A 54,969-nucleotide genomic window follows, 5' to 3' on the forward strand; every position below is an offset into this window, starting at 1 on the left:
TTTCCGCCTTTCGGCTTCTTCGCGTTTCCCACTCTACCAGATCCGTTTCGCGTTTCCGCTTTCCGTTTCCGGTCCCTGTGGGGTCGGGGTTGGCCATCCGGCTTTCGCTTTCCGGCCTTTCCGACTCTATCAGATCCGGTTCGTTCCGTTTCCGGTCCGAATTCGTTTCCGATTCCCCGTCGGAGGGGGGTTGTGCTTGCCTTTCGGCGTGGTCACTACTTTAGCGGAATTCCTCGGTGACTCAAATCGAGTCCCGGTCGAATTTCGGCATGCCGAAATCGTTCCCGGTGAGGGGCCGTGCAGTAGTGGTGTGCCGCTGAAGCGGCGGGATGGCTGCTCGGGGCCGTCGGCCCCGTGGCAACTCGGAGAACACTACACGAGGGGGTCAGGTGCTTCAAACCCGTGCGGCGCCTGGGCTGTGGGGATACTTTGGGCGCATGACTCCGCATGCGCTCGTACTGCTGTGGTGGCTCGCCTGACGGCGGCCGACCACCAGCGCATGCATGACCACGGCCGCCGCTTCGGCGGCCGTTCGCGTTTCTCCCTCTCGCAGCCGGCCGGCGGAGTCCGGCGGTCCCGACACGTGACGTACGTACGGGAGAGACGAGATGGCGATGACGCGGATCTTCAGCGGTGTGAAGCCGACCGGGCACCTGACGCTCGGGAACTACCTCGGGGCGATGCGGCGCTGGGCGGAGGTGGACCAGCACCGGGCGGACGCCCTGTTCTGTGTGGTGGATCTGCACACGCTGACCGTGGAGCACGATCCGGCGCGGGTGCGGCGGCTGAGCCGGCAGGCCGCGACGCTTCTGCTGGCCACCGGGCTGGACCCGGAGCGGTGCACGGTGTTCGTGCAGAGCCATGTGGATGAGCATGCGCGGCTGGCGTACCTGATGGAGTGCACGGCCACGGACGGCGAGATGCGGCGCATGATCCAGTACAAGGAGAAGGCCGCGGGCGAGCAGGGGCGGGGCGGGAGCGTGCGGCTGTCGCTGCTGACGTATCCGGCGCTGATGGCGGCGGACATCCTGGCGTACGGGACGCATGAGGTGCCGGTCGGGGAGGACCAGGCGCAGCATCTGGAGCTGACACGGGATCTGGCGGTGCGGTTCAACCAGCGGTACGGGGCGACGTTCGTGGTGCCGAAGGCGCGGCATCCGCAGGTGGCGGCGCGGGTGATGGATCTCCAGGAGCCCACCTCGAAGATGGGGAAGTCGAGCGTCCGGACGTCCGGGATCGTCTATCTGTTGGACGAGCCGGAGGTGGTGCGCAAGAAGGTGATGCGCGCGGTGACGGATGCCGGGAGCGATGTCGTCTACGACCGGGATGAGCAGCCCGGGGTGGCGAATCTGCTGGAGATGCTGGCGGCCTGTACGGGTGGGGATCCGCAGACGCTGGCCGGGGCGTACGACTCGTACGGGGCGTTGAAGAAGGACACCGCCGAGGCGGTGGTCGAGTTGCTGCGGCCGGTGCGGGAGCGGCATGCGGCGTTGGCCGCGGAGCAGGGGCACATCGATGCCGTGCTGCGGGTGGGGGCGGAGCGGGCCCGGGCGATGGCGCGGCCGCGGGTGGATGCGGCGTATCGGGCGGTGGGGTTGATGCCCCTGGGGTGAGAAGGGAACGGGTTAGGGGGTGGGGCGGGTGGGCTCGGCGGGGTCGTCGTCCGGGCTTGTCCGCCCCGGGTGCTTGTCCGTCGCCGGTGGGGGTGTGGTGGTGAAGGCGGTGCGGTAGGCGCGGGGGCTGGTGGCGAGGTGGGTGGCGAAGTGCTGGCGCAGGGTGACTTCGCTGCCGAAGCCGGCGCGGCGGGCCACTTCGGGGATGGGGTGGTCGGTGCGTTCCAGGAGGCGTTGGGCAGCGGCCAGGCGCTGGGTGAGGAGCCAGCGGTGCGGGGTGGTGCCGGTGGTGGCGCGGAAGCGGCGGGCGAAGGTGCGGGGTGCGAGGCCGGCGCGCCGGGCCAGCACGGTGACGGTCAGGGGCTCGTGGAGGTGGCGTAGGGCCCATTCGCGCAGGTCGGCGAGGGCGTCGGCGTCGCGGTCGGTGGCGGGGGTGGGGTGGTCGACGAACTGGGCCTGAGTGCCGCTGCGGAACGGGGCGGTGACCATCGAGCGGGCGATGCCGGCGGCGGCCTCGGCGCCGTGGGACGTACGGACCAGGTGGAGGCAGAGGTCGATGCCGGCGGCGGTGCCGGCGGAGGTCCAGATGCCGCCGTCGTGGCGGAAGAGGGCGTCCGGTTCGACGGTGACGTGGGGGTGGTGGGTGCGCAGGAGGTCGGCGAGGTTCCAGTGGGTGGTGGCGCGGCGGCCGTCGAGGAGGCCGGCCTGGGCGAGGGTGAAGGCGCCGCCGCACAGGGCGGCGAGGGGGGTGCCCGCGCGGTGGGCCAGGCGGAGCGCGTCGAGCACCGGGGGCGGGGCGGGGGTGAGGTGGTCGTCGAGGCCGGGGACGACGATCAGGTCGGCGTGGGGGAGCCAGTCCAGGGTGCGGTCCGGGGTGAGGGCGAAGCCGCCGCGGAGGGTGATCGGGGCGGGGTCGGGGGCGCAGCGGCGCAGGTCGAAGGCGGGCAGGCCGCGGTCGGTGCGGTCGGTTCCCCAGACCTCGGTGATGACGGCGACGTCGAAGGGCCGGACGGCGGGGAAGGCGAGCATCGCCACGCGGTAGGGGCGCGGGGGTGCGGCAGACGGTATGAGTCCGGACGGCGTGGGGGCGGATGACGGGGGCGCGGATGGCGTGGGGGCGGATGACGTGGGGTCGGGGCTCATGGGCGGAGCATGGCAGGAGGGGTGGCAGGAAGTCATCGATAGCGTGCGGTTGTGCCACTGGTGGGGTGGGACGGGGCGCCGGAGGATCGGGGCATGGCGATTGAAGAGCTTGAGGCGAACGCGGCGCTGGTGGTCATCGACGTACAGAAGGGCTTCGAGGAGCACGGTTTCTGGGGGCGGCGGAACATGCCGGAGGCGGAGGGCAATATCGCCGCGCTGATCGACGTCTGGCAGGAGACCGGGCGCCCGGTGGTGTTCGTCCGGCACGATTCGACGAAGCCCGGGTCGCCGCTGCGGAGCGGTGTGGCGGGCAATGACTTCCAGGACTTCGTGGCCGCGCGGCGCGGGCGGGGGCCGGGGCCCGAGCTGCTGGTGACGAAGACGGTGAACTCCGCCTTCTACGGGGAGCCGGACCTGGGGGCGTGGCTGCGGGCGGCGGGCATCGGGCAGCTCGTGCTCTCGGGGGTCCAGACGAATATGTGCGTCGAGACGACGGCCCGGATGGGCGGGAATCTGGGGTACGACGTGATCGTGCCGCTGGACGCGACCCACACGTTCGACCTGGAGGGGCCGGAGGGGGTGCGGCTGTCCGCGGAGGAGCTGGCGCGGGCCACCGCCGTTTCGCTGCACGGCGGTGGCTTCGCGCGGGTGGTGCGGACGGCCGAGGTGCTGGCCGTCGCCGGCCGCTGATCAGCCGTTGCCGGAGGCCAGCTCGCGGCTGCGGTCGCGGGCGGCTTCCAGGGCGGCGATGAGCGCGGCGCGTACGCCGTGGTTCTCCAGCTCGCGGATGGCGTTGATGGTGGTGCCGGCGGGCGAGGTGACGTTCTCGCGGAGCTTGACCGGGTGTTCGCCGCTGTCGCGGAGCATCACGGCGGCGCCGATCGCGGCCTGGACGATGAGGTCGTGGGCCTTGTCGCGGGGCAGGCCGAGCAGGATGCCCGCGTCGGTCATCGCCTCGACGAGGAAGTAGAAGTAGGCCGGGCCGGAGCCGGAGAGCGCGGTGGCGGCGTCCTGCTGGGACTCCGGGACGCGCAGCGTCTTGCCGACGCCGGAGAAGATCTCCTCCGTACGGGTGAGGTGGGCGCCGGTGGCGTGGGTGCCGGCGGAGATGACGGACATCGCCTCGTCCACCAGGGCGGGAGTGTTCGTCATGACGCGGACGACGGGGGTGCCGGCGGCGAGCCGCTCCTCGAAGAACGCGGTGGGGATGCCGGCGGCGCCGCTGATGACCAGGCGGTCGGCGGGGACGTGCGGGGCCAGTTCGTCCAGGAGGCCGGCCATGTCCTGGGGTTTGACCGTGAGGATCAGGGTGTCGGCGGCCTTGGCGGCTTCGGGGTTGCTCACCGCTTCGACGCCGTAGCGGGTGCGCAACTGCTCGGCGCGTTCGGGACGGCGGGCGGTGACCAGGAGGTCGGAGGGTGCCCAACCGCCTCGGATCATTCCGCTGAGCAGGGCTTCGCCGATTTTTCCGGTGCCGAGTACGGCGACCTTCTGGGTCATGCTGCGGTTCACCTCGCCGGTGGTGCCTGGTCGGTTACGTCGTCATCCTCGCACCCGGTACCCGCCGGGCGCGGGGGCGTCCCGAGGGCCGGACGCCGTGACGAGCCGGGGCACGGGGTGGGGCGGCGAGCGGGCGCGTCAGGGTGTGCGGCGCCGGAGGGTGGCGGCGCCGAGGGCGAGGACGAGCAGGGCGCAGCCGGTGACGACGGCGGTGTCGCGGAGGAAGGCGCCGGTGATGTCGGGGTGGGTGAGGACCTCGTTCATGGCGTCGACGGCGTAGGACATCGGCAGGACGTCGGAGAGCGCTTCGAGGGCGGGCTGCATGGTCTCGCGCGGGGTGAACAGGCCGCAGAGCAGCAACTGGGGTGTCAGGACGGCGGGCATGAACTGCACGGCCTGGAATTCGGAGGCGGCGAACGCCGAGACGAACAGGCCGAGCGCGGTGCCGAGCAGGGCGTCCAGGACGGCCACCAGCAGGAGCAGCCACGGGGAGCCGGTGACGTCGAGGCCGAGGAGCCAGAGCGATAGGCCGGTGGCGAGGGCGGACTGCACGATGGCCAGCAGGCCGAAGGCGAGGGCGTAGCCGGCGATCAGGTCGGCCTTGCCCAGCGGCATGGTGAGCAGGCGTTCGAGGGTTCCCGAGGTGCGTTCGCGGAGGGTGGCGATCGAGGTCACCAGGAACATCGTGATCATCGGGAAGATGCCGAGGAGTGAGGCGCCGATGCTGTCGAAGGTCTGCGGGCGGGCGTCGAAGACGTAGCGGAGCAGGGTGATCATCACGCACGGGACGAGGAGCATCAGGGCGATGGTGCGCGGGTCGTGGCGGAGTTGGCGCAGGACGCGGGCGGTGGTGGCCAGGGTGCGGGAGGGGGAGAGGGAGGGGGAGGAGGAGGGGGAGGCGGCGGCAGTGGGGCGGGGCCCGGTGTCGGGGGTCATCGTGGAGGCTCCTCGGGGTGGGTGTCGGCTGCGGCTTGGGCCTCGTCGACCAGGTGCAGGAAGGCGGCCTCGACGGTGGGGCGGCCGGTGCGGGCGCGCAGGGTCGCGGGCGCGCCGTCGGCCAGGAGCCGGCCGTCGCGCAGGAGGAGCAGGCGGTGGCAGCGTTCGGCTTCGTCCATGACGTGGGAGGAGACGAGGAGGGTGGCGCCGCGGTCGGTGGCGAGGGTGTGGAAGAGGTGCCACAGGTCGCGGCGCAGGACGGGGTCGAGGCCGACGGTCGGCTCGTCCAGGACGAGGAGTTCGGGGGTGCCGAGCAGGGCCACCGCGAGGGAGACGCGGCTGCGCTGGCCGCCGGAGAGCTTGCCGGCGAGGACGCCGGCGTGGTCGGCGAGGCCGACGTCCTCGATGGTGTGCGCGACGGTCTCGCGGCGTTCGGCGCGGGCGGCCCGGCCCGGTCGCAGGACCGCGGCGAAGTAGGCGAGGTTCTGCCGGACGGTGAGGTCGTCGTAGACGGAGGGCGCCTGGGTGACGTAGCCGATGCGGGGGCGCAGGCGGGGGTGGCCGGCGGGATGGCCGAGGACGTCGAGGGTGCCGGTGACCTTGGCCTGGCTGCCGACGATGGCGCGTATGAGGGTGCTTTTGCCGCAGCCGGAGGGGCCGAGGAGGCCGGTGATCTGGCCGCGCGGTACGTCGAAGGCGAGGGCGTCGAGGACGGTGCGGCCGCCTCGGGTGACGGTGAGGTCGCGGGCGTGGATGACGGGCGGGGTGGGGGTCGGGGTGTTGGTCCGGGCGTTGGTGGGGGTGTTGATACGGGCCGCCGGGTCGCGGGCGTTATTCATCATGGGGTGAATAGTGAGTCTGGTGCGGTGGGGCGTCAAGAGGGGAGCGCGGCTGGCGCGTTGTGGCCGTTGACGCGCTCCCGGCGGTCGCCGGAGTGAATGGAATTGATCATTCCTTTTCGATGACTCCGCGTTTACCTGACGGTTACACGTCTACTTGCGCGCGGCCGTGACCCGTTGGACACAATGGAGCGAACGGTCCGATCGCGCCGGAGGGGGACGACGATGGCGAAGGTCCGGGTCGGCGCTCTGTGCCGGCTCCTGGTGCTCGTCGCGGCCGTCGTTCTGATCCTCCCGGTCGTCTTTCGGGCCGCGCCGGCCGTCGCGCGCGCGAGTTCCGCGGCCGCCGCCCCGGGCACCCCGGCCGTGGCGCCGGACGCCTCCGGTGGCGCGTCCGCCTGGCTCGACGCCCCGGCTCCCGCCACTCCCCGTGCGTCCCAGCTCGCGATGGACACCGACGACCACCGGGGCACCGGCCCCGACCGCTGCCAGCCACGGCGTGGCGGGCGGTCCACGGCCGCGCCGTCCGCGCCGGTGCCGCTGTCCACGCCGCTGTCGACGAGCTGCGCCGCGGGGGCGGCGAGCGCGCTGACCGTCACGGTCCCGCTGACCGGACGGCAGGCCGTACCCGTGTCGGGCTCCGGCGAACTGCCGGTCCGACATGGGGTGTTCCGCTGCTGAGAGTGGTGGGTGTGGCGGGTGCGGTGGGTGCGGTGCCGTGTGATGGCGTGATGCCGCGCGCTCGGCGTGGTCGGCGTGATGAGAGCGATCTGAGGGGTCTCTGAGGGCCGCCTGGCGCGCCGGAGAGCCGTCGGGTCCTACGGCGCTCGGCGGAGCGGTGCGCTCGCGCCGGTGGCCGGGCCGACGTCGGGCGCGGATCTACCGCACGCGCGTCCGTAGCCGCGTCTTATCCGGCGTCCGTCCCCGCATCCGCATCCGCGTCCGCGTCTGGGTCCCCGCATCCGGCTCCGGCTCCGCATCCGTAGTGACGCCTGGCCGGTGACCCTGCCCGCCCGAATCCCTGTCCGGCTGATCCCTGGCCGTCCGAATCCCTGCCGAGCTGATCCCCATCCGCCCGAATTCCTGTCCGGCGGATCCGTTCCCAGGTGATCGGTCCCCGCACCCGATCCGTACATCTGATCGGTACGTCTGATCCGTTCCCGACCTGATCCGTTGCCGACCTGATCCGTTCCCGACCTGATCCGTTGCCGACCTGATCCGTTCCCGACCTGATCCATGCCGCCGCGCCGCCGCGCGTCCGCTCGTGCGCCACCGCACCCCGCACTCGCATCTCGCCCTCGCTGGAGGCAACCGTCATGCAGAAGCCACCTGTCGGTCCCCGCCACACGCACCGCCCCTCCCGTCCCTCCCGCTCGTTACTCCCCGCCCGGCGCTCCCGTCCCTCTCTCCCCTCCCTCTCCCTTCGTCAGCGCCTCCCGGGCTGGCGGGCCGATTTCACCGCGTCCCTCGTCGTCTTCCTCGTCGCCGTCCCGCTCTGCGTCGGCGTGGCCGTCGCCTCCGGCGTGCCGGCCGAACTCGGCCTCGTCACGGGCATCGTCGGCGGCCTGCTGACCGGCCTCCTGCCCGGCAGCAGCCTCCAGGTCAGCGGGCCCGCCGCCGGTCTGACCGTCTTGGTCTACGAGGCCGTGCGGGAGTACGGGCTCGGCGCGCTGGGCGCGCTGGTGCTGGCGGCCGGGGCGCTCCAGCTCGCCATGGGCGCGCTGCGGCTCGGCCGGTGGTTCCGGGCGATCTCCGTCGCGGTGGTCCAGGGGATGCTCGCGGGCATCGGACTGGTGCTGATCGCGGGCCAGTTGTACGCCCTCGCGGACGCCGAGCCGCCCGGCAGCGGGCTGGCCAAACTCGGCGGCCTGCCCGCCCTCGCCATCGCCACGGCCGGCTCCGACGCGGGGCTCACCGCGGCGGCCGTGGGCGTCGGGACGATTGCGGTGCTGGTGCTGTGGCCCCGCTGGCGGCGGGCGGCGCGGGTGCTGCCGGCGCCGCTGGTGGCGGTGGTGCTGGCGACGCTCGTGGTGTTCGTACTGGACCTGCCGGTCGCGCGGGTCCAGGTGGAGGGCCTGCTGGATGCCGTACAGCCGCCCGGCGCGGCGGTTTTCGCCCGGTTGGCAGAACCGGCGGCGATCGTCGGCACGCTGGGCACCGTGCTCGCCTTCACCCTGATCGCGTCGGCGGAATCGCTCTTCAGCGCCGCCGCGGTGGACCGGCTGCACGACGGGCCGCGTACGCACTACGACAAGGAGCTGATGGCCCAGGGCGCGGGCAACGCCGTGTGCGGGCTGCTCGGCGCGCTGCCGATGACGGCGGTGATCGTGCGCAGCTCGGCCAACGTCTATGCCGGGGCGCGGACGAAAGCCTCGCGGGTGCTGCACGGCGTGTGGCTGCTGCTCTTCGCGGCGGCCTTCCCCGCCGCCCTGGGGGTGGTGCCGATCGCGGCGCTGGCCGGCGTACTGATCCACGCGGGCTGGAAGCTGATCCCGCGCAAGGAATTCGTGCCGCTGTGGCGCGAACATCGCGGCGAGGCGGTCGTGCTCGCCGTGACGGCGCTGGCGATCGTGACGACGAACATGTTCGAAGGGGTGCTGCTGGGGTTGCTGATGGCCGTGGCCAAGTCGGCGTGGGAGACCTCGCACGTGCACCTGGAGATCGAGGGGCTGGACGGGCCGGAACGGGGCGCGGGGGCGCGCCGCCCGATCCGCGTACGGGCCGTCGGCCACGCGACGTTCCTGCGGCTGCCCAAGCTGCTGGACCAGTTGGAGGCGCTGCCCCGGGACCGGGAGATCGAACTGGATCTGTCCGGGCTGCGGCATCTCGACCATGCCTGCGCGGCCACGCTCGGTAGCTGGGCGGAGCAGCGGCGCCGGACCGGCAGCGCGGCCCAGGCGCCGGACCTCGCGGGTAGCTGAGCAGGAGTTCACCGCCAGTTGAGCGCGAGCTCACCGGCAGCCGAGTCGGACCGAATTCGTACAGCCACAAATCGCTACATAATGCCATCGAAGCGGAAGGGACCGGCGTAGAGGCCGAAATGATCGTAGGGTCAGGGATCTTGTGACTGTCCGACGACTCTTGGAGTGCTGTGAACCGCCGGCCCCTCCGCTCCTGCGGCGCGACCGCCGCCCTGTCCGTCGCCCTGCTGCTGTCCTCCTGCACCGGCGGGGTGCGCGCCACCGGTGCGGCGGGCAGCGGCGGGGTGGGCGACCCGCTCTTCCCGTCGCTCGGCAACGGCGGTTACCAGGTCACCCACTACGGGCTCACCCTCGACTACGACGTGGCGAAGCGGCACCTGGACGCCACGGCCGAGATCACCGCCGAGGCGAAGAAGGACCTGCGCTCCTTCAAGTTGGACCTCAAGGGGCTGAAGGTGTCCGGCGTACGGGTCGACGGCGAGGACGCGCCCTTCAGCCGTAAGGGGCACAAGCTGACGGTCCGGCCGGCCGCCGGGCTGAAGAAGGGCGCGACGTTCCACACCACCGTCGACTACAGCGGCACCCCGCAGGAGATGACGGACCCGGACGGTTCCACGGAGGGGTGGGTCAAGACCCCCGACGGCGCGTTCGTGGCCGGTGAGCCGGCCGGTGCCATGACGTGGTTCCCCGGCAACAACCACCCGAGCGACAAGGCCGCGTACGACTTCAAGATCACTGTGCCGCAGCGGTACACCGCCGTCGCCAACGGGGAGCTGCGCGCCCGGCGGACCGCCAAGGGCCGGACGACGTACGAGTGGCACAACGGCGAGCCGATGGCCACCTATCTCGCCACCGCCACCATCGGCGATTTCAAGCTCACCGAGTCGCGCACCTCCGACGGGCTGCCGCTGTACGTGGCGGTGGATCCGGCGGAGGCCGCGGCGAGCAAGGAGCCGCTGGAGCGGCTGCCGGAGATCGTGAAGTGGGAGAAGAAGCTGTTCGGCGCGTATCCCTTCTCCTCCGCGGGGGCGATCGTCGACGACACTCCCGAGCGGGTCGACTGGTGGGCGCTGGAGAGCCAGACCAAGCCGGTCTACGCGGGCGCGCCGGACACGGCAACCGTGGTGCACGAGATGGCGCACCAGTGGTTCGGGAACTCGGTCACGCCGAAGACCTGGAAGGACACCTGGCTCAACGAGGGCTTCGCCACATACGCCGAATGGCTGTGGGAGGAGCGCGAGGGCGGCAAGACGCCTCAGGAACAGTTCGACGCGTATTACGACTCCAGCGAGAAGGAAAAGCGCTGGGAATTCCCGCCGGGCGACCCGGGAAAGGCGGCGAACGTGACCGAGACGCCCGTCTACGAGCGCGGCGCGATGGTGCTCCAGCAACTGCGCAATCTCGTCGGCGACAAGACGTTCTTCTCGATCCTGAAGGAATGGCCGGCCGAGTACCGGCACGCCGGCGCCGACACCCAGGACTTCATCGCCTTTTGCGACGAGCGCACGGACGAGGACCTGACCGACCTCTTCGACGACTGGCTGTACGGGGAGGGCCGGCCGGACTGGGAGTACTGAGCCGGAGCTCGCCGGCCCCCGCTCCCGTCTCAGGGGCGGTTTTTGCGCTTGGTTTTCGGGGGGCGGGCTGCCGGGTTGCCTGTGCGGGTGGCTCGGCGGCGGGTGTGGCGGGCCTGGGCGGCGGCGTATTCGGTGCGGTGGAGCTTTTCGCCGGGGGCCTCGATGAGGGTGCGGCAGAAGTAGGCCAGCAGGGAGCCGACGAAACCGATCATCACCAGGCTCTGCGCGGATTTGTCGGCCGAGCCCTCGGCGGACGGGTCCGGGCGGCGGGTGAAGCCGTTCCAGGTGCGGCGGAAGGCCAGGGCGCTGCAGATGGCGAAGCACGCGACGACCAGGATGCCGACGAACGGGCCGACGGCGGCGATCTCCAGGCCTTGGAAGGCGAAGCGCAGGACGAGCGCGCCGGCCGCGGCGAGCGCCAGGGAGCCGGCCGCGACGCCGACCCGGCGCAGGGCGTAGCCGCCGTCGTGCTCGACCCAGGTGGTGCCGAAGAACCGGATCGGCTCCGGCTCGGGGCCGCCGGGCCCGAGGCCGGGGCGGGTCCCTGAGCTGGGGCCGTGCCCGGATCCGGGGCCGCCGGGGGTCGTCCGCTCATCGCTCATGGCGTCGATTATCCCCGGCGGCGCGGTGGGGCCGGTGGTCGCACCCGTTGGTTCAGCTCATGCAGCGGGGTGCGACGAAGCCGTCGCTGCCGGTGTGGACGTAGGTGTCGGAGATGTACTGGCCGGGAGCGATGTTGTCCCAGATGTCCGAGGTGCCGTACGGGCCGCTGACCCGCTCGCCGTGTCGCTGGCAGCGGATCTGGACCCGTGCGCCCTCCGCGAGCCGCCCCACGACGGGCGTGTCGGTGCCGGGGCCCTTGCGGATGTTGACGCGGTAGCCGGGCGCGACGGCGAAGGAGTGGCGGCTCCCGGCCGCCTGGACGGCCGGCTCGCCGGCGTCCGCGACGCCCACGCCCGCTCCCGCGCCGCCATCCGCGTCCTGCGCGGCCTCCTCGCCGCCGAAGACCCGCTCCACAAAGCCCGGAAAGTCCTGTGTGCTCATTTCGTGTTCCCCCGTTGTGTGGTTCCTGTGGTGATTTCTCCTGAAGCGCTCCGTGCGGGGCGCCCCGTTTTCGCAACTCGCACGCTAGCAAGCCTCATTCATCTCGTACGCGCCATCGACTAGGCTCCGCGCGTCGCACCTGCGACCGAATGGCACGGCGAATGACACGGGGGTGGAAGGATGCCGCCGCTGCGCGATTCCGGGGTCGGCCCGGAAGCGGAGCGTCCGGAATACGCCGGGCAATATCGCCTGGAGGCGCGTCTGGGCGCCGGCGGTATGGGCGTGGTCCATCTGGCGCGCTCGTCGTCCGGGCTGCTGCTCGCGGTCAAGGTCATTCACGCCGAATTCGCCCAAGACCCCGAATTCCGGGGGCGGTTCCGGCAGGAGGTGGCTGCCGCACGGCGGGTCAGCGGGGCCTTTACGGCGCCGGTCGTGGATGCCGACCCGGACGCCGAGCGCCCGTGGATGGCGACCCTCCACATTCCCGGCCCCACCCTCTCCGAACACGTGAAGCGGAACGGCCCGCTGCCCACCGGCGAGGTCCGCAGGCTGGCCGCCGGGCTCGCGGAGGCGCTGCGCGACATCCACCGCGCGGGCGTCGTGCACCGGGACCTCAAGCCGGGGAACGTGCTGTTGGCCGCCGACGGCCCGAAGGTCATCGACTTCGGCATCTCGCGCCCGTCGGACAGCGAAATGCGCACGGAGACCGGCAAATTGATCGGGACGCCGCCGTTCATGGCGCCCGAACAGTTCCAGCGGCCGCGCGAGGTGGGTCCGGCGGCGGACGTGTTCGCGCTGGGTTCGGTGCTGGTGCACGCCGCCACCGGGCGCGGCCCGTTCGACTCGGAGAGCCCGTACCTCGTCGCGTATCAGGTGGTGCATGACGAGGCGGATCTGGCGGGAGTGCCGGGCGAGTTGGCGCCGCTCATCGAGAGCTGCCTGGCGAAGGACCCGGCGGACCGGCCGACGCCGGACACCCTGATGGAGGTACTGCGGGCCGACACGCCGACGGAGGTGCACGAGCGGCTGCACGCCGAGTTGCTGGAGGAGCTGCACGCGCGGACGGCGGGCGGCGGGGCGGATGGCGGCCCGGCGGGCGGTTCGGGTGGCGCGTTCGGCTCCGGTAACTCGGGTAGGTCGTACGGCTCGGGCGGCCCTGACCACTCCGACCCCTCGTACGGCTCGGACGCCTCGTACCGCTCGGGCGCTCCGGAAGGCAGCGCTCCGGATGCGCGGATACCGTGTCAGCGGCAGCCGGTGCGGGCCGAGTCCGCGCCGCAACGGGCCGAGGCGACGCATGTCCGCGTCCGTCCCCCGGGACGGGACCGCCCCGACGCCCCGGCAGACCCGACGGCCCCCGCAGCCCCGGCGGCCCCGGCGCGGGCGGGATCCCTCGACCCCGACGCCGTAGCCTCCCCCCTCGCCCCCCAGGCCCCCGTCTCCGCAACCACCGCCGACCTCACGGACCCCACCCACCCCGCCCCGACGACCACAAGCACCTCCACAAGCACCTCCACAAGCACCTCCCCTCCCCGCCCGGCCCGCCGCCGGCTCGTATGGGCAGCCGTGTCCCTGGTGCTGGCCGGGGCCGGCGTCTTCGCGGGCCTGCGGGCGCTGTCCGCCGAGGAGCCGGGCACGGACCCGGCGTTGCAGACCCACGCGCCGAGGGTCGACCGTGCCGCCTTCCACCCCTGGCGGACCACGCTCCTCAAGCGGCCCGAGGGTTACCCCGCCGAGATGCCGTTCTGCACGAGCGGCCCGGCGGGCGCCGCCCCGACCCGCACCACCGCCGCCACCACCGATGCGGACACCGACGACACGACCACCGATGCCGACGCCACCAACACCGCCGACACCACCACCGCCGTCTTCTGCGCCCAGTCCGGCGTACCGGCCGCCCGCCTCGACGCCGACACCGGCCGCGTGATCTGGCGCCGTACGGGCGGCCCCTCCGGCAGGACCGCCCCGCACCCGGCCGCGCCCGTCCTCTCCGGCGGCCTGCTGTACGTCTTCTCCCCCGACGGCAAGCGGCTGGAAGCGCTCGACCCGTCGGCCGAGGGAAAGGGCGCCACCCGCTGGTCCAAGGACATCTCCGGCTACGAGGGCGGGGCGGCCCTCGTCGGCGACCGGTTGCTGCTGACCGCCGGGGACGGCACCGTCACCGCGCTCGACGCCGCCACCCACCGGCAGCGGTGGCGCAAGTCCTTCCCCGGCCACCGGCTGCCGGCCTTCACCTCGTTCGGCGACCCCCGCACCGCCTACGCCGCCGAGAGCGCACCCGGCGGCGCGGCCACCCAGGTCACCGCCATCGACCCGGCGGACGGCAGGATCCGCTGGACCCGGCGGCTGCCCGGCTCGCTCACCCCGGCCGGGACCGGCGCCTCGGGGGCGCTGTATCTGACGGCCACCGACCCCAGGCTCGTCTTCCGCACGTCCGCGGTGCTCCGCTACGACCCGGCCACCGGCCGCAGCCGCCGCCTGCCGCTGACCGCGCCGCTCGACGGTGTGGCCGCCGTGGTGCGCGGCGAGACGGTGTACCTGCTGGCCGAGGGCGGCGCGTTGCAGGCCGTCGGCGAACGGAAGTGGGATGTGGAGACGTCGGTGAGCCGGGGTTCGACGCCCGTGGTGAGCGGCGACCGGCTGTTTTTCTCCGCCGCGGACGGCCGGCTCCTCGCCGTCGACACCACCTCCGGCGCGCTGCTGGGGCAGACGCCGCCGCGGCTGGCGGCCGGCCGGCACAACGGCTTCCTGGAGTCGCTGCCAGCGCCGGTGGTGGACGCGCCCCGTGGCCGGGTCTACGCGGCGGCGCCCAACGGCACGGTCTTCGCCGCGCCGACCGGGGACCCGGCCGGCTGGTGAGGCCCGGCCCCCGGGCCACCCGCATGACAGGCGCAGGCGCACGCCTCGCGCCGCACCCCGGGGACGGTGGTCGCCTGCGCGGTCCCCTTGTCGCACGTCGCGTGCGTGCCGATGTGACACGCCGGGGAGATGTACGGGGCGGTGGAGGCGGTGTACGCGGACGCTCGCGCGGCCATCTCAGGCCGCCGCCGAACGGGGCGCGGATCCGCCGGGCCGGACGTAGACACCGTGGATCACGGCCGGTCCCGCGTCGATCCCGCGCAGCGCCAGGTCGAGTACCCAGCGGCGTTCCGCCTGCGCCCGGCGCTCCGGGTTGTACGGGCCCCCGCAGTCCGGGCAGGCACGGCTTCGGATGCGCAGGTAGGGGCGTGCGGGGATCGGCGTGTCCATGAGCAGGCGTTCCTCGGCCGCGTCACGTGCGTAAGGACTCTTGTGTCGCGGCAACGGGTGGCGCGGGCGCCGGGTGGCCGGTTCGGCGGGCGGCCCCGGTACGGAGACGGAGGCCGCGCGGTGCCGCCCGTACCCGGGGAGGAGCCGCGCCAGCAGGCGGGTCAGGCGCGTGGTCACCGGGCCGCCCTGTTGAGCGCGGCGATCAGCTTGCGCGTGGTCTCCAGATTGCAGCGGCCCAGTTCGATGAGGGGGTGGGGCTGCTCGTAGCTGTAGGAGAGGGGGTCGACGCACAGTGACGGCAGCACGACGTCCGTCCGCTTGAGCGCTGCCGCCAACTCATCGCGCGCCGCCTCGGCTTCCGCCATCTGTTCCCTCGTCATGGTGCCGCTCCCGTCTGCCGTTTACCTGTCCGAGACGCCGGCCCACGACTACCGTGTGTGTTCCGGTCATTACGAGCATGGACCGGAAATCGGCGACGAACCCCGGTTACGGCCCGTAGTTCGTCACCGCGCACCGCAAGTTCCACACCTTCCACGGAGGGCAGCACGATGCCAGCACGACGAGCGGTCACCGGTCGAAGTCAGGAGCCACGGCAACGGTTTGTGGAAGAGCTGCGATTACTCCGCGCCCAGAGGGGCCACAGCCTGCGGCAGCTCGGCGACGCCCTGGGCTGGGACTGGTCCCTCTTCGGCAAGATGGAGAGCGGGCAGACCTTGGGAAGCCCGGACGTCGTCCAGGCGCTGGACCAGCACTACGGGACGCCGGGGCTCTTGCTGGCGCTCTGGGAGTTGGCGGCTGGAGACCCGACCCAGTTCCGTGAGCGGTACCGGCGCTACATGACGCTCGAAGCCGAGGCGGTCAGCATGTGGCACTACGGAGTCAGCACCGTTCATGGGCTGCTCCAGACCAAGGGCTACGCAGAAACCCTGCTCGCGGCGGGCGGCCTCAGCGGCGACGAGCTGACGCGCCAGGTCGAAGCGCGGATAGGGCGTCGGGAGTTGCTGGCCGGTGACGACGCACCACGGTTCCGCACCATCCTGTCCGAGGCGGTGTTGCGTACGCCGTTGGAAGACGCCGAGGAGTGGCGGAAGCAACTGCAGCACTTGGTGGACATCGGCGAACGACCGAACGTGATCGTTCAAGTAGTGCCGCACAAAGTCGGGCTGCACGCACTGTCGAACACCGACACCATGCTCTTGCGGATGCCGAACGGGCACACCGTGGCCTGGGTGGAGACCGGGTATTCGGGCGAACTGGTCGAGGAAACAGCCGCCGCCGAGCGACTCCAGCTCAGCTACGATCTGGTCCATGACCTAGCTCTTTCCCCGGCCGATACCCGGAAGTTCATCACGCAGATGTTGGAGGAAGTGTCGTGCGATCCATCGACCTGACTGCCGCTACCTGGCGCAAGAGTTCGTACAGCAACCAGGACGGTGGAGCCTGCATCGAGGTTTCCGACGACCTCCTCACCACCGCCGAGTGGCGCAAGTCCAGCTACAGCAACCCGGATGGCGGCCAGTGCATCGAGGTGGCCGACAGCCTCCCCGCCCCCCTCGTCCCCGTACGCGACAGCAAGGACCCGCACGGCCCCGCGCTCGTCTTCCCCGCGTCGGCCTGGTCCTCGTTCGTCACCGCCGTCAAGGGCGGCGCACTGCCCGGCGTCTGACGCCTGGACAGACACCCAAGCGAACGGCCCCCGTCGTCCACGACGGGGGCCGTCGCGCACCCCGGGCCCGTCCGGTTTCCAGTAACGGAAACCCGAACCCCTTGTTTCCTCCTGGGAGAGGGCGCGAGCATCGGACACACTCAACGACGAGGGGGCGGGCTGTGAGGCTGAAACGGCTGGTGGGCGAGTGCGACAACGGCGATTGCCCCACCATCTACGCAACGGACCGGGGCACGCTCGCCATCCAGGGGGTCAGGGTGGCCGACCACGGGCTGGAGATCCCCGCTCACGAAACCTTGGTGGAGATCCCTGTCGAACTCATCCGAAAGGCAATCCGTGACCGCCACATCTAAGATCTTGGGGGATTGGTTCGACGACTTCGACCAGGAAGCCTTCCGGCTGGAGACCCTGGACGACTACAGCAAGTCGGGCGGTGTTGACGCATACCGCGCCTTCCTCGCCGGCGAGCCGCAACCGGAGGAATACCGGACGGCCGACTGGGTGACGACAGTCGGAAACGCAACCCGATCGAAAAAGCGAATCTACCGCGTCCACATCCTCGCCCGCCCGCTCACCGATTACCTGCGGTTCGAACTTTCCTGGGGTTACCGCCGGAACATGACGGCCGGGGAAGAGTTCTTCATCCTGGACACCACGAACCAAGAGAATCCGATTCCGGACGCCCCGGACTTCTGGCTCTTCGATGAGCGAGTTATCGCATCCATGAATTACGACGGGCACGGCAAGTACCTGGGGGCCGATTTCCTCGGAGAAGACGAGCTGGCCAGATTCCTGACGTACCGGGACACGGCAATGGCCCTGGCCGTTCCGTTCTCCGACTGGTGGGCAAAGCACGGCGAGTGAACAGAGCCAGTCTCGGATCAGCGCTGCGGGAGCTGCGTGAGACCTCCGGTTTGGAGGCCAAAGCGGTTGCCCGTGGCGCTGCCATGTCCCGTTCCAAGCTGTCCAAGATCGAGAATGGCAACACTGCGGCAAGCGTCACGGACGTCGACTGCATCCTCACGGCTATAGGCGTATCGGATGAGGTCAAGGCCGCATACATGACCGCCGCCAGGGAGGCGGCCACGGAAGTCACCGCATGGCGACTGGTCCGCCGTCTCGGGTACAGCCGCAAACAGCGGCAGGTACAGGCCCTGGAATCACAAACGACTCTGCTGCGTCTGTTTCAGCCGTCCCTCGTTCCCGGGCTGCTCCAGACTCCCGAGTACGTCCGGGCCGTGTTCGCTCGCCATAACGACCTCTCGGAAGCGCAGCTAGAGCGCACCATCGGCGCCAGGCTGGCGCGGCAAAGCGTCCTGTACTCGACAGGGAAGACGTTCCGTTTCGTCATCACGGAATCCGTCCTCCGCTGGCGGATCGTTCCGCCCCTGGTGACAGTCGGGCAACTGGACCGATTGATTTCGGTCTCTCGACTGCCAAATGTCGACCTCCGCATCGTCGCACTTTCCGCCCCTCAGACGGATTTTCCGGGACACTCGTTCGTCATCAAGGACGACCGGACGGTGACCGTTGAGACGGCCCACGCGGAAATGGTGGTGACCGACCCCAGGGACATTGCCCTGTACGTATCCAAGTTCGAGGGATTCAGCGGTTCCGCCGTTGCCGGCGATGGCATGCGGGCCCTGATCGCGTCTCTCCGCGACGAGCTTTTGCGCGAACAGGAAACCGGCTAGAACCTCGCCCCTCATCCCGACACCATGGCCTTCCGGTAAACGCGACGGAAGGGCATGGCGATGACCGATCTGTACGGGCTCCCCATCGACGGGGCCGAGTTCTCCAAGGCGTGCGGCGGCAATACGCATCCGGACGGCGAAGCGTGTGTGACCCTCGCGAAGATCGGTCCGGACGCGTGGGCCATGGGCGACAGCAAGCGCCCGGACGCCGAGCCGCTGCGCTTCACCACGGCGGAGCTGGACGCGGCGGGAATCGACCCCGTGCGCTTCTGCCTCTCCGCGTAGCACTGAGCACAACGGGGACCGACGGCCCTGCCCACGCCATCGGGTGGGGCCGTCGTCCTCTTGCGTAGTCGTCCTTTCTCGTAACGGAGCAGCGGTTGCACCACCACGGTTACGCATGGCTCGGGGAGAAGAAGACGTTCGACAGGGAGAGCGTCCGCAGACCGCCCGGTCAGGCCCCGACCGCGACCAGCGCCCAGGAGGTACTCGACCGGTACCGAGAAGCCGTCGCCGCGTTCCCGAACTGCGACGTGCCACCGCTCCAGACGGCGCATTGGCTCATGAAGCCGCCCTCCGCGATCCGGGGGACCTGGGAGGAGCCGAAGGAGGCCGGCGCATGGCTGGCGCGGCGACTCGCAGAGCTCGCGCCCCGGTTGGCCTCCGAGAGTGACCGGGAAGCGGCCAGGTCGGTCCTCCTGGTGAACGCCGCGGTCGAGCGGCTGGCGTGGGGCGGAGACGTGTCACTCGGCCACTATCTGCGCGGCACTGTCTTCCACTCGATCGCCCTGGTGACGTGCTCACCCAACCGGGCCGCCCCCGGGCTGCCCTGCCCCGCCCGGCGGCCCCGTGCATGACAGCGGCCCCCGTCGTCCACGACGGGGGCCGCTGCGTACCGCTGAGGGTGTCAGCCGAGTTTGCTCACGTCGCGGACCGCGCCCTTGTCGGCGCTGGTGGCCATGGCCGCGTACGCGCGCAGGGCCTGCGAGACCTTGCGTTCGCGCTGCTTGGGGGCGTAGACGCCGCCCAGGGCTTCCCGGCGGGCCGACAGTTCCTCGTCCGAGACGAGGAGTTCGATCGACCGGTTGGGGATGTCGATGCGGATGCGGTCGCCGTCCTCGACCAGGGCGATCGTGCCGCCGGACGCCGCCTCGGGGGAGGCGTGGCCGATGGACAGGCCGGACGTGCCGCCGGAGAAGCGGCCGTCGGTGACCAGGGCGCAGGTCTTGCCCAGGCCGCGGCCCTTGAGGAAGGACGTCGGGTAGAGCATCTCCTGCATGCCGGGGCCGCCCTTGGGGCCCTCGTAGCGGATGACGACCACGTCGCCGTCCTTGACCTTCTTGCCGAGGATCTTCTCGACGGCCTCTTCCTGCGATTCGCAGACGACGGCCGGGCCCTCGAACGTCCAGATCGACTCGTCGACGCCCGCGGTCTTCACCACGCAGCCGTCCTCGGCGAGGTTGCCCTTGAGGACCGCCAGGCCGCCGTCGGTGGAGTAGGCGTGCGCCAGGTCGCGGATGCAGCCGCCGGCGGCGTCCAGGTCCAGGCTGTCCCAGCGCTCGGACTGGGAGAACGCGGTCGCCGAGCGCTTGCAGCCGGGGGCGGCGTGCCACAGCTCGACGGCCTCGGCGGACGGCGAGCCGCCGCGCACGTCCCAGGTCTTGAGCCAGTCGGCCATCGAGGCGCTGTGCACGGTGTGCACGTCCTCGTTGAGCATGCCGGCGCGGTAGAGCTCGCCGAGGATGGCGGGGATGCCGCCGGCGCGGTGCACGTCCTCCATGTAGTACGTGCCGCCGGGCGCGACGTTCGGCGCGACCTTCGCCAGGCACGGGACGCGGCGCGAGACGTCGTTGATGTCGTCCAGGTCGAAGTCCAGGCCCGCTTCCTGGGCCGCGGCGAGCAGGTGCAGGATCGTGTTGGTCGAGCCGCCCATGGCGATGTCCAGGGCCATGGCGTTCTCGAAGGCGGCGCGGGTGCCGATGTTGCGCGGCAGGACGGTGTGGTCGTCCTCGTCGTAGTGCCGCTTGGTGATCTCCACGACCGTGCGGCCGGCGTTCTCGTACAGCGCCTTGCGGGCGGTGTGCGTGGCGAGGACCGAGCCGTTGCCGGGCAGGGCCAGGCCGATGGCCTCGGCCAGGCAGTTCATCGAGTTGGCGGTGAACATGCCGGAACAGGAGCCGCAGGTCGGACAGGCGTTTTCCTCGATGCGGAGGATGTCCTCGTCGGAGATCTTGTCGTTGACGGCGTCCGAGATGGCGTCGACCAGGTCCAGGGTGCGGACGGTGCCGTCCACGAGGGTGGTCTTGCCGGCCTCCATCGGGCCGCCGGAGACGAAGACGGCGGGGATGTTGAGCCGCATGGCGGCCATCAGCATGCCCGGCGTGATCTTGTCGCAGTTGGAGATGCAGATCAGCGCGTCGGCGCAGTGCGCCTCGACCATGTACTCGACGGAGTCGGCGATCAGGTCGCGGGAGGGCAGGCTGTAGAGCATGCCGCCGTGGCCCATGGCGATGCCGTCGTCCACCGCGATGGTGTTGAACTCGCGCGCGATGCCGCCCGCCGCGTGGATCGCCTCGGAGACGATCCGGCCGACCGGCTGGAGGTGGGTGTGGCCGGGCACGAACTCGGTGAAGCTGTTGGCGACGGCGATGATCGGCTTGCCGAAGTCCTCCCGCGCTACGCCGGAGGCCTGCATAAGGGCTCGGGCGCCGGCCATGTTGCGGCCATGGGTAACGGTGCGGGACCTCAGCTCGGGCACGATGGTCACTCCCTCGGGATTCGTACGTTGCCGTCTTGCCGTCTTGCCGTGTCGATGTCCGGCCCTGCCCGCCGGCGGGCAGCGTCGATATCGGCATCACATATCAGCTCATCCGAGATTACGCCCTTGATCCAAGATCCGGACAGTGACTCCGGAATGTGAGACGGCTGCCCGGAGTGCGGACGGCTTCGCAGGCGCGGGTGCGCCCGTACGGCGGCTCGTCCGTGGGCCGCTCAGGGCTGGGTCAGATACCGCTGGAGGGTCGGGGCGACCATCGCGATGATCTCCTCCGCGTCGGCCGAGGCGACCGGCTCCATCTTGATCACGTAGCGCAGCACGGCCACGCCGATCAGATGGCCGGCGGCCAACTGGACCCGGAACTGCGGGTCGGGCACCGGCAGTTCGCCCGCCATCCGCGGGAGCAGCCGGCGTTCGATCAGGCTTCGCAGGACCGCCGCCGCGGTGTCGTTGGTCAGCGCCGAGCGCAGGATCGCCAGCAGCGGCTCCCGGCTGACCGGGTTCTCCCAGACGCCGAAGAGGTAGCGGGCCATCCGCTCCCCCACCGCGCCGCCGCCCGCGAGGACCTCCGGCATGGTCAGCGCGGGCGCGAAGGACAGCTCGATGGCCGCCGCGAAGACCTGTTCCTTGGTGCCGAAGTAGTGGTGCACCAGCGCCGGGTCCACTCCGGCCGCCCGGCCGATGCCGCGCACGGTCGCCTTGTCGTAGCCGCGCTCGGCGAACTCCGTACGGGCCGCGGCCAGGATCCGGTCCCGGGCGCCGGGCCCGGCGTCGGACGCGGCACGGGCGGGACGGCCGCGTTTCCGGGCGGGCGGGGCGGGGTCCGAAGCGGGCGGGACGGGGTCGGCGGCGGGCCCGTCGCCGGCGCCGTCGGGTGCGTGGTCGGCGGGCCCGTCGCCGTCGTCGGATCGGCGCTCGTCGGGCCGGGAGGGGCCGGTCACGACCCCGGGACCCAGGTCGGCGAGGCGAGGTGCAGCCGGGTGAAGGCCAGCGCCTCGGCGAGGTCCGCCTCGCGTTCGGCCGCGGACATCGCCCGGCGGGTGTTGACCTCGACCACCACATGGCCGGTGAAGCCGGTGGCGGCCAGCCGCTCCAGCAACTCGGCGCAGGGCTGGCCGCCGCGGCCGGGCACCAGGTGCTCGTCCTTGGCGGAGCCGTTGCCGTCGGCGAGGTGCACATGCGCCAGCCGGTCGCCCATCCGCTCCACCATCTCCAGCGCCTCGTTGCGCGCCGTGGCGGTGTGCGACAGGTCGATGGTGAAGTGCCGGTAGTCGTCGGTGGTGGGGTCCCAGTCCGGGGCGTAGGCCAGCATCTCGCGGTCGCGGTAGCGCCACGGATACATGTTCTCGACGGCGAACCTCACGTCCGTCTCGTGTTCCATCCGCCACACCCCGCGCACGAACCCCTTGGCGTAGTTGCGCTGCCAACGGAACGGCGGATGGACGACGACGGTGGAGGCGCCCAGCTTCTCCGCGGCGTGGCGCGCGCGCTGGAGCTTGACCCACGGGTCGGTGGACCACACCCGCTGCGTGATCAGCAGGCAGGGCGCGTGCACGGCCAGCACCGGCACGCCGTGGTAGTCCGAAAGCCGGCGCAGCGCCTCGATGTCCTGACTGACCGGGTCGGTCCACACCATGACCTCGACGCCGTCGTACCCCAGGCGCGCGGCGATCTCGAAGGCCGTCGCCGTGGACTCCGGATAGACCGAGGCCGTGGACAGGGCGACCTTCGCATCCGGGATGCGCACCACTGGCTCTGTCACGAGGGACAGCGTACGGGCCGGGACTGCCCGTGGGGCAGGAGACCCGGACGACAGCCGGATCGGGCATCCGCTCCGGGGCGCGCGGTGTGACGAGGGTGCCAGGTGAGCGAGGTTACGACGGTGGCAGGTGATCGAGTTGGCGCAGGATGACGCCCTCGCGCAGCGCCCACGGGCACAGATCCAGCGACTCGACGCCGAACAGGTCCATCGCCGCCTCCGCGACCAGGGCCCCGGCGAGCAACTGGCGGGCGCGGCCCTCGGAAACGCCGGGCAGTTCGGCGCGCTCGGCCACCGTCATCCCGGCCAGCCGCGGCACCCACTCCTCCAGCTTCTTGCGGGTCAGCTCGCGCTGGACGTACAGGCCCTCGGCCGAGCGCGCGGCACCCGCGATCCGGGCGAGCTGCTTGAACGTCTTCGAGGTCCCGACGACGTGATCGGGCGTCCCGTAGCGCGTGAATTCGCTCACCACGCGGGCGATCTCGGCCCGTACGCGGCGGCGCAGCGCCCGTACGTCCTCGCTGTGCGGCGGGTCGCCGGGCAGTTCGGCGCCGGTCAGCCGGCCCGCGCCGAGCGGCAGCGAGACGGCCGCGTCGGGCTCCTCGTCGAGGCCGTAGGCGATCTCCAGCGAGCCGCCGCCGATGTCCAGCACCAGCAGCCGCCCCGCGGACCAGCCGAGCCACCTGCGGGCGGCGAGGAAGGTGAGGCGGGCCTCGTCCTCGCCGGAGAGGACCCGCAGCTTGACGCCGGTCTCCTCGGCGAGGCGGCGCAGCACGTCCTCGCTGTTGGGGGCTTCGCGGACCGCGGAGGTGGCGAACGGCAGGACGTCCTCGGCGCCCTTGTCCTCGGCCACCTGCATCGCCTCGCGGAGGGTGGCCAGCAGCCGGTCCACCCCGGGATCGCTGATGGCGCCGTCCTTGTCGAGGAGTTCGGCCAGGCGCAACTCCGCCTTGTGCGAATAGGCGGGCAGCGGGCGCGCGCCCGGGTGCGCGTCCATCACGAGAAGGTGGACCGTGTTCGAACCCACATCGAGGACTCCGAGTCTCATACGGGGAAACCTACTGCCGTGGCGGGCATCTCTTGTCGGCCGCCTTACGCTGGACACGTGGCAAAGACGAAAAAGGCGAAGCAGGAAAAAGCCCTGAAGCAGGACGAAAAGCGGCGCGCTCGCGAGACGGCGGGGGCGCCGGGGGCCCGGGCCGACGAGGTCGGCCTCGACTTCGCCCGCGCCTGGGTCACCTTCCCCGACCCCTCCGACGACGAGCAGCTCTTCCGCTGCGACCTGACCTGGCTGACCTCCCGGTGGTCGTGCATCTTCGGCAGCGGCTGCCAGGGCATCCAGGCCGGCCGCGCGGACGACGGCTGCTGCACGCTCGGCGCGCACTTCTCCGACGAGGACGACGAGCAGCGGGTGGCCGGGCATGTGGCGCGTCTCACGCCGGACCTGTGGCAGTTCCACGACGTCGGCACGGACAGCGGCTGGGTGCAGGAGGACGAGGACGGCGAGCGCCAGACCCGGCGCTGGGAAGGCTCCTGCATCTTCCAGAACCGCCCCGGCTTCGCGGGCGGCGCCGGCTGCTCGCTGCACATCCTCGCGCTGCGCGAGGGCCGCGAGCCCCTGGAGACCAAGCCGGACGTCTGCTGGCAGCTCCCGGTGCGCCGCACGTACGACTGGATCGACCGGCCGGACGACACCCGCGTCCTCCAGGTGACGATCGGGGAGTACGACCGGCGCGGCTGGGGTTCCGGCGGGCACGACCTGCACTGGTGGTGCACGTCCGCGACCTCCGCGCACGGCGCCGGGGAGCCGGTGTACGTCTCCTACAAGCCGGAGCTGACCGAGCTGATGGGCGAGAAGGGCTACGCGCGGCTCGCCGAGCTGTGCGAGGAGCGGCTGGCGGCGACGCTGCCGATGGCGCCCCACCCGGCGGATCCGCCGCGGAAGTAGGAAGTAGCAGGCGGCCTCCGCCCGGTCCGCAGGCGGCGCCCGTACGCCGTCAGCGGGCCGGTTTCGTCGTGTTCGACGGCGTGCCGACCGGGGACGGATCGGGCGACGACGTGGCCGGATCCGTGGGCGTCGGCGTGGGGCTCGGCGTCGTCGGGGTCGGGGTCGGATCGGGGGTCGGCGTCGGATCGGGCGACGGCGGCACCGGAGTCGACGGCGACGGGTGCGGGTCGGCGGGACCGGGATCGTCCGGGCCGGGCGCGGGGCCCGTCGCGCCGTAGCCCTCCAGCGTGACGACGGCGGTGCCGGGGGTGACGGCGATCCGGGCCCGCCAGTGGCCCGCCGGCTCCCGGTCGTGGTCCACGTAGACCGTGATCGTCGCGGACTCCCCCGGCAGCAGCTCACCGGCGGTGTGGCTCATCTGGAGCCAGGCCGCGCCCGCCGACGCCTGCCAGCGCACCGGGGCGCCGCCCGAGGCGCGGAGCGTGATGACCGTCGTGGCGCCGCGGGGATGCGCCGTCACCGTCAGCCGGCCCGGCCCCCAGCGTTCGCGGCCGTCCTCACCGGGCGGCGGGCGGTCGTCCGCGCCGATCACCTCGACCGACACGTCGGGGGTGCCCGCCCCCGCCCGGAAGCCGGGCCCGGGGGACGCCGCGGCGTTGCCCGCCTTCTCGTACGGGCGGCCGTCCAGCCGGTCGTCCGCGCTGTCGGACTCGTTGGCCGTCACCGCCGGCGCGCCGGCCGTCTCGCCCGTCACGGGCGCACCGCGGTAGGCCGCCCACAGGGCCAGCACCGGCGCGGCCAGCACGGTGGCGACCACCGTCGTCGTCAGGGCCCGGTTGCGCAGCCGGCGGCGGCGGGCGGCGCGGTCGGTGGGGCCGACGGGGAAGCCGTTGCGGTCGTAGCGAGGAGAACCGTTTTCGCGGCCGACGCGGCCGGAGCGTCCCGGCTTCGCGCGCCGGGCGCCCGACAGCGCCCGCAGCACGGCCTCCCGAGGCGCGGGGACCAGCGGCAGCGCGCCCCGGTCCGCGGGCGCGGTGCCCGGCCACGGCCCGGCCGCGGTGGCCCGCTCGGCGGTCCGCCGGCACTCGGCGCAGTCGTCGACATGACGCACCAGCTCCCGGCGGAGCGCGACGCCCAGCAGCATCTGGGTGTCGCCCGCGAGCTGGGCCACATCCGGGCAGCGGCCGAACTCGACGACCGCCAGCGCCGCCCGGGTCCGCTCGACCTCGCAGGAGGCCGCGGCCAGCAGGATGCGGGTGGCGACCGGATCGGCGCCGAGCACCGCCGCCACCTCGTCGGCCCCCAGGCGGTGGCGGACCGACAGCTCCAGCGCCTCCCGCTGCTCGGGAGTGGTCCCGGCCGCCTCGGGCCAGGCCAGCACGGCCAGTTCCCGCCGGCGCCGCTCGGAGTCGGGTCCGTCGCCGGGACGGCCCGGGGCGGCCCGCCCGGTGAGCCGGCGCAGGCAGGCCCAGCGGGTCAGGGCGTAGAGCCAGGGGCGGTACAGGGCGGGGTCGTCGGGGCGCCGGCCGTGGTGCCGCTCGGCCAGCGCCAGCACCTCGCCGAGGACGGCGGCGGCCGCGTCGTGCTCGCACAGGACGGACAGGCAGTAGGTGAACAACCCGTCCAGGTACGGGGCGCAGCGGTCGTGGTGGTCCTTGGGGGTGCCGAGGTCCTGGCGGTCGTGCGCGTCAGGGTGTTCTGTGCGGTCGGGCCGCTCGGAGGGCTGCGGCCGGCTCCGGCGCGGCGCCGCGCCGCGCGACCGGTGTGCGCCGGTGGTGTGCCTGGGGTGCTCGGGCCTGCTGCTCATCACCTGGCGACGGTAGGCGGGTGATGCAGCCGCACTCGCTCCTGTCGGGCTCTTTTAACCCTTACGGGTGACCATCTCCCTCAAAAGGGGACACCGGTCGCCGATTTCCGGCCGCCGAGCGGTCCACACACGCCACCCACCCGGCGCAACGGACCGCGCGCGCCGGCACTGTCGGACCCCGCCGTTACGGTGACCCCATGGCAACCCGAAAAACGTCGGCCAAGGAGCGCCCCTCCTATCGCTGCACCGAGTGCGGCTGGACCACCGCCAAGTGGCTGGGCCGCTGCCCCGAGTGCCAGGCGTGGGGCACGGTCGAGGAGTTCGGCGGCGCCCCCGCGGTGCGCACCACCGCGCCCGGCCGGGTCACCACCGCCGCGCTGCCCATCGGCCAGGTCGACGGCCGCCAGGCCACCGCCCGCTCCACCGGCGTGCCCGAGCTGGACCGCGTGCTGGGCGGCGGGCTGGTGCCCGGCGCGGTCGCGCTGGTCGCCGGCGAGCCGGGCGTCGGCAAGTCCACCCTGCTGCTGGACGTCGCCGCCAAGGCCGCCTCCGCCGACCACCGCACCCTGTACGTCACCGGCGAGGAGTCCGCGAGCCAGGTGCGGCTGCGCGCCGACCGCATCGGCGCCATCGACGACCACCTCTACCTCGCCGCCGAGACCGACCTGTCCGCCGTCCTGGGCCACCTGGACACGGTCAAGCCCTCCCTGCTCGTCCTCGACTCGGTGCAGACCGTCGCCTCGCCCGAGATCGACGGCGCGCCGGGCGGCATGGCACAGGTCCGCGAGGTCGCCGGGGCGCTGATCCGGGCGTCCAAGGACCGCGCGATGTCCACCCTCCTGGTCGGCCATGTCACCAAGGACGGCGCCATCGCCGGGCCGCGCCTGCTGGAGCATCTCGTCGACGTCGTCCTCAGCTTCGAGGGCGACCGGCACGCCCGGCTGCGCCTGGTGCGCGGCGTCAAGAACCGCTACGGCACCACCGACGAGGTCGGCTGCTTCGAGCTGCACGATGAGGGCATCACCGGCCTCGCCGACCCCTCCGGCCTGTTCCTGACCCGCCGCGCCGAGGCGGTGCCCGGCACCTGCCTGACGGTCACCCTGGAGGGCCGCCGCCCCTTGGTCGCCGAGGTCCAGGCGCTCACCGTCGACTCCCAGATCCCCTCCCCCCGGCGCACGACCTCCGGCCTGGAGACCTCCCGCGTCTCGATGATGCTCGCCGTCCTGGAGCAGCGCGGCCGGATCACCGCCCTGGGCAAGCGCGACATCTACAGCGCGACGGTCGGCGGCGTGAAGCTGACCGAGCCCGCCGCCGATCTGGCCGTGGCGCTCGCGCTGGCCAGCGCCGCCAGTGACACCCCGCTGCCCAAAAACCTCGTCGCGATCGGCGAGGTGGGGCTCGCCGGTGAGGTCAGGCGGGTCACCGGCGTGCAGCGCCGGCTGTCCGAGGCGGCCCGGCTCGGCTTCACCCACGCGCTGGTCCCGTCCGACCCCGGAAAGATCCCCGACGGCATGCGGGTGCTGGAAGTCGCCGACGTGGGGCAGGCGCTGAGCGTCCTTCCCAAACGGCCGCGGCGGGAGGCCCCGCGAGAAGAGGAGCAGCGCCGGTAGACTTTGCCCTGGTCTCGCCCGTCACCGCAGTCTTGCCGTCGGCCAGGTACGCTCCGCTGGTACGTCACCGCGGCATGGGCCGGGCGGCCTGCGGACCGACAGACCTTGCGACGGAGGAGTGCAGTGGCAGCCAACGACCGGGCATCGTCTCCCGGCAGGTCCGGTGGGGGATCCGGCACCGAGGGCCTGATGCGCGCCTCACTGAGCGCCGTCGCTCCCGGTACGGCCCTGCGCGACGGCCTGGAGCGCATCCTGCGCGGCAACACGGGCGGACTGATCGTGCTGGGCTTCGACAAGACCGTCGAGTCCATGTGCACCGGCGGTTTCGTGCTGGACGTGGAGTTCACCGCGACCCGGCTGCGCGAGCTGTGCAAGCTCGACGGCGCCCTGGTGCTCGACAAGGACATCACCAAGATCATGCGGGCCGGTGTGCAGCTCGTCCCGGACGCCTCCATCCCGACGGAGGAGACCGGCACCCGCCACCGCACCGCCCAGCGCGTCTCCATCCAGGCCGGTTTCCCCGTCGTCTCGGTCAGCCAGTCGATGCGCCTGATCGCGCTGTACGTCGACGGCGAGCGCCGGGTGCTGGAGGAGTCCGCCGCGATCCTCTCCCGCGCCAATCAGGCGCTGGCCACCCTGGAGCGCTACAAGCTCCGCCTGGACGAGGTCGCCGGCACCCTCTCCGCCCTGGAGATCGAGGACTTGGTGACGGTGCGCGATGTCAGCGCCGTCGCCCAGCGCCTGGAGATGGTCCGCCGGATCGCCACCGAGATCGCCGAGTACGTCGTCGAGCTGGGCACGGACGGCCGACTGCTCACCCTCCAGCTCGACGAGCTGATCGCCGGCGTGGAGCCCGAGCGCGAGCTGGTCGTCCGCGACTACGTCCCCGAGCCGACCGCCAAGCGCTCCCGCACGGTGGTCGAGGCGCTCTCCGAGCTGGACGCGCTCACCCACACCGAGCTGCTCGAACTTCCCACCGTGGCCCGCGCGCTGGGCTACAGCGGCTCGCCCGAGACGCTGGACTCCGCCGTCTCGCCGCGCGGTTTCCGCCTGCTGGCGAAGGTGCCCCGGCTGCCCGGCACGGTCATCGACCGCCTGGTCGACCACTTCGGCGGCCTCCAGAAGCTGCTCGCGGCGAGCGTGGACGATCTCCAGGCCGTGGACGGTGTGGGCGAGGCCCGCGCGCGCTCGGTCCGCGAGGGCCTGTCCCGCCTGGCGGAGTCCTCGATCCTGGAGCGGTACGTCTAAGCCTCGCGACCCCGTGTACGGCCCGCCCGGTGCTCTCCGGGCGGGCCGTACGCATAGCCGGCCACCCCCGAGGCCGCTCAACCGTCCAGCAGTGCCGCTTCCTTCTCCGGTGCCAGGCCGACCACCGGGCGGTCGGGGCGCTGCGGCGCCGTCCCGCCGATGCTCAGCAGCCAGGCCCAGGTGTCGGCCACCGTTTCCCCGACCGGCCGGCAGCGCAGCCCGGCGGCGAGGGCCTTGGAGACGTCGCCGCCGTGCATGGTGTCGTACAGCTCGCCCGGCGGCAGCCAGACCGGCAGCTCGCTCCACGGTTCGATGCCCGCGGCGAGCACGTCCCGCGGCGCCGTCCAGCGCAGTTCGGCGTCCGAGCCGGTGACCTTCACGCAGGTCTCCAGCAGCTCGCCCATCGTCGTGTGCCCCGGCGCGCTGACCAGGTTGTAGGGGCCGCCCAGCCCGTCGCGCAGCGCGTCCAGCGTCCATTCGGCGAGGTCGCGGGCGTCGACGTACTGGAGGGGCAGCTCGCGCGTCCCCGGCGCGAGGACCGGGCCGCCGCGGGCGATCCGGCTCAGCCACCACGGAAGCCGCCCGATGTTCTCGTACGGGCCGATGATCAGCCCCGCCCTGACCAGCAGCGCCCGGTCGCCGAACGCGTCGACGGCGGCCAGCTCGCCGCCCCGCTTGGCCTTGGCGTAGTCACCGGAGTCGGTGGCGTCCGGGAAGCCGTCCACCACGGGGCCGCTCTCGTCGAGTCCGGCGGCTGACGGGTAGGTGTAGACCGACCGGCTGGAGACGTACGCGTACCCGCCGGCCCGGCCCGCCAGCAGCCGCGCCGCGTCCCGCACCGCCGACGGGGCGCCGCTCCAGGTGTCGACGACGACGTCCCACTCGCCGCTCTCCAGGGCCGCGAGGCCCGCCGGCGCGCTCCGGTCGCCGTGCAGCGCCGTCACGCCCTCCGGTGGTGCGTGGTTGCCTCGATGAAAGACCGTCACCTGCCAGTCACGTGCCAGCGCCGCCTCGGCGACCGCCCGCCCCACGAACTCCGTACCGCCCAGTATCAGTAGCCTCATGGCGTTGACTGTGCCCCACATTCGGGCGCCTCGGCCCCGGGCAAGCTGTCAGCGGAATCGCCAGGAGCGTAAGCGGCGAGCGGAGGCTTCAATTCCGTAAAACTCCTTGTGGTGAGGGGGACTTGGGCGGCTGCGGCCGGGGGCGTTCCGGCGTTCCCCGGGTACGGCCCCGGCCCGGGGCGCGAAGGGTCGCGTCCCGGGCCGGGGTGCCGGTGCGGGCGGCCCGCGCGTCGCTCAGCCGCCCGTCCCGGTCAGTTGTTGAGGCTGGTGTGGTTCCACCAGCCCTGGCGGCCGGCGGTGAAGTCGACCGTCTCGCCGTTGCCGTTGAGCTTGCCCTGGTACTGCTGCCCCTGCTTCAGCGGGCTCTCGACCAGCTTTCCGTGGGCATCCTTGATCGTCTCGATGACGAGGGTCGGGACCTTCTTCAGGGTCGCGGGGTCGATGGGCTTCGTGGGGGCGATGGTGAGGGCCTCGTCCCAGTTCGGGCGGGCCGCGAGCTGGTGCGCGAGGTGGATCTCGTCGCCCTCGCCGAACACCAGGTAGGTGAGGTAGTCGGGGTAGGGCAGGTCGCCGAGCCTGCGGAAGGAGAGGACGTCCTCCTTCTTGCATTCCACCGCGGTCTCGCTCGTCGTCAGCTTGGTGAACGTGCGGCCGCCGTTCTTGTCCACGACGACCCGCTCCAGATGGACCTTGAAGACCTTGCCCTGCTGGAGCTCGGGGAGTTCGAAGTGGTGCGGGGAGAGCAGGGAGTAGAAGACCCGCTCGTTCTCGTGCTCCTTGAGGTCCTTGAGGTACAGCTCGCGCAGTTCACCGTTGTCCTTGATGGTGAAGGTGAACACGCCCTGGTAGTCGTGGCCGGACTGGGGGTTGAACAGGGCCAGGTGGTAGAAGAACAGCTTCTTCTTGCCCAGCACGAGGAAGCGGTGGATGTGCTCGTGTCCGCCGGCGTGGGCGGATCCGGGGGTGGTCGTCATGGGGCGGTCTCACCTTTCGTGAGGTGGGGTTCGGGGTGGGCCGGGGGTTCGGCCGGGTCGTGGTGGTCTAGGGGGCCGGGGTTTTCGGCCGGGGTGTGGTCGCCGGGTGGGTGCCGGCGGTCGCCGGGTGGATGCCACGCTGCCGTCGGGACCAGAAGGGGCGGTCGGGCCAGCGGGTCTCCCCGGCGTGCACGGCGCGGTGGTCGTGCTGATAGGCGGTACGGGCCGTGGCGACCTTCGCCGCGTAGTCGGCCAGGGCCGCCCGGTCGCCGTGCAGCCGGGCGTCGACCGCCCGGCCCGCGCTCAGCCCGGTGTAGAGGGCGGTCAGGATGCCCTGGGAGCTGAGCGGGTCGAAGGCGGCCGCCGCGTCTCCGGCGGCCGTCCAGCCGTCGCCGTGCACCCGGTCCAGATGTGCGCTGTGCGCGGGGGCGCGGCGGGGCGGCGGGAGGTCGGTGAGCCCGTGGGGGCGGGCCCGGCGGGAGACGTGCCGGGTGGCCAGCAGCCGGTCGCGGAACCGCTCGGCGCCGCGCCCGCCGGCGACGGGCAGGTCGGGGTCGGTGAAGTAGGCGACCAGACGGTGCCGGGAGGGCAGCAGCGTGGTGTACCACCAGCCGTCCTGGTCGGATTCGACCAGCGAGTGGCTGTCGGCGGCGCTCCGCGGGTCCGTCACCGGGTCGAGGGTGAGGTGGAGGGCGGTCAGCCGGTCCGCCGTTCGCCGCCGGGCGCCGGAGCGTACGGCGATGGCGGCGGCGCGCCCGGTGGCGTCCACCACCCAGCGGCAGCGGACGGTGCGCTCCGCGCCGCCGGGGCGGTCGCGCAGGACGAGCCGCCAGGTGCCGTCCGGGCGGCGGGCCGGGCGGTGGACGGCGGTGTGCTCGGCGACCTCGGCGCCCGCGGCCCGGGCGGCGGCGCGCAGCCGCCGGTCGAAGAGCGGACGGTCGAGGTGCCAGCCGTGTCCGTAGGGGTCGTTGATGAAGTCGACGGCGTGCAGTTCGGCCGAGCCCCAGGCGGACAGGTTGCCGTGGCAGGGCAGATGGCCGGTGCCCAGGACCGGCCCGGCGACGCCGAGGTCGGCGAGCAGCAGCCGCCCCACGGACACCAGCGCCTCGCCGGCCTTGGGCGGGCCGGTGCCGGCGTCGGCCAGCAGGACCGTACGCCCGGCCCGCAGGAGGGCGAGGGCGGCGGCGCAGCCGGCCGGGCCGCCGCCCGCGACCACGACGTCGTAGGCGGGTTCGGCTGCCGGGCTCACTGGTTGCCGTGCAAGGGGTCGAGCTTCTCCAGGTAGCCGGCGGCGATCGTCGACTCGTCGTGGCCGGTGGCTTCCACGACCTCCTGGACCGCCTGCTGCACGAGCATGGACGACACCGAGTCGGCGGAGACGGCACCGGCCCAGGTGGCGGCCGCACCGGCCAGTTCGGGCACTCCCGCCTCGGTCACCTGGATGTTGACGAGGTTGGCGTGGTCGGGGGCCGGCGGATAGCCGGGCTCGGACTCCACCTGGAGGTACTTGGGGAACTTCCCGTCGCCCACGGTGTATTCGTGGGTCTCGACGATGCCGAACTTGTACCAGTCGTCGATCATCTGCCGGCGCTGCTTGTTGAAGTCGGTGCCCTTCAGGCCGCGCAGCCATACGGCCCGGTGCTCGAACGCCTTCTCCCTGGCGCTGTCGTCGCCGCCGGTCGGCTTGGTGTTGACGGTGGTGAAGTCCGCCTTCTTGAGCACGTGGTTGGGCATCTGGGCGGGCCAGAAGGTGGGCAGGTAGGGGCTGTAGCGGGGGCCGAGGCCGGACCGTACCTGGTATCCGGAGCGGCAGCTTGCCGTGTCGCACTGCCAGGGGGCGGCCATCCAGCGGGTGAGGTCGCCCGGCCCCTGCGCGTAGAGCGGGCCGTTCTTGCTGACCACGTCCTGGGGGCTGAGCACATCGCCGTAGTCGGGTTCCGGGTTCTCCGGCGTGCGGTGCAGGATGCGGAAGGGCTCGGAGTACATGGTCTTGTGACGCATCGGCCAGGTGACCTCGCAGCCCGGATGGAAGGCGTCTGCGGCGCAGTTGTCCAGCGCGGCACGGTCCAGCAGGTCGGGCTGCCGGTCGACGGGTGCCTGGTCCACGTCGGGGTGGCCGGTGCGGGGCCGGCCGGAGGTGAAGCGGCCCTCGGCCCACAGGGCCAGCATCCGGTCCTGGTAGGGGGAGAGCGTGACGTGCTGGCGGACGGAGGTGGGCTTGCCGCCGGACATGGCGTCGCCGTAGAGCCACGGCCAGGGCAGGGGGGAGGTGCCGTCCCGGTCGTAGTCGCGCAGGTGGACGTAGACCTGACGGCGCAGCTCCTGGCTGGCCTCGCCCGGGTCGGCGAGGCGCTCGCGCAGGGCCGGGTCGAGGAAGTCGTGCGGGCCCTTCCGGCCGAACTGGGTGGCGAAGCCGTGGTTGACCCACTGCAGATCGCAGAACCGGCGCAGGATCGGTTCGATGTGCTCCGGGTAGGAGACCGTCTCCTCGACGTGCAGCGTCTGCTCGGTGGCGAACACGTCGTAGAGCAGGTCGTAGAGGGTACGGACGGTCTTCACGCCGGGTGCGTAGTGCGGCGGGGCGACCACGACCCAGGCCGGGGCCGCGGCCTTCACGGCGCCGTTGATGGTGACCTCCGCCGTGACCGGACCGTCGGAGACGTCGTCGTACCACGTGTCGTTGTTGGCGACGCCGAAGATCGGCTTCTCCGGGGTCGCGTACGAGGCGGATTTCCCGGCGCCGCCGAAGACCAGCAGGCGGCCGTCGTTCTGGGTGGAGATCGAGCCCAGCGCGACCGGCCGGTCCATGATCTTCCCGTCGAGGGCGGCGGTCTCGTGCGCGGAGGCGCGGATCGTCTTGCGGCCGGGGTCGATGACGAGTTTCTTGCGGTCCGCCCCCTTGACGTCGAAGTTCCGCCGGCGGCGCTGGGCGTCCGAGAGGCCGGCGGCTTCGGGGATGTCGAGCGGGATGTGGAACTGGTACCAGGCGGCCTTCTTGTTGGCCACGTGCACCGACCACTTGATCTCGCTGACGCCGCCTTCGCCCTGCTTGAGTTCCCGGACGACCTGGCCCGCCTGGTTGTAGCCGTAGACCCGGAAGCGGGCGGCCTGGCGGATGACCTTCCCCGAGCTGTCCTTGTACGAGCCGGGCGGCAGAGGGGGCTGGTCCGGTGACTCCGGGCCCACGAAGGGCTGCTGGTCGCTGTTGCCGACCCGGGCGATTCCGATCGCGGGGTGGATCTTCACTTGGACGATGTCCTGGTCCATGGGGGGAGCCTTTCGTTGGCTAAGTCGACATATCCCCCCACGCGGCATAACCGTACGATCATCCCAATTCGCACTGCTACTCGGGGCGTCACAATGGGTACACGGTTCACTCGTTCGACCCGCTCCACGGCAGGCGTCGGCCCGTCAGTCGCTCACGGAGCGTGACTTCGGGCCTCGACCTCCTGCCGCGCCCATCAACATGCCGCAGGCGCCCGCACCGCCGCGCCACGTATTCCTGGACGACGCGGCCATCTGGCCGGTGAGGGCGGTCGACGTCCGCTCGCCTTTGTCATCACACCAGGCCAGTGGGGCGATGCCCCGCAACTGGCAATGAGTCAGTGAGTTCGCGCCGGAGCGAAGGGGATTCCCGAAGTCATGCCGCGGCGGCCGACCATGAGGGACTCGCCGAGGAAGCTCACGCCGATGGAAAGCTGGAGGGGGCGTGCGTTCTCGTGCATGCCCATCTTCACTGCCAGGACATTGAAGCCGGCCGTGATCGCCAGGGTGCCGATCAGAGTGAGGAAGGTGCGGCTGGTGTATCGCTGCCACAGAACGCCTCCCTTGTCGACGAGCTGAACGGTGGCGCCCCGGAGTGCGCCGAGTGCCGCACCTAAGACGGCGCCCGTGATGACCCAGGTGAGGTCGGTGCCGGTCAGATCCGTCTTCTTCATGAGGGTCAGGATGCCGATCCCGGTCAGTATCGCCGGGGCCACGAAGAGCTCCCGTGCGTTGACCGGCTCACCGATCATCCGTTTGATCACGACCACGATCACGACCAACGCGATGATCGCAGCGAGCAGCCAGGGGTTCATACGGATACCCATCCATATTTAGTAGCGCGGTTGAGCTAAAAAAGATAGCTCAGTCGTGCTATAAAGGCAACATGCCAAAGATCGTCGACCCCGTGGCCCGCCGCAGGGCAGTGGCGCAGGCCGTCCTGTCCGTCGCCGCCCGCCACGGCCTGGAGCACGCCTCACTGCGCAACGTCGCCGATGAAGCCCAACTCGCCATCGGCTCGGTCCGCCACTACTTCGCCAACCACGACGAGTTGATGACCTTCACGATGAGGGAGCTGAGCCGGCGCATCGGCGACCGCATCCGCACCCACGCCGAACAACTTCTGACTACCGACGGCGACACCGACCGCCGGGCCGGAGCAGAAGAGCTTCTCGCCGAGTTCCTCCCCCTGGACGAGAACCGCCTCCAGGAATCCGAACTCTGGCTCGCCTTCACCGCCGCCGCACTCACCCGGCCCGAACTGCGGCCCTGCGCCGCCGAAATGCAAGCCGACCTGCATGCCCTGATGTCGCGCGTGCTGCAGGAAGCCCAGTCCGCCGGCGGGCTGCCAGACGGCATGGACGTCGAACTGGAAAGCACGCGCCTGGCCGCCCTCCTCGACGGACTGAATCTCCAGGCAACCCTGCTGCCGGACCGCTATCCGCCGAAGCTGCTCCGACAGGTACTGCGACGGCACCTGGACGCCCTCAGGGCGGGCAACTGACCTCCAGCCGATGCGCTTGGCGCGCACGTTCGGAGGCATGGAAACGATCCGCCTAGGGTCCAGTCATGTGCCTCATCGGACACGCCCTAGTCCTTGGCGAGGACGAACGACGTCCGGGCCGCCGTGAGGCCGGGCACCTTCGCCTCGATCAGGTACGTACCGGCCGGCACCGCGGCGGCGCTCGGCGTCGCGCACCCCGGGCCGCTCGCCCGGCGGTTCCAGGTGACGGTGCGCCGCACCGAGTCCTTGGCCGGCACCCGCAGCAGGGCGGAGCCGGCGGTGGGCGGGCAGTCCGCGGAGGCCCACACCCGGTCGTCGTCCGCGGTGTCGGTGATCGTGAGCACCGCGGCCTTCCGGCCGAGGTCCACCTTGCAGGCGGCCTTCGCGGAGTTCTTGACCACCAGCTCGAACTTCGGCTTCTCGCCCGGCGGGTAGGAGTTCTTGACGCTGCGCAGGGTCAACTTCACCGGTCCGGAAGCGCAGTTGGCCACCGGGGAGCCGGCCGGGAGCACGCCGCCGCCCGTTCCTTCGCCGATCGGCGTGCCGGCGCCGGTGCCGCCAACGGAGCCGCCCGGGCCGCCGGAGCCGCCGGCCTCTCCCGCGCCGCCGTCCGAGGAGCCCTCGCCGGAGTCCGCTCCGGAGCCGCCACCGGTTCCGCCCCCGCTTCCGGACTCGTCGCGCCCGCCCGGTTTCTGACTGATCGCCGGGCCCGTGGAGGAGGGCCCCGGCGTGATGGACTCCGCCGGGCCCGAGCCGTCCGAGCCCTTGCCCTCGCCGCCGCTCCGGGCGCCTCCGGCCAGGTTGACGACCCACACCACCAGGAGGGTGAGCAGGACGACGATGGCCAGCGCAACGGCCCTCCGCCGCCAGTAGATGGAGGAGGGAAGGGGCCCGATCGGATTGCGCAGTGATCCCACGCGGAAACTGTACGAGAGATCGGCCCCCGCACCGGCCAGTACCCGCCGCAGGAAGCGGCAACTTTTCTCATGATCGGCCCGGAGCGGACCCCCGGCGGTCGGAAACGCCGCTCAGTGCCGCTCCCACTCCTCTTTGTGTCCGAAGCCCCGCCCGTTGTCGATCAGCCGGAGCCAGTCGGGGCGCAGCTCCCACAGCGTGGTGCGCTCCAGGGCGGCCCGCAGCCGCTCGCTCGCCACGACGAAGGGGAAGCGCGCGGTGTAGAGGTGCCACCCGGCGTCCCGTTCCGCGCCGTCCAGCGGGCGGCACACGCCCCGGCCCTGGAGCCCGGTCAGCGCCCTCCATTCCTGGCCGTCGCGCTGCGCGGTGAACGCCACGCGCGCCCCGGGCCCGGCCAGGGCCCGGCCGTGCCGGGTGGTGGTGGCGGTGACGAAGTAGAGCGCGGGCCCGGCCGCCGCCCCGCCGCCCACCGCGTCGGTGGCGTAGAGCACCGCGCACGCCTGCGGCCCGTCCTGGTCCACGTATGCCAGCGTCAGAGTCGAGTGGGCGGCCAGCGCCCGCCGGATCCCCTCCGGGCAGTCCCTACCGGTCATCCCCGCATCCTCCCCCGCCCGCCCGGTGCCCGCGCGCCCGCCCCGCGTACCCCCACCGCGCGCCCGCGCCACGCCCGGCCCGTACCGCGCCCGCGCCCGGCGCCGCGTACCGCCGGTAGCCGCCACCCGTACGCACCCGGCCGTCCCGCGTGCGGGTGGGCGTGCGGCGGGGCGGGCCCGGCGCGTTTCCCGGGAAGCCGCCCTCGTGCCAGGATCGGCGGTGCCATGACTTCGACGCCTGCCCTCCCCGCTGCCACGACCGCCGCCGCCGAGACCGCTTCCGCCGCCGTATCCGCCGCGGAGGCCGCCGACGGGACCGGGCTGCACGGCCCGGTCACCGACTGGTTCGACGCACACGCCCGCGACCTGCCCTGGCGCCGCCCCGAGGCGGGCGCCTGGGGCGTGATGGTCAGCGAGTTCATGCTCCAGCAGACGCCGGTCAGCAGAGTGCTGCCGGTCTACGAGCAGTGGCTGGCCCGCTGGCCGCGCCCCGCCGACCTGGCCGCCGAGGCGCCGGGCGAGGCGGTCCGCGCCTGGGGCCGGCTCGGCTATCCGCGGCGCGCGCTGCGTCTGCACGCCGCCGCGTCCGCCATAAAGGAGCGGCACGGCGGTGACGTACCGCGCGAGCACGCCCAACTGCTGGCGCTGCCCGGTGTCGGCGAGTACACCGCCGCGGCCGTCGCCTCCTTCGCGTACGGGCAGCGGCACGCGGTGCTGGACACCAACGTGCGCCGGGTGTTCGCGCGCGCGGTGATGGGCCGTCAGTACCCGCCGAACGCCACGACCGCCGCCGAACGCAAGCTCGCCCGGGCGCTGCTGCCCGAGGACGAGCGGCTCGCCGCCCGGTGGGCGGCGGCCACCATGGAGCTGGGCGCGCTGGTGTGCACCGCGCGCGGCCCGCAGTGCGCGCGCTGTCCGATCGCCGAGCGGTGCGCCTGGCGGCTGGCCGGTTCCCCCGCGCACGAGGGCCCGGCGCGCCGCACCCAGGCGTACGCGGGCACCGACCGGCAGGTGCGCGGCAAGCTGCTCGCCGTTCTGCGCGAGGCGGTCTCCCCGGTGCCGCAGGCCGTGCTCGACGCGGTGTGGGACGAGCCGGTGCAGCGGGCCCGGGCGCTGGACGGGCTGGTCGCGGACGGGCTGGTGGAGCCGCTGGCGGGCGGCCGCTACCGGCTGCCGCTGACGTAGGCGCGGGGGCGCCCCGGGCCGGTCCGATCGGCGGCCGGACCGGTGTGGATGACCGGAAAGCGACCCCGGTACGGCTGAAACGCGCCCAACGCCCGGCCCGGCCGCGCCCCGCGCACCGCGTGTAGGTCTCCGGGTGGGGGTGTCCCTCCCCCCGGAGTATGACCCGCTCAGGGCCTTCGTCCGTCCGAGGTATGACCCCCGGCGGGCTGTTACACAACCGAGGGTTTTCCGTGCACTCGCTGTGGGGCCCACGCACATTGCGCCGCAACACCCCCTCCGTAGCGTCCTTCTCGTGCTGGAGATGACCGCCAGCACGGTCAACGTGGGGAAACGCAAGCGGATCGGAGGCGTCGAGATGGCGACCAGCGGCGGCAAGGTACTGGACTTCGAAGAGTACGTACGTACGCGGCAGGAGGCCCTGCTGCGCAGTGCGCGGCGCCTGGTGCCCGACCCGGTCGACGCCCAGGACCTGCTCCAGACGGCCCTCGTGCGCACCTACGGGCGCTGGGACGGCATAGCGGACAAGTCACTGGCGGACGCCTACCTCCGCCGCGTCATGATCAACACCCGGACGGAGTGGTGGCGCGCCCGCAAGCTGGAGGAAGTGCCCACCGAGCAGCTTCCCGACGCGAGCGTGGACGACGGCACCGAGCAGCGCGCCGACCGCGCCCTGCTGATGGACATCCTCGGCGTGCTGGCACCCAAGCAGCGCAGCGTCGTCGTCCTGCGACACTGGGAGCAGATGAGCACCGAGGAGACCGCGGCGGCACTGGGCATGTCCACGGGGACGGTCAAGAGCACGCTGCACCGGGCGCTGGCCCGGCTCCGCCAGGAGCTCGAAAGCCGTGACATCGACGCGCGGATGCTGGAGCGCGGCGAGCGGGAGCGGGAGCGGTGCGCGGCCTGATCCGCCGCGTATGCCCTCGCGCCCGGCGCGGGGCACCCGGCACGCCGCGGCACACAGCCCGGCGCGCGACAATCGCACAAGGAACAGCGGCGGGATCGGCGGCTGTGCGAGCAGCACGGTGAGCGGGAGCGGATTGTCCAGGAACAGGTTGCCCAAAGGCGGGTTGACCAAAGGCGGCGCGGCCACGGCGGGGGTGGCCGCCGTCGGCCTTTTGCTGGCCGGATGCAATCCCGGCGGCGAGGGCGTACGCACCGAGGGTGCGGCGAGCAGCACCGCGGCCCCCAAGGGCGCGGTGTCCTCCGCCCCCTCCCCCACCTCGTCGGCGCCCTACAAGAAGATCGACGCGGTAGCGCTGATGAAGGCCGACCCGAAGGTCGGCGACGACGTGAAGAAGTCGCTCGCCAAGCCGTGTTCGGCGCAGGAGTACCCGGTCGAGGTGACGTACGCGTCGCTGACCGGCGGCAAGTCCCCCGACGTCATCATCAACGTCATGACCTGCGCGGATTCCGTCGGCATCGGCTCCTACGTCTACCGCAGGCACGGCGGGTCGGGCGGCTCCTACGACAACGTGTTCGCCAACGAGCAGCCCTCGGTCTACGCCGGGGTCAGCAAGGGCGACCTCGAAGTCTCGAAGCAGACCTATGACACCGGCGACAAGGTGTGCTGTCCTTCGGGAGAGGATGTGATGACCTACCACTGGGCGGACGGTCGTTTCACCGAGACGCACAGCTATCACACCGACTACAGCAAGACCACCGTCGACGGCCCCGTGCCGGAGGACGGCACGGAACCGGAGGGTTGAGACAACCGCATGGCCGAGACCCATGTGCTCTTCGTCGAGGACGACGACGTCATCCGCGAAGCCACCCAGCTCGCCCTGGAGCGGGACGGCTTCACGGTCACCGCGATGCCCGACGGCCTCGCCGGCCTGGAGGCGTTCCGCGCCAACCGGCCCGACATCGCGCTGCTGGACGTGATGGTGCCCGGCCTCGACGGCGTCAGCCTGTGCCGCCGCATCCGCGACGACTCCACCGTCCCCGTGATCATGCTGTCGGCCCGCGCCGACTCCATCGACGTGGTGCTCGGCCTGGAGGCCGGCGCCGACGACTACGTCACCAAGCCGTTCGACGGCGCGGTGCTGGTCGCCCGTATCCGCGCCGTGCTGCGCCGCTTCGGGCACGCCAGCGGCCGCGACGGTGCGGGCGCCCGCGCCGCGGACGCGGCCGCGCCCGCCGAGGCCGTCCTGCGCTTCGGCGACCTGGAGGTCGACACCGAGGGCATGGAGGTCCGCAAGGGCGGCGAGAACGTCGCGCTGACGCCGACCGAGATGCGCCTGCTGCTGGAGTTCTCCGACGCACCCGGCACGGTCCTCTCGCGCGACCGGCTGCTGGAGCGGGTGTGGGACTACGGCTGGGGCGGGGACACCCGGGTCGTGGACGTCCACGTCCAGCGGTTGCGCGGCAAGATCGGCCAGGACCGGATCGAGACGGTCCGCGGCTTCGGATACAAGCTGAGAGGCTGAGTCCCGCGGTGGTCAGGCTGGCCCTGCGGACGGGTCTGAGATGGAAGCTCAGTGCCGCGATCGCGCTCGTCGGAGCGCTGGTCGCGATCGCGCTGAGCCTCGTCGTGCACAACGCCGCCCGCCGCTCGATGCTCGACAACAGCCGTGACGTGCAGATCGAGCGGCTCGGCATCAGCCAGAAGTTCTTCGAGTCGACCAACCGGCTCCAGTTCAACGCCAAGATCGACGACCCTTCGCTGCCGCAGCCGCTGCGCGACGAGGTCGCCAGGAACAAACGCGCCACCTACCTCCAGGACACCGGCGGCACCGCGCCCGAGGTGTGGGCGGCCTCCCCGCTCGGCAACGGCCGGGTGCTGTCCGTCCACGGCCGCTTCTTCGACCGGTTCGCCGTCCTCGACGACCTCGACGAGGCGCTGGTCATCGGCTCGACGGTGGTGGTCGGCTGCGGCTGCGCGCTGGGCGTGCTGGTCGGCGGCCGGCTCTCCAAGCGGCTGCGCAAGGCGGCCGCCGCCGCCGGGAAGCTCGCCGACGGCGACACCTCCGTCCGTATCCGCGACGAGGTGGGCGGCGGCCGGGTCCGCGACGAGACCGACGATCTGGCCTGGGCGGTGGACGCCATGTCCGACGCCCTCCAGCAGCGCCTGGAGGCCGAGCGCCGGGTCACCGCCGACATCGCGCACGAACTGCGCACGCCCGTCACCGGCCTGCTGACCGCCGCCGAGCTGCTGCCGCCCGGCCGCCCCTCGGAGCTGGTCCGCGACCGGGCACAGGCGATGCGGACGCTGGTCGAGGACGTCCTGGAAGTGGCCCGGCTCGACGGCTACGCCGAGCGCGCCGAACTCCAGGACGTCGCGCTCGGCGAGTTCGTCACCCGCCGCGTGCGCGCCCTCGACCCCGGCATCGCCGTCGATGTCGTACGCGACGCGGAGGTCACCACCGACCCGCGCCGCCTGGAACGCATCCTGGGCAACCTCATCGCCAACGCCGCCCGGCACGGCAAACCGCCCATCGAGGTCAGCGTCGAGGGCCGGGTGCTGCGGGTGCGCGACCACGGCCCGGGCTTTCCCGAGGCGCTGCTGCGCGAGGGCCCGAGCCGCTTCCGTACGGGCAGCAGCGACCGGGCGGGCCGCGGCCACGGCCTGGGCCTGACCATCGCCGCGGGCCAGGCCCGCGTCCTGGGCGCTCGGCTGACCTTCCGTAACGCCGACGAACTCACCGACGGCTCGACCGGCGCCGTCTCGGTGCTGTGGCTGCCCGAGAACGCGCCGACGAACACCGGCAGCTTCCCCGTCATCCACCTCCCGGACCGCTGACCGGTCCGGTTCCGCGCGCGCCACCGGGCCCGGGGCCGCCCCGCCTCACTCCGTCCACCGCTCGTCCACGCAGTCCCCCCACCCCATGTCGAGATCGAGCTGTTCGCGCCGCTGAATGAGCGCGAGGCGGTTGCCGGAGTCGTCGTGGAAGACCGCCTCGATGCCGTACGGCCGGTGCTGCGGCTCCTGGAGGAACTCCACGCCCCTGGCCCGGAGCGCGGCGTACTCGGTGAGCGCGTCGTCGGTGGCGAGCACGATGGTGCCCGTCAGACCCGCGCCGACCACCTGCCGCAGCGCCACCGCCGTCGGCTGGTCCATCCCCGGCGGACCCGGCACCGCCAAGGTCAGTTCCATGTCCGGCTGGGTCTTTGTGCCGACGGTCAGGCGCCGCCCGGCCTGCCCTTCCGCGCGCACATCCGCACGGACCTCCAGTCCCAGCTTCTCGGTGTAGAACTGCTTCGCCCGGTCCTGGTCTAGCACCCACACGGTGTGGCCGGCGATTCCTCTGATCATGGTCAGCTCCTTACGGTGTCCCGCCCTGCCACGGTAAGCAGGCGGCCCACCCCGGCGCTTGTCCACCACACCGCGAACGGCCCCCGGCTGGTGTGCCGGGGGCCGTTTCGCGCGCGAGGGTGCTGTCAGACGGTCAGGAGGGCGCCGTCGACCGTTAGGCGGACGCCGTCGGACGGTCAGACGGACTCGGTCACCGCCGTACGGTCCGCGGCGGCTTCCTTGCCCTGCGGGCCGCCGGGCTGCGCGGCCGGACCGCCGCGCAGCGGCACCTCCTTGAGGAACCAGGCCGCGGCGAAGCCGATGACGCTGACCACGGCGCCCCACACGAAGACGTGGTGGGTGCCGGTGGCGACCGCGTGGGAGTACGCGTCCTTGATCACCGGCGGCAGCTTGGCCAGGCTCTTGGGGTCCATCTGGGCTCCGCCGCTGGTCAGCTTGTCACCGGCCGCACCGATCCGCTCGGCCATCGTGGACTGCACCTGGTGGGTGAAGATCGCACCGAAGATCGCGACGCCGAAGGAGCCGCCGATCGTACGGAAGAGGGTGGCGGAGGAGGAACCGACGCCCATGTCCTTCATCTCGACGCTGTTCTGCGCGATCAGCATGGTGGTCTGCATCAAGAAGCCCATGCCGGCGCCGAGCACCGCCATGTAGACGCCCGAGGTGAAGCGGGTGGTGTCGGTGTCCATCAGGGACAGCAGTGCCAGGCCCGCGGTGATCAGCCCGCCGCCGACCACCACGAAGACCTTGTATTTGCCCGACTGCGTGGTGACCCGGCCCGCGAACAGCGAGACGGCCATCATCGCGAGCAGCATCGGCAGGAGCAGCAGCCCGGAGTTGGTGGCGGAGGCGCCCTGCACGGTCTGCTGGAACAGCGGCAGGAACGTCATCGACCCGAACATCACGAAGCCGACCAGGAAACCGATGAGGGTGACGACCGAGAAGTTGCCGTTCCGGAAGATGTGCAGCGGCAGCACCGGCTCGCTGACCTTGCGCTCCACCAGGACGAAGAGCCCGAGCGCGACGACGCCGAGGACGGCCAGGCCGATGATCTGGGCCGAGAGCCAGGCGTACTCGGTGCCACCCCAGGTGGTGATCAGCACCAGCGAGGTGATGCCGACGGTCAGCAGCGCCGCGCCGACGTAGTCGATCCGGGCCTGCGCACGCTTCTTGGGCAGGTGCAACACCGCCGTCACCATGATCAGGGCGACCGCGCCGAGCGGGAGGTTGATGTAGAAGCTCCAGCGCCAGCCGAGGTGGTCGGTGATGGTGCCGCCGACCAGCGGGCCGCCGATCATCGCGACCGCCATGACGCCGGCCATCATGCCCTGGTACTTGCCGCGCTCACGCGGCGGGATGAGGTCGCCGATGATCGCCATGACGCCGACCATCAGACCGCCCGCGCCCAGTCCCTGGACCGCGCGGAAGCCGATCAACTGCCCCATGTCCTGGGCCATGCCGGAGAGCACGGAGCCGATCAGGAAGAGGACGATGGAGGTCAGGAAGACGCCCTTGCGCCCGTACATGTCGCCGAGCTTGCCCCAGATGGGCGTCGACGCGGCGGTGGCGAGTGTGTAGGCGGTGACCACCCAGGACAGGTGCTCCAGACCGCCCAGTTCGCCGACGATGGTCGGCATGGCCGTGCCGACGATCATGTTGTCCAGCATCGCGAGCAACATCGCGATCATCAGCGCGAAGAGCACCACCCGCACCCCGGCAGGCTGCCTGCCCGGTTTCTGCGCCGGTTTGTGTCCGTCCCCCGCTGGGGTCGCGTTCTTCTGCGACATCCCCATCACTCCCACTTACTTGCCGACCGGCTAGTTCAGTACAGTGATGAAGGTAAGGCCGCAACTAGCCGGGCGTCAAGTAAGTTAATCGGGGCGGCCCCCCGGGCCGGCATCGACAACGCAGGAGAGCACGATGAGCACACCGCAACCGCGCAGGCGCGACACCCGCCAGCGCATTCAGGACGTCGCTCTGGAGCTGTTCTCCGAACGCGGCTACGACAAGACCTCGCTGCGGGAGATCGCCGAACAGCTCGATGTCACCAAGGCGGCGCTCTACTACCACTTCAAGACCAAGGAAGACATCGTCGTCAGCCTGCTCCACGACCTGTGCAGGCCCATCGACGAACTGATCGTCTGGGCGCAGGAGCAGCCCCGCACCCTGGAGACCAAGCAGGAGGTGATCCGCCGCTACAGCGAATCACTGCGCTCCGCCGAACCCCTCTTCCGCTTCATGCAGGAAAACCAGGCCGCCGTACGCGACCTGAGCATCGGTGAATCCTTCAAGGAGCGGATGCTCGCCCTTTTCGAGCTGCTCAAGGAGCCGGACGCGGAACTGGCGGATCAGGTGCGCTGCATCACCGCGCTGTTCTCCATGCACGCGGGCATGTTCGCCATGCAGAACGTGACGGGCGACCCCGAGGAAAAGCGCGCGGCCATCCTCGAGGTCGCCACAGAGCTGGTCACGGCGGCCAACCCGCCGGGCCGCCGGCCAGCATGACCGGATTCAGCTCAGACGGTGTCGCCGTGAGCCCGCAGGAATCCGGTCGGCTCTATGCCGGTCCCGTAGTTGGGGCCGGTGCGGACCTCGAAGTGCAGGTGCGGGCCGGTCGAGTTGCCGGTGCTGCCCGACTGGCCGACCTGCTGGCCGGTGGCGACCCGCTGACCGATGTGGACCTGGATCTTTGAGAGGTGCGCGTACTGGGTGTACGTGCCGCCGTCGTGCTTGATCACGATGGCGTTGCCGTACGCCGGGCCGTCGCCGCCACCGTTGGGGCCGGCCTTGACGACGGTGCCCTTGTGGACGGACTTGACCGGGGTGCCGGTCGGCACGACGAAGTCCTGGCCACTGTGGTTGTGCGACCAGTGGCTGCCGGCCAGACCGAAGGTCGACCCGAGGACGTACTTGTCGACCGGCTTGTCCCAGCCGTTCGCCTTCTTCGCGGCGGCCTGCTTGGCCTGCTGCGCGGCCGCCTTGGCCTTGGCGGCGGCCTGCTTGGCCTCGGCGGCGGCCTTGGCCTGCGCGTCGGCCTGCGCGGTGACCGTCGGGCCGACATTCGAGGTGAGGCTCATCAGGCCCGAGTCGGCCGCGTGGGCGGCACCGGCGCCGAGCGCCACGGACACGCCGAGACCGGCGGCGACAACAGCGCCGCTGGTGCGCAGAGCGGACTTCTTCGAATGACGGATGGCGGCGAACTTGAGCATGCGGGTTTGACCTCCGGAAAGAAATGGGACCCGGCTGCGGACCGGTATAGCCATTCCTTGGTAACCCGCATTCGCCACCCCGCCAAGGCCCCTTTCTACTACCCCACGCCGTAACAACCCCCACCCCAAGCCCCCACCGGCGATACCCCACCCCTCCCCTACAAAACACCCAAAACCCCCTCGCCCACCCCTCACCCAACTCCCCGCCAAACCCCCTCTGACCTGCCCTTAACCCCCTCCGCCCACCACCCCACCCGCACCCCGCCCCACCCCCTCGCCCCACCCCCCACTCCGACGATCCACACCCTCCCCTGCCGACCACACCCCCTCCGCTATTTCCTTTAGTAGGCAGGAAATCGCTGTGCGGCATGTCACCGCTCAATAAGATCCAATCCCGTGCGGCCGGGCCTTTTGAGCCGGCACCCGGGACCAAAGCCCTTTGTGACGCGGATTACGAAGCGGCGGATAACGTGTGACGCGGGCTACTCGAAATGCCGAGGATATGTGACCGGCATTACTCAATTCGACCGGCGCGATGTTTCTCGGGGCGCGGGGGCGCGGGGGCGCGGGGGCGCGGGGGCGCGGGGGGCAGGGGGCACGGGGCCGGGCGGGCGCGGGGTGGGACGGTCTATCGGCGGCGGGCAGGAGCGGACGGCCGCAGCGGCGCCGTGGAAGCCGTACGGGCACCTCGGGCGCCCAGGGGGCCGCGACGGTGCCTGTCCACAGCACATCGCCCGCCCAGCACCGTCAGCGCCCCGTACGGCCCCCTCAGCGCCCTCAGCGCCGCAAGAGTGTGCGGTGCGGCAGTCCCCGGGCGCCCGCCCCCACCCACCCGCCTCCCCACGGCACAAACAACACTGCCCCGGAACCGTGGGAGACGGTTCCGGGGCAGTGCCGGGTGGAGCGCGGAGCGCGGCCTTGTGGGGGCCTGGGCTAGGCGTCCTTGCTCAGGTTCGTCGAGCCCGAGCCGCCGGCGGTGGACTCGATCGGCGGGGCGTCCGGCAGGGCCGACTTCTCCTCGCCGCGGAAGGTGAACTTGGCGGCCTCACCCTCGCCCTCGACATCGACGACCACGATGTGGCCCGGGCGCAGCTCGCTGAAGAGGATCTTCTCCGAGAGCGCGTCCTCGATCTCGCGCTGGATGGTCCGGCGCAGCGGACGGGCGCCGAGCACCGGGTCGTACCCGCGCTTGGCGAGCAGCGACTTGGCCTCGCCGCTGAGCTCCAGGCCCATGTCGCGGTCCTTGAGCCGCTCGTCCACCTTGGCGATCATGAGGTCGACGATCTGGATGATGTCTTCCTCGGTGAGCTGGTGGAAGACGACGGTGTCGTCGACACGGTTGAGGAACTCGGGGCGGAAGTGCTGCTTGAGCTCTTCGTTGACCTTGTTCTTCATCCGCTCGTAGCTGGACTTGGTGTCGCCCTGGGCGGCGAAGCCCAGGTTGAAGCCCTTGGAGATGTCCCGGGTGCCGAGGTTGGTCGTCATGATGATGACCGTGTTCTTGAAGTCGACGACCCGGCCCTGGGAGTCGGTCAGGCGACCGTCTTCCAGAATCTGCAGCAGCGAGTTGAAGATGTCCGGGTGGGCCTTCTCGACCTCGTCGAAGAGCACCACGGAGAACGGCTTGCGGCGCACCTTCTCGGTGAGCTGGCCGCCCTCTTCGTAGCCGACGTAGCCGGGAGGCGAACCGAACAGCCGCGAGACGGTGTGCTTCTCGCTGAACTCCGACATGTCGAGGGAGATCAGGGCGTCCTCGTCACCGAAGAGGAATTCGGCGAGGGTCTTGGACAGCTCCGTCTTACCGACACCGGACGGGCCCGCGAAGATGAACGAGCCGCCGGGGCGCTTGGGGTCCTTCAGACCCGCACGCGTACGCCGGATGGCCTGGGAGAGCGCCTTGATGGCGTCCTTCTGGCCGATGACGCGCTTGTGCAGCTCGTCCTCCATGCGCAGCAGACGCGAGGACTCCTCCTCGGTGAGCTTGAAGACCGGGATGCCGGTGGCCGTCGCCAGGACCTCGGCGATCAGCTCCTCGTCCACCTCGGCGACGACGTCCATGTCGCCGGCCTTCCACTCCTTCTCCCGCTTCGCCTTCGCGGCCAGGAGCTGCTTCTCCTTGTCGCGCAGGCCCGCGGCCATCTCGAAGTCCTGCGAGTCGATCGCGGACTCCTTCTCCCGGCGCACGTCGGCGATCTTCTCGTCGAACTCGCGGAGGTCCGGCGGCGCGGTCATCCGGCGGATACGCATCCGGGAGCCGGCCTCGTCGATCAGGTCGATCGCCTTGTCCGGCAGGAAGCGGTCGGAGATGTAGCGGTCGGCGAGGGTGGCCGCCGCGACCAGCGCGGAGTCCGTGATGGACACGCGGTGGTGCGCTTCGTAGCGGTCCCGCAGGCCCTTGAGGATCTCGATGGTGTGCGGCAGCGACGGCTCCGCGACCTGGATGGGCTGGAAGCGGCGCTCCAGGGCCGCGTCCTTCTCCAGGTGCTTGCGGTACTCGTCGAGCGTGGTGGCGCCGATGGTCTGCAGCTCACCTCGCGCCAGCATCGGCTTGAGGATGCTCGCGGCGTCGATCGCGCCCTCGGCGGCGCCCGCACCCACCAGGGTGTGGAGCTCGTCGATGAACAGGATGATGTCGCCGCGGGTGCGGATCTCCTTGAGGACCTTCTTCAGGCGCTCTTCGAAGTCACCGCGGTAGCGGGAGCCGGCGACCAGGGCACCGAGGTCGAGGGTGTAGAGGTGCTTGTCCTTGAGGGTCTCGGGCACCTCGCCCTTGACGATGGCCTGCGCCAGGCCCTCGACGACCGCCGTCTTGCCGACGCCGGGCTCGCCGATGAGGACCGGGTTGTTCTTGGTGCGGCGGGACAGCACCTGCATGACCCGCTCGATTTCCTTCTCGCGCCCGATGACCGGGTCGAGCTTGGTCTCCCGGGCGGCCTGCGTCAGGTTGCGGCCGAACTGGTCCAGGACCAGGGACGTCGAGGGCGTGCCCTCGGCGGGGCCGCCGGCGGTGGCGGCTTCCTTGCCCTGGTAGCCGGAGAGCAACTGGATGACCTGCTGCCGCACCCGGTTGAGATCGGCGCCCAGCTTCACCAGGACCTGGGCGGCGACGCCCTCGCCCTCGCGGATCAGGCCGAGCAGGATGTGCTCCGTACCGATGTAGTTGTGGCCGAGCTGGAGGGCCTCGCGGAGCGACAGCTCCAGGACCTTCTTGGCACGGGGGGTGAAGGGGATGTGCCCGGACGGAGCCTGCTGCCCCTGCCCGATGATCTCCTCCACCTGCTGGCGGACCGCCTCGAGCGAAATCCCGAGGCTCTCCAGGGCCTTAGCGGCGACACCCTCACCCTCATGGATCAGGCCCAGGAGGATGTGCTCGGTGCCGATGTAGTTGTGGTTGAGCATCCGGGCTTCTTCCTGAGCCAGGACGACAACCCGCCGCGCGCGGTCGGTGAACCTCTCGAACATCGTTAATCGCTCCTCAGAGCGGTCAGGCAGTTAGGGGTCGGTCCCCTCCCTGTCCTTCCGCATGCTAGTCCCGTGGGACGGGACAGCTCATTCCAACTGCCGACATCCGTCCGGATCACCCCCGCCTCCGCGGGGAAACTTCCTGCCGAACAGCCGACTACTGCTCCAACCCGATGGTGCGAGACGATGTTCCCGCAGGCCAGGCATATACGCCCTCCGCCACTACGCCCGTGGCGAACGCGGCCTTTGTCGACACGCCCGTCCGTCGCCCGCCGTCAGGCCGGGCGACGCGAATAGCGCGCGGTCACACCGTTTTTTCCCGTTGTGAATGTCTTACCCCCGGCCACTGACACTCCATGCGGCGCGGACCCCATCCATCCGCTACGGGCGAACATCCGCACGCCGAGCAATGCCCCCGCACGCCCCTTGCGAGGCAACGGTACGTATCCACCGCCCAACACAGCGTAACTTCCCGGTGTTTCGGGAGTTGCACCGGGTATGGCCCGCGCCCTTCCGCGACCCCGTACCCCCCTTGCCACCGTCCGCCGGTGGTACGAGGAGGAGATGGGCTGGCCGACCACCGGCACGGAGCCCGTCGAGCTGCTGACGGGCCTGCGTTTCGACGTCCTGGAGATGCCGGCCGACGCGGGCCGCGCCGTAGTGCGGCGGCTGCCGCCCACCGGCCCGGTGGCTCTCCTGCGGACCGTGCGCCCGGCCTACGGCGCGCACGGCCCCCGCCGGGCGGATCACGGCGCGCGGACGGCGCCGGGGCCCGCGAGCGGCGCGATTTCCTCCGTCGACCGGCCGAAATTGCTCGTGCTGATCGCGGCCGGGGGCGCGGAGGAACTCCCCGGAATCCTGCAATGGCTGGAGTGGGGTGATCTCGCCCCGGATCTCACGGCCCGGGGGGCCGGTGACCGGATGCCCGCGCCGGCGTTCCCCACGTCGGCCGGTCCCGGGTTCCCGTGGCTCGCGGACTTCCCCGGGGGGCCGTCAGCGGGCGGATTCGGCGCGCGGGAGGCCGCGAGTTGGCTGCGGCCTCCCGAGCCCGGGTGCGAGGCGGGGAATTCCTTGCCCACCACGGGGTTCGGGGCAGGAATCGGGGACGGTGGGGGCGCCCCCGACCTCGTGCGACTCGTGAGCGCGGCGGCGACGGAATGCCACCGGGCCCGGCTGCTGCGTGCTCGTAATGCCCGATCGGATCGCGCGAGAGGCGATCAGCCGTTGGCCTTCTCGTATGCCTCGCGAATGTCGGCGGGGACGCGGCCGCGGTCATTGACGTTGTAGCCGTTCTCCTTCGCCCACGCGCGCACCTTGGCGGTGTCCTGGCTGCCACCGGAAGCCGCACGCGCCTTGCCACGGCCAGAAGAAGCGCGCCCGCCCGTACGACGGCCGGCCTTCACGAAGTCCGCGAGCGACTCGCGCAGCTTCTCGGCGTTCGCGGTGGTGAGGTCGATCTCGTAGGACTTGCCGTCGAGAGAGAACGTCACGGTCTCGTCGGCCTCGCCGCCGTCGAGGTCGTCGACAAGAAGAACCTGAACCTTCTGTGCCACCGGGTTTCCCTTTCATCGAATGTGGATTACGACGGAAAGCAAACCGCTTTTCCGGGAAAAACACAAACCCTTGGGTAGGGTTCAGTTGCCCGCGGACCGGGGAACGCATGGTCGCTCCCCACGGTATAGGGGAGCGATTCGGACATAGAACACTGATCAGAGGTGCAGAAGCATCCGACTGTTACCCAGGGTGTTCGGCTTCACTCGTTCGAGGCCCAGGAACTCGGCAACGCCCTCGTCATAGGAACGCAGCAGCTCGCTGTAGACATCACCGTCTACGGGAGTCTCGCCGATCTCCACGAAGCCGTGCTTGACGAAGAAGTCGACTTCGAAGGTGAGACAGAAAATGCGCCGGACTCCGAGCCAGCGCGCGGTGCGCAGCAGCTTGTCGAGGACCTGGTGACCGACGCCGGCGCCCTTGAGCTGCGGGTCCACGGCCAGGGTGCGTACCTCTGCCAGGTCTTCCCACATGACGTGGAGTGCTCCGCAGCCGACCACCTCGGCGTCTTCGTCGCGTTCGGCGACCCAGAACTCCTGGATGTCCTCGTAAAGCGTGACGGTGGCTTTGTCGAGCAGGATGCCGTCGGGTGAGTAGGAGTCGACGAGGCGGCGGATGGCCGGAACATCGCTGGTCCTGGCGCGGCGGACGGTGAGCCCTTTTGAATGCGGAGGCATGCCGGGACGCTATCGCTCCGCGCCGGAGGCGCCCGCCCCGGGTTCACCGCCTTCGGCGGCCGGGCCTTCCGCGGCCGCTTCGGGCGCCTCTTGGGGCATCTCCTGCTCTGAACTGCGGAGGGCCGTCTCCTGGGCCGGCGCGGCGGTTTCCGCGGGTTCGGCGGGCTCGTCCGCCTGCACCATCCGTACGGCGTCGCGCAGTGCGTGGCGCTGTTCCGGCGACATCATGCCGAAGAAGGCGACAAGAGCGGCCGCGGGGTTGTCACTGGCGGACCATGCCTCGTTCATCAGTGCGGCCGAGTAGGCGGCGCGGGTGGAGACCGCTTCATATCGATAGGCGCGGCCTTCCGCTTCTCGGCGCACCCAGCCCTTCTGGTGAAGGTTGTCCAATACGGTCATGACCGTCGTGTAGGCGATCGATCGTTCCTTCTGGAGATCTTCCAGGACTTCTCGAACGGTGACCGGGCGGTTCCACTCCCAGACCCGCGTCATGACCGCGTCTTCCAGATCACCCAAGCGTCTCGGCACACAAGAAGAATAGTGGGAGATGTCTCGAATGTCGGCTGATCTCGACTGATCTCGCGGGATTTGTGCCGGAAAAAGGATGTACGGCCCGGGACGGTCAATCCCGGGCCGTACGAAGTGCGCGTCACCGCCGCAATGGCGGGGGCCGGTCAGACGCCGTGCGCCTCGGGCGACCGGCGCGCGGACTCGCCTCGGAGGGCCGCGTCGACGGCGGCGTCTTCCTTGGCCTTGTTCGCGCCGCCCTGGCTCTTGACGATGGTGACGATCAGAGCGCTGAAGGCGACGGCCATCACTACGGGCGGAAGCAGCGCTGCGACGTAATCCATGGCGTGGGGCCTCCTTGGGACGTGAGGTTTCCAGAGTACGCAGCGCGTCAGGCGGTGCGGCTCTCGGGGGGCGGCGCGGGCTTGCGGCGCGGCGGGAAGACCTCGCCCGGCGTGGGGACGGGGCGGTCCGGCCGCTGGGGCTGCGGCCGGCGCGGCGGGGGCTCGGGCCGGGGCTCCGGTCGGGGCTTGGGCTCGGGGGGCGGCTCCGGCTCGCGGCGCGGCTCGTCACCGGCGGACCGGCCGCCGGGCAGGGCGCGCAGCCGGGCGCGTACGGAGTGCTCGGCGAGCTCCTCGCAGTGGCGCAGCAGCGCGCCGCGGCGCTCGCGCTCGGCCGCGGTGGTGCGGCCGCGGCCGGTCAGGGAGCGCAGGGCGGCGAGGTCGTCGGGGACGGGGACGTAGCCGGCCGCCAGGGCCTCGTTGAGCTGCGCGAGGTAGCCGGCGGCCGAGCCGGGCAGGGCTTCGCGGTAGCGGGCGAGGTCGGCGAGCAGGAAGGCGCGCAGCCGGCCGCCTTCGCGGACGGCCTCGTCCACCGCCTCGGCCAGCCGGAGGTACTCCTGGATGCCCTCGGACCGGTCCGGGCCGAGGGCGGCGAGCGGGGCGGGGTGGGACGTCGACTGCAGGGCATGGGCGAGGGCGCGACGGAGCACACGCAACTCATCGGCGCTGAACGCCATGCCGCCGCGGGATCCGTATGGCATAGGCATGCCGTGACTTTACGACCGTTTCGGACAAAAGCGGCTTAATTGGCAACCGGTGGCGCGGCAGCGCGCCGCGCCACCGGGGCGTACGCGAAAGGGGCGCCGCCGGGGCGCGTGAGAGCGGGCGCCGCCGGGGCGCACGGACAAGGGGCCCGCCATCGCGCGCCCCCTGAGCCACGACCTGTGGCCTACGGCCTACGACCGGGCGATGTTCCGCTCGTAGACCAGCCGCAGGCCGATCAGGGTCAGCCACGGCTCGTGCTCGTCGATGACCGAGGACTCGCCGAGGACCATCGGCGCCAGCCCGCCGGTGGCGATGACGGTGACCTCTTCGGGGTCGTCGGCAAGCTCCCGCGCCATCCGCTGCACCACGCCGTCCACCTGGCCGGTGAAGCCGTAGAGGATGCCGGACTGCATCGCCTCGACGGTGTTCTTGCCGATGACGCTGCGCGGCCGGGCGAGTTCGATCTTGCGGAGCTGGGCACCCTTGACGCCCAGCGCGTCCACCGAGATCTCGATGCCCGGCGCGATCACCCCGCCGACGTATTCGCCGCGCGCGCTGACCGCGTCGAAGGTGGTGGCCGTACCGAAGTCGACGACGACCGCCGGCCCGCCGTACAGCTCGACCGCCGCCAGCGCGTTGATGATCCGGTCCGCGCCGACCTCCTTGGGGTTGTCCATGAGGATCGGCACGCCCGTCTTGACGCCCGGCTCCACCAGGACGGCGGGGACGTCCCCGTAGTAGCGGCGGGTGACCTCGCGCAGTTCGTGCAGGACCGAGGGGACGGTGGAGCAGATGGAGATGCCCTCGATGCCGTCGCCCAGCTCCTCCCCCAGGAGGGGGTGCATGCCCATCAGGCCCTGGAGGAGGACGGCGAGTTCGTCGGCGGTGCGGCGGGCGTCGGTGGAGATCCGCCAGTGCTCGACGATCTCTTCGCCGTCGAAGAGGCCCAGAACGGTGTGGGTGTTGCCCACGTCAATGGTCAGCAGCATGGCGGTCAGGCGTCCTCGGGCAGTTGGTCGTCCGTGCCCCGGCCGTCGTCCTCGCGCAGGTCGAGGCCGATGTCGAGGATCGGGGAGGAGTGGGTGAGGGCGCCCACGGCCAGGTAGTCCACGCCGGTCTCCGCGTAGGCGCGGGCGTTGTCCAGGCTCAGCCGGCCCGACGACTCCAGCATGGCCCGGCCCGCGACCAGCTCGACGGCCTCCCGGGTCTCCTGCGGGGTGAAGTTGTCCAGCAGGATCAGGTCGGCGCCCTCGGCGAGGATCGGCGGGATCTGGTCGAGCCGGTCGACCTCCACCTCGATCGGCACCCCGGGGAACTCCGTCCGCACGGCCGTGAACGCCGCGGCGACGCCGCCCGCCGCCACGACGTGGTTGTCCTTGATCAGCGCCGCGTCCGACAGCGACATCCGGTGGTTGACGCCGCCGCCGCAGCGC

The 54,969-nt window shown here is 71.5% G+C and carries 55 protein-coding genes and 1 pseudogene (1 of these 56 only partly in view); 25 read left to right on the top strand and 31 right to left on the bottom strand.

What is annotated here, in order from left to right:
- The first annotated feature begins 614 nt into the window (after positions 1-614).
- Positions 615-1,613, top strand: coding sequence for a tryptophan--tRNA ligase (trpS, locus tag ACZ45Z_RS29715; protein WP_468369043.1), 999 nt, complete (start codon positions 615-617; stop codon positions 1,611-1,613).
- 12 nt (positions 1,614-1,625) lie between these two features.
- Here the strand turns inward: trpS and ACZ45Z_RS29720 are convergent, their stop codons facing one another.
- A complete protein-coding gene (locus ACZ45Z_RS29720) occupies positions 1,626-2,642 on the bottom strand; it encodes a GlxA family transcriptional regulator (protein ID WP_468368848.1) in 1,017 nt (338 codons plus the stop codon).
- A gap of 207 nt (positions 2,643-2,849) precedes the next feature.
- Between ACZ45Z_RS29720 and ACZ45Z_RS29725 the strand changes: the two genes are divergently transcribed.
- Positions 2,850-3,446, top strand: coding sequence for a cysteine hydrolase family protein (locus ACZ45Z_RS29725; RefSeq protein WP_468368851.1), 597 nt, complete (start codon positions 2,850-2,852; stop codon positions 3,444-3,446).
- Here ACZ45Z_RS29725 and proC read toward each other — a convergent pair whose 3' ends face one another.
- The 3 genes from proC to ACZ45Z_RS29740 all read right to left on the bottom strand — a co-directional run bounded on the left by proC (position 3,447) and on the right by ACZ45Z_RS29740 (position 6,034).
- Positions 3,447-4,256 (bottom strand): pyrroline-5-carboxylate reductase, encoded by an 810-nt coding sequence (gene proC / locus ACZ45Z_RS29730; RefSeq protein WP_468368854.1) that lies wholly within the window; start codon positions 4,254-4,256, stop codon positions 3,447-3,449.
- 138 nt (positions 4,257-4,394) lie between these two features.
- Entirely contained in the window at positions 4,395-5,192 is a 798-nt protein-coding gene (locus ACZ45Z_RS29735) for an ABC transporter permease (protein WP_468368857.1), read from the bottom strand.
- Positions 5,189-6,034, bottom strand: a complete 846-nt coding sequence (locus ACZ45Z_RS29740; RefSeq protein WP_468368860.1) for an ABC transporter ATP-binding protein — start codon at positions 6,032-6,034, stop codon at positions 5,189-5,191. The genes ACZ45Z_RS29735 and ACZ45Z_RS29740 overlap by 4 nt, the downstream gene beginning before the upstream one ends.
- Positions 6,035-6,256: 222 nt before the next feature.
- Here ACZ45Z_RS29740 and ACZ45Z_RS29745 point away from each other — a divergent pair, with 222 nt between their 5' ends.
- The 3 genes from ACZ45Z_RS29745 to ACZ45Z_RS29755 all read left to right on the top strand — a co-directional run bounded on the left by ACZ45Z_RS29745 (position 6,257) and on the right by ACZ45Z_RS29755 (position 10,529).
- Positions 6,257-6,712 carry a hypothetical protein gene (locus ACZ45Z_RS29745; RefSeq protein ID WP_468368864.1) on the top strand — a complete coding sequence of 152 codons (456 nt, stop codon included), beginning with the start codon at positions 6,257-6,259 and terminating at the stop codon, positions 6,710-6,712.
- A gap of 635 nt (positions 6,713-7,347) precedes the next feature.
- The gene (locus tag ACZ45Z_RS29750) at positions 7,348-8,952 is read left to right on the top strand and encodes a SulP family inorganic anion transporter (protein WP_468368867.1); all 1,605 of its coding nucleotides are present in this window, start codon (positions 7,348-7,350) and stop codon (positions 8,950-8,952) included.
- A 170-nt stretch (positions 8,953-9,122) separates the two neighbouring features.
- Positions 9,123-10,529, top strand: a complete 1,407-nt coding sequence (locus ACZ45Z_RS29755) for a M1 family metallopeptidase (RefSeq protein WP_468368870.1) — start codon at positions 9,123-9,125, stop codon at positions 10,527-10,529.
- A gap of 29 nt (positions 10,530-10,558) precedes the next feature.
- On the opposite strand, the gene ACZ45Z_RS29760 is transcribed toward ACZ45Z_RS29755, so the two are convergent.
- Complete coding sequence (locus tag ACZ45Z_RS29760) at positions 10,559-11,131, bottom strand: hypothetical protein (RefSeq protein ID WP_468368873.1); 573 nt, start codon at positions 11,129-11,131, stop codon at positions 10,559-10,561.
- 52 nt (positions 11,132-11,183) lie between these two features.
- Positions 11,184-11,573 carry a peptidase gene (locus ACZ45Z_RS29765; RefSeq protein WP_468368874.1) on the bottom strand — a complete coding sequence of 130 codons (390 nt, stop codon included), beginning with the start codon at positions 11,571-11,573 and terminating at the stop codon, positions 11,184-11,186.
- 180 nt (positions 11,574-11,753) lie between these two features.
- Here ACZ45Z_RS29765 and ACZ45Z_RS29770 point away from each other — a divergent pair, with 180 nt between their 5' ends.
- On the top strand, positions 11,754-14,432 hold the full coding sequence (locus tag ACZ45Z_RS29770) for a serine/threonine-protein kinase (protein WP_468368876.1): 2,679 nt from the start codon (positions 11,754-11,756) through the stop codon (positions 14,430-14,432).
- Positions 14,433-14,609: 177 nt separating this feature from the next.
- Here the strand turns inward: ACZ45Z_RS29770 and ACZ45Z_RS29775 are convergent, their stop codons facing one another.
- Positions 14,610-14,999, bottom strand: a complete 390-nt coding sequence (locus tag ACZ45Z_RS29775) for a hypothetical protein (RefSeq protein WP_468368879.1) — start codon at positions 14,997-14,999, stop codon at positions 14,610-14,612.
- Complete coding sequence (locus tag ACZ45Z_RS29780) at positions 14,996-15,202, bottom strand: hypothetical protein (RefSeq protein WP_468368882.1); 207 nt, start codon at positions 15,200-15,202, stop codon at positions 14,996-14,998. Before ACZ45Z_RS29780 ends, ACZ45Z_RS29775 begins: the two co-directional genes overlap by 4 nt.
- A 168-nt stretch (positions 15,203-15,370) precedes the next feature.
- Here ACZ45Z_RS29780 and ACZ45Z_RS29785 point away from each other — a divergent pair, with 168 nt between their 5' ends.
- The 7 genes from ACZ45Z_RS29785 (at position 15,371) to ACZ45Z_RS29815 (ending at position 19,039) form a co-directional block, all read left to right on the top strand.
- Entirely contained in the window at positions 15,371-16,213 is an 843-nt protein-coding gene (locus tag ACZ45Z_RS29785) for a helix-turn-helix domain-containing protein (RefSeq protein WP_468368884.1), read from the top strand.
- Positions 16,195-16,488, top strand: coding sequence for a DUF397 domain-containing protein (locus tag ACZ45Z_RS29790; protein ID WP_468368886.1), 294 nt, complete (start codon positions 16,195-16,197; stop codon positions 16,486-16,488). The genes ACZ45Z_RS29785 and ACZ45Z_RS29790 overlap by 19 nt, the downstream gene beginning before the upstream one ends.
- Before the next feature lie 161 nt (positions 16,489-16,649).
- Positions 16,650-16,841 carry a hypothetical protein gene (locus ACZ45Z_RS29795; RefSeq protein ID WP_468368889.1) on the top strand — a complete coding sequence of 64 codons (192 nt, stop codon included), beginning with the start codon at positions 16,650-16,652 and terminating at the stop codon, positions 16,839-16,841.
- Entirely contained in the window at positions 16,825-17,352 is a 528-nt protein-coding gene (locus ACZ45Z_RS29800; protein WP_468368892.1) for a DUF6879 family protein, read from the top strand. Before ACZ45Z_RS29795 ends, ACZ45Z_RS29800 begins: the two co-directional genes overlap by 17 nt.
- Positions 17,353-17,375: 23 nt before the next feature.
- Positions 17,376-18,182 (top strand): helix-turn-helix domain-containing protein, encoded by an 807-nt coding sequence (locus ACZ45Z_RS29805; RefSeq protein ID WP_468369046.1) that lies wholly within the window; start codon positions 17,376-17,378, stop codon positions 18,180-18,182.
- Between the two features lie 60 nt (positions 18,183-18,242).
- On the top strand, positions 18,243-18,467 hold the full coding sequence (locus ACZ45Z_RS29810) for a DUF397 domain-containing protein (RefSeq protein WP_468369049.1): 225 nt from the start codon (positions 18,243-18,245) through the stop codon (positions 18,465-18,467).
- A gap of 95 nt (positions 18,468-18,562) precedes the next feature.
- The gene (locus tag ACZ45Z_RS29815) at positions 18,563-19,039 is read left to right on the top strand and encodes a hypothetical protein (RefSeq protein ID WP_468368894.1); all 477 of its coding nucleotides are present in this window, start codon (positions 18,563-18,565) and stop codon (positions 19,037-19,039) included.
- Positions 19,040-19,089: 50 nt separating this feature from the next.
- On the opposite strand, the gene ilvD is transcribed toward ACZ45Z_RS29815, so the two are convergent.
- The 4 genes from ilvD to ACZ45Z_RS29835 all read right to left on the bottom strand — a co-directional run bounded on the left by ilvD (position 19,090) and on the right by ACZ45Z_RS29835 (position 23,765).
- On the bottom strand, positions 19,090-20,940 hold the full coding sequence (gene ilvD / locus ACZ45Z_RS29820; protein WP_468368897.1) for a dihydroxy-acid dehydratase: 1,851 nt from the start codon (positions 20,938-20,940) through the stop codon (positions 19,090-19,092).
- 233 nt (positions 20,941-21,173) lie between these two features.
- Positions 21,174-21,899: a TetR/AcrR family transcriptional regulator gene (locus ACZ45Z_RS29825; RefSeq protein WP_468368899.1), complete on the bottom strand. Its 726-nt coding sequence runs from the start codon at positions 21,897-21,899 to the stop codon at positions 21,174-21,176.
- Positions 21,896-22,708, bottom strand: coding sequence for a sugar phosphate isomerase/epimerase family protein (locus ACZ45Z_RS29830; protein WP_468369052.1), 813 nt, complete (start codon positions 22,706-22,708; stop codon positions 21,896-21,898). The genes ACZ45Z_RS29825 and ACZ45Z_RS29830 overlap by 4 nt, the downstream gene beginning before the upstream one ends.
- A 124-nt stretch (positions 22,709-22,832) precedes the next feature.
- Positions 22,833-23,765, bottom strand: a complete 933-nt coding sequence (locus ACZ45Z_RS29835; RefSeq protein WP_468368901.1) for a Ppx/GppA family phosphatase — start codon at positions 23,763-23,765, stop codon at positions 22,833-22,835.
- Between the two features lie 57 nt (positions 23,766-23,822).
- Here ACZ45Z_RS29835 and ACZ45Z_RS29840 point away from each other — a divergent pair, with 57 nt between their 5' ends.
- On the top strand, positions 23,823-24,665 hold the full coding sequence (locus ACZ45Z_RS29840; protein WP_468368902.1) for a DUF3109 family protein: 843 nt from the start codon (positions 23,823-23,825) through the stop codon (positions 24,663-24,665).
- Between the two features lie 49 nt (positions 24,666-24,714).
- Here ACZ45Z_RS29840 and ACZ45Z_RS29845 read toward each other — a convergent pair whose 3' ends face one another.
- Complete coding sequence (locus ACZ45Z_RS29845) at positions 24,715-26,472, bottom strand: RNA polymerase sigma factor (RefSeq protein ID WP_468368905.1); 1,758 nt, start codon at positions 26,470-26,472, stop codon at positions 24,715-24,717.
- A 197-nt stretch (positions 26,473-26,669) separates the two neighbouring features.
- On the opposite strand from ACZ45Z_RS29845, the gene radA reads away from it, so the two are divergent.
- Together radA and disA are read left to right on the top strand one after the other, a co-directional pair.
- Positions 26,670-28,082 carry a DNA repair protein RadA gene (radA, locus tag ACZ45Z_RS29850; RefSeq protein ID WP_468368907.1) on the top strand — a complete coding sequence of 471 codons (1,413 nt, stop codon included), beginning with the start codon at positions 26,670-26,672 and terminating at the stop codon, positions 28,080-28,082.
- Between the two features lie 123 nt (positions 28,083-28,205).
- Complete coding sequence (gene disA / locus ACZ45Z_RS29855) at positions 28,206-29,330, top strand: DNA integrity scanning diadenylate cyclase DisA (protein ID WP_468368910.1); 1,125 nt, start codon at positions 28,206-28,208, stop codon at positions 29,328-29,330.
- A 77-nt stretch (positions 29,331-29,407) separates the two neighbouring features.
- On the opposite strand, the gene ACZ45Z_RS29860 is transcribed toward disA, so the two are convergent.
- From ACZ45Z_RS29860 to ACZ45Z_RS29875, 4 genes are all read right to left on the bottom strand, one after another.
- Positions 29,408-30,394, bottom strand: a complete 987-nt coding sequence (locus ACZ45Z_RS29860) for an NAD-dependent epimerase/dehydratase family protein (RefSeq protein WP_468368913.1) — start codon at positions 30,392-30,394, stop codon at positions 29,408-29,410.
- Positions 30,395-30,645: 251 nt separating this feature from the next.
- Positions 30,646-31,368, bottom strand: a complete 723-nt coding sequence (locus tag ACZ45Z_RS29865) for a hypothetical protein (protein WP_468368915.1) — start codon at positions 31,366-31,368, stop codon at positions 30,646-30,648.
- A 67-nt stretch (positions 31,369-31,435) separates the two neighbouring features.
- Positions 31,436-32,617, bottom strand: a complete 1,182-nt coding sequence (locus ACZ45Z_RS29870; RefSeq protein ID WP_468368917.1) for an FAD-dependent oxidoreductase — start codon at positions 32,615-32,617, stop codon at positions 31,436-31,438.
- Positions 32,614-34,635, bottom strand: a complete 2,022-nt coding sequence (locus ACZ45Z_RS29875; protein WP_468368920.1) for a LodA/GoxA family CTQ-dependent oxidase — start codon at positions 34,633-34,635, stop codon at positions 32,614-32,616. Before ACZ45Z_RS29875 ends, ACZ45Z_RS29870 begins: the two co-directional genes overlap by 4 nt.
- Before the next feature lie 174 nt (positions 34,636-34,809).
- Here ACZ45Z_RS29875 and ACZ45Z_RS29880 point away from each other — a divergent pair.
- Positions 34,810-34,962, top strand: a pseudogene (locus ACZ45Z_RS29880) (IS5/IS1182 family transposase); the annotation flags it as partial.
- An 8-nt stretch (positions 34,963-34,970) separates the two neighbouring features.
- Here the strand turns inward: ACZ45Z_RS29880 and ACZ45Z_RS29885 are convergent.
- Entirely contained in the window at positions 34,971-35,447 is a 477-nt protein-coding gene (locus ACZ45Z_RS29885) for a DUF1453 domain-containing protein (protein WP_468368923.1), read from the bottom strand.
- 71 nt (positions 35,448-35,518) lie between these two features.
- On the opposite strand from ACZ45Z_RS29885, the gene ACZ45Z_RS29890 reads away from it, so the two are divergent.
- Positions 35,519-36,136: a TetR/AcrR family transcriptional regulator gene (locus ACZ45Z_RS29890; protein ID WP_468368925.1), complete on the top strand. Its 618-nt coding sequence runs from the start codon at positions 35,519-35,521 to the stop codon at positions 36,134-36,136.
- 86 nt (positions 36,137-36,222) lie between these two features.
- On the opposite strand, the gene ACZ45Z_RS29895 is transcribed toward ACZ45Z_RS29890, so the two are convergent.
- Positions 36,223-37,053 (bottom strand): hypothetical protein, encoded by an 831-nt coding sequence (locus ACZ45Z_RS29895; protein WP_468368928.1) that lies wholly within the window; start codon positions 37,051-37,053, stop codon positions 36,223-36,225.
- Positions 37,054-37,164: 111 nt separating this feature from the next.
- Positions 37,165-37,644, bottom strand: coding sequence for a pyridoxamine 5'-phosphate oxidase (locus ACZ45Z_RS29900; protein ID WP_468368931.1), 480 nt, complete (start codon positions 37,642-37,644; stop codon positions 37,165-37,167).
- Between the two features lie 225 nt (positions 37,645-37,869).
- Here ACZ45Z_RS29900 and ACZ45Z_RS29905 point away from each other — a divergent pair, with 225 nt between their 5' ends.
- The 5 genes from ACZ45Z_RS29905 (at position 37,870) to cseC (ending at position 42,571) form a co-directional block, all read left to right on the top strand.
- Positions 37,870-38,829, top strand: coding sequence for an HhH-GPD family protein (locus ACZ45Z_RS29905; RefSeq protein WP_468368934.1), 960 nt, complete (start codon positions 37,870-37,872; stop codon positions 38,827-38,829).
- A 301-nt stretch (positions 38,830-39,130) separates the two neighbouring features.
- Positions 39,131-39,736: a SigE family RNA polymerase sigma factor gene (locus tag ACZ45Z_RS29910; RefSeq protein ID WP_468369055.1), complete on the top strand. Its 606-nt coding sequence runs from the start codon at positions 39,131-39,133 to the stop codon at positions 39,734-39,736.
- A 163-nt stretch (positions 39,737-39,899) separates the two neighbouring features.
- Positions 39,900-40,538 carry a hypothetical protein gene (locus tag ACZ45Z_RS29915; RefSeq protein ID WP_468368936.1) on the top strand — a complete coding sequence of 213 codons (639 nt, stop codon included), beginning with the start codon at positions 39,900-39,902 and terminating at the stop codon, positions 40,536-40,538.
- Positions 40,539-40,547: 9 nt separating this feature from the next.
- Entirely contained in the window at positions 40,548-41,258 is a 711-nt protein-coding gene (cseB, locus tag ACZ45Z_RS29920) for a two-component system response regulator CseB (protein WP_468368940.1), read from the top strand.
- A gap of 8 nt (positions 41,259-41,266) precedes the next feature.
- Positions 41,267-42,571, top strand: a complete 1,305-nt coding sequence (cseC, locus tag ACZ45Z_RS29925) for a two-component system sensor histidine kinase CseC (RefSeq protein ID WP_468368943.1) — start codon at positions 41,267-41,269, stop codon at positions 42,569-42,571.
- A 45-nt stretch (positions 42,572-42,616) separates the two neighbouring features.
- On the opposite strand, the gene ACZ45Z_RS29930 is transcribed toward cseC, so the two are convergent.
- Both ACZ45Z_RS29930 and ACZ45Z_RS29935 read right to left on the bottom strand, forming a co-directional pair.
- Positions 42,617-43,084, bottom strand: coding sequence for a VOC family protein (locus ACZ45Z_RS29930; protein ID WP_468368946.1), 468 nt, complete (start codon positions 43,082-43,084; stop codon positions 42,617-42,619).
- Positions 43,085-43,260: 176 nt separating this feature from the next.
- Positions 43,261-44,877, bottom strand: coding sequence for an MDR family MFS transporter (locus ACZ45Z_RS29935; RefSeq protein ID WP_468368949.1), 1,617 nt, complete (start codon positions 44,875-44,877; stop codon positions 43,261-43,263).
- Positions 44,878-45,004: 127 nt separating this feature from the next.
- Between ACZ45Z_RS29935 and ACZ45Z_RS29940 the strand changes: the two genes are divergently transcribed.
- Positions 45,005-45,589, top strand: coding sequence for a TetR/AcrR family transcriptional regulator (locus ACZ45Z_RS29940; RefSeq protein ID WP_468368951.1), 585 nt, complete (start codon positions 45,005-45,007; stop codon positions 45,587-45,589).
- Between the two features lie 11 nt (positions 45,590-45,600).
- On the opposite strand, the gene ACZ45Z_RS29945 is transcribed toward ACZ45Z_RS29940, so the two are convergent.
- Both ACZ45Z_RS29945 and ACZ45Z_RS29950 read right to left on the bottom strand, forming a co-directional pair.
- Positions 45,601-46,293: a M23 family metallopeptidase gene (locus tag ACZ45Z_RS29945; RefSeq protein ID WP_468368954.1), complete on the bottom strand. Its 693-nt coding sequence runs from the start codon at positions 46,291-46,293 to the stop codon at positions 45,601-45,603.
- Positions 46,294-47,226: 933 nt separating this feature from the next.
- On the bottom strand, positions 47,227-49,755 hold the full coding sequence (locus ACZ45Z_RS29950; RefSeq protein WP_468368957.1) for an ATP-dependent Clp protease ATP-binding subunit: 2,529 nt from the start codon (positions 49,753-49,755) through the stop codon (positions 47,227-47,229).
- A 564-nt stretch (positions 49,756-50,319) separates the two neighbouring features.
- On the opposite strand from ACZ45Z_RS29950, the gene ACZ45Z_RS29955 reads away from it, so the two are divergent.
- Positions 50,320-51,042, top strand: a complete 723-nt coding sequence (locus ACZ45Z_RS29955; RefSeq protein WP_468368959.1) for an SCO3374 family protein — start codon at positions 50,320-50,322, stop codon at positions 51,040-51,042.
- On the opposite strand, the gene ACZ45Z_RS29960 is transcribed toward ACZ45Z_RS29955, so the two are convergent.
- From ACZ45Z_RS29960 to nadC, 7 genes are all read right to left on the bottom strand, one after another.
- A complete protein-coding gene (locus ACZ45Z_RS29960) occupies positions 50,973-51,308 on the bottom strand; it encodes a histone-like nucleoid-structuring protein Lsr2 (RefSeq protein WP_468368961.1) in 336 nt (111 codons plus the stop codon). The genes ACZ45Z_RS29955 and ACZ45Z_RS29960 overlap by 70 nt on opposite strands.
- Before the next feature lie 156 nt (positions 51,309-51,464).
- A complete protein-coding gene (locus ACZ45Z_RS29965; RefSeq protein ID WP_468368963.1) occupies positions 51,465-51,983 on the bottom strand; it encodes an amino-acid N-acetyltransferase in 519 nt (172 codons plus the stop codon).
- A 9-nt stretch (positions 51,984-51,992) separates the two neighbouring features.
- Positions 51,993-52,475: a BlaI/MecI/CopY family transcriptional regulator gene (locus tag ACZ45Z_RS29970; RefSeq protein WP_468369057.1), complete on the bottom strand. Its 483-nt coding sequence runs from the start codon at positions 52,473-52,475 to the stop codon at positions 51,993-51,995.
- A 182-nt stretch (positions 52,476-52,657) separates the two neighbouring features.
- Positions 52,658-52,834, bottom strand: coding sequence for a hypothetical protein (locus ACZ45Z_RS29975; protein WP_468368965.1), 177 nt, complete (start codon positions 52,832-52,834; stop codon positions 52,658-52,660).
- Between the two features lie 47 nt (positions 52,835-52,881).
- A complete protein-coding gene (locus tag ACZ45Z_RS29980) occupies positions 52,882-53,538 on the bottom strand; it encodes a hypothetical protein (protein ID WP_468368967.1) in 657 nt (218 codons plus the stop codon).
- Positions 53,539-53,727: 189 nt separating this feature from the next.
- Complete coding sequence (locus ACZ45Z_RS29985) at positions 53,728-54,525, bottom strand: type III pantothenate kinase (RefSeq protein ID WP_468368969.1); 798 nt, start codon at positions 54,523-54,525, stop codon at positions 53,728-53,730.
- A 5-nt stretch (positions 54,526-54,530) separates the two neighbouring features.
- A protein-coding gene (gene nadC, locus ACZ45Z_RS29990; protein WP_468368970.1) for a carboxylating nicotinate-nucleotide diphosphorylase crosses the window boundary here: on the bottom strand, positions 54,531-54,969 show its end. Its footprint extends 626 nt past the window's final position; the window shows 439 of its 1,065 coding nt (coding positions 627-1,065); its start codon lies beyond the right edge, outside the window; its stop codon occupies positions 54,531-54,533.

It is taken from the genome of Streptomyces sp. NPDC031210, from assembly GCF_055570395.1.

What these genes read in the sequence shown, in the direction of transcription:
- ACZ45Z_RS29975 (WP_468368965.1), bottom strand. Translation starts at nt 52,834, where the DNA reads ATGGATTACGTCGCAGCGCTGCTTCCGCCCGTAGTGATGGCCGTCGCC.
- ACZ45Z_RS29720 (WP_468368848.1), bottom strand. Translation starts at nt 2,642, where the DNA reads ATGCTCGCCTTCCCCGCCGTCCGGCCCTTCGACGTCGCCGTCATCACC.
- ACZ45Z_RS29930 (WP_468368946.1), bottom strand. Translation starts at nt 43,084, where the DNA reads ATGATCAGAGGAATCGCCGGCCACACCGTGTGGGTGCTAGACCAGGAC.
- ACZ45Z_RS29780 (WP_468368882.1), bottom strand. Translation starts at nt 15,202, where the DNA reads ATGACGAGGGAACAGATGGCGGAAGCCGAGGCGGCGCGCGATGAGTTG.
- ACZ45Z_RS29890 (WP_468368925.1), top strand. Translation starts at nt 35,519, where the DNA reads ATGCCAAAGATCGTCGACCCCGTGGCCCGCCGCAGGGCAGTGGCGCAG.
- ACZ45Z_RS29745 (WP_468368864.1), top strand. Translation starts at nt 6,257, where the DNA reads ATGGCGAAGGTCCGGGTCGGCGCTCTGTGCCGGCTCCTGGTGCTCGTC.
- ACZ45Z_RS29765 (WP_468368874.1), bottom strand. Translation starts at nt 11,573, where the DNA reads ATGAGCACACAGGACTTTCCGGGCTTTGTGGAGCGGGTCTTCGGCGGC.
- cseB (WP_468368940.1), top strand. Translation starts at nt 40,548, where the DNA reads ATGGCCGAGACCCATGTGCTCTTCGTCGAGGACGACGACGTCATCCGC.
- ACZ45Z_RS29785 (WP_468368884.1), top strand. Translation starts at nt 15,371, where the DNA reads ATGCCAGCACGACGAGCGGTCACCGGTCGAAGTCAGGAGCCACGGCAA.
- ACZ45Z_RS29910 (WP_468369055.1), top strand. Translation starts at nt 39,131, where the DNA reads ATGACCGCCAGCACGGTCAACGTGGGGAAACGCAAGCGGATCGGAGGC.
- ACZ45Z_RS29900 (WP_468368931.1), bottom strand. Translation starts at nt 37,644, where the DNA reads ATGACCGGTAGGGACTGCCCGGAGGGGATCCGGCGGGCGCTGGCCGCC.
- ACZ45Z_RS29955 (WP_468368959.1), top strand. Translation starts at nt 50,320, where the DNA reads ATGGGCTGGCCGACCACCGGCACGGAGCCCGTCGAGCTGCTGACGGGC.
- ACZ45Z_RS29905 (WP_468368934.1), top strand. Translation starts at nt 37,870, where the DNA reads ATGACTTCGACGCCTGCCCTCCCCGCTGCCACGACCGCCGCCGCCGAG.
- ACZ45Z_RS29725 (WP_468368851.1), top strand. Translation starts at nt 2,850, where the DNA reads ATGGCGATTGAAGAGCTTGAGGCGAACGCGGCGCTGGTGGTCATCGAC.
- ACZ45Z_RS29985 (WP_468368969.1), bottom strand. Translation starts at nt 54,525, where the DNA reads ATGCTGCTGACCATTGACGTGGGCAACACCCACACCGTTCTGGGCCTC.
- ACZ45Z_RS29835 (WP_468368901.1), bottom strand. Translation starts at nt 23,765, where the DNA reads ATGAGACTCGGAGTCCTCGATGTGGGTTCGAACACGGTCCACCTTCTC.
- ACZ45Z_RS29885 (WP_468368923.1), bottom strand. Translation starts at nt 35,447, where the DNA reads ATGAACCCCTGGCTGCTCGCTGCGATCATCGCGTTGGTCGTGATCGTG.
- ACZ45Z_RS29950 (WP_468368957.1), bottom strand. Translation starts at nt 49,755, where the DNA reads ATGTTCGAGAGGTTCACCGACCGCGCGCGGCGGGTTGTCGTCCTGGCT.
- proC (WP_468368854.1), bottom strand. Translation starts at nt 4,256, where the DNA reads ATGACCCAGAAGGTCGCCGTACTCGGCACCGGAAAAATCGGCGAAGCC.
- radA (WP_468368907.1), top strand. Translation starts at nt 26,670, where the DNA reads ATGGCAACCCGAAAAACGTCGGCCAAGGAGCGCCCCTCCTATCGCTGC.
- ACZ45Z_RS29865 (WP_468368915.1), bottom strand. Translation starts at nt 31,368, where the DNA reads ATGACGACCACCCCCGGATCCGCCCACGCCGGCGGACACGAGCACATC.
- ACZ45Z_RS29940 (WP_468368951.1), top strand. Translation starts at nt 45,005, where the DNA reads ATGAGCACACCGCAACCGCGCAGGCGCGACACCCGCCAGCGCATTCAG.
- ACZ45Z_RS29810 (WP_468369049.1), top strand. Translation starts at nt 18,243, where the DNA reads ATGACCGATCTGTACGGGCTCCCCATCGACGGGGCCGAGTTCTCCAAG.
- ACZ45Z_RS29770 (WP_468368876.1), top strand. Translation starts at nt 11,754, where the DNA reads ATGCCGCCGCTGCGCGATTCCGGGGTCGGCCCGGAAGCGGAGCGTCCG.
- ACZ45Z_RS29970 (WP_468369057.1), bottom strand. Translation starts at nt 52,475, where the DNA reads ATGACGCGGGTCTGGGAGTGGAACCGCCCGGTCACCGTTCGAGAAGTC.
- ACZ45Z_RS29740 (WP_468368860.1), bottom strand. Translation starts at nt 6,034, where the DNA reads ATGATGAATAACGCCCGCGACCCGGCGGCCCGTATCAACACCCCCACC.
- trpS (WP_468369043.1), top strand. Translation starts at nt 615, where the DNA reads ATGACGCGGATCTTCAGCGGTGTGAAGCCGACCGGGCACCTGACGCTC.
- ACZ45Z_RS29760 (WP_468368873.1), bottom strand. Translation starts at nt 11,131, where the DNA reads ATGAGCGATGAGCGGACGACCCCCGGCGGCCCCGGATCCGGGCACGGC.
- ACZ45Z_RS29965 (WP_468368963.1), bottom strand. Translation starts at nt 51,983, where the DNA reads ATGCCTCCGCATTCAAAAGGGCTCACCGTCCGCCGCGCCAGGACCAGC.
- ACZ45Z_RS29750 (WP_468368867.1), top strand. Translation starts at nt 7,348, where the DNA reads ATGCAGAAGCCACCTGTCGGTCCCCGCCACACGCACCGCCCCTCCCGT.
- ACZ45Z_RS29735 (WP_468368857.1), bottom strand. Translation starts at nt 5,192, where the DNA reads ATGACCCCCGACACCGGGCCCCGCCCCACTGCCGCCGCCTCCCCCTCC.
- ACZ45Z_RS29935 (WP_468368949.1), bottom strand. Translation starts at nt 44,877, where the DNA reads ATGGGGATGTCGCAGAAGAACGCGACCCCAGCGGGGGACGGACACAAA.
- ACZ45Z_RS29875 (WP_468368920.1), bottom strand. Translation starts at nt 34,635, where the DNA reads ATGGACCAGGACATCGTCCAAGTGAAGATCCACCCCGCGATCGGAATC.
- ACZ45Z_RS29980 (WP_468368967.1), bottom strand. Translation starts at nt 53,538, where the DNA reads ATGCCTATGCCATACGGATCCCGCGGCGGCATGGCGTTCAGCGCCGAT.
- ACZ45Z_RS29845 (WP_468368905.1), bottom strand. Translation starts at nt 26,472, where the DNA reads ATGAGCAGCAGGCCCGAGCACCCCAGGCACACCACCGGCGCACACCGG.
- ACZ45Z_RS29945 (WP_468368954.1), bottom strand. Translation starts at nt 46,293, where the DNA reads ATGCTCAAGTTCGCCGCCATCCGTCATTCGAAGAAGTCCGCTCTGCGC.
- ACZ45Z_RS29860 (WP_468368913.1), bottom strand. Translation starts at nt 30,394, where the DNA reads ATGAGGCTACTGATACTGGGCGGTACGGAGTTCGTGGGGCGGGCGGTC.